The sequence below is a fragment of the Nonomuraea sp. NPDC049714 genome, from assembly GCF_044465295.1.
In the GTDB taxonomy this organism is placed as follows: Bacteria; Actinomycetota; Actinomycetes; order Streptosporangiales; family Streptosporangiaceae; genus Nonomuraea.
Genome location: NZ_JBITLM010000017.1, coordinates 112,670 through 167,935 on the forward strand (window position 1 = coordinate 112,670; position 55,266 = coordinate 167,935).

A 55,266-nucleotide genomic window follows, 5' to 3' on the forward strand; every position below is an offset into this window, starting at 1 on the left:
ACGGCGGTGCTCCAGGGCAGCGTTGTACAGCTGCCGGTGGTCCTCCAGACACGCCGCGAGCGCCGCAACCTGCCGGGCGGTGGGACGCAGCAGGAACTTGAACGACCTGCGCACACCCACCTCCCATCACGCTCAGTAACGACAAAACCACGATATCGGCCGGCGCCGACAAAATCCGGAAGGACATCCGTGACGTGCGAACCTGACAGGTCATGGCACGCTCGGGCCTTGACGGCCCTCCCCCTCCCGAATCCCCGGTCGCCTCAAGGCGACGGTCCCCTCGGGAGGAGATGATGGCGCCGACGTACGACATCGAGCAGCTGCTGCTCACCCAGCCCAGCATCCGTACGGTCGCGGGCGTGGACGAGGTGGGCCGTGGGGCGTGGGCGGGGCCCGTCACCGTGTGCGCCGTCGTCACCGATCTGTCAGCCCCTCCGGCGGGCCTCACCGACTCCAAACAGCTGTCCGCCGCCAAGCGGGCGAAGGTGTCGGCGGAGCTGGCGCCGTGGGCGGCGGGCATCGGCCTCGGCGAGGCCACCCACGCCGAGATCGACGAGCTCGGCATGACCCAGGCGCTGCGCAGGGCCGCCCGCCGCGCGCTGGAGGCGCTCCCGGTACGGCCCGACGCGCTGATCCTGGACGGCAAGCATGACTACATCGGCCCGCCCTGGCCGGTGCGGCTGGAGGTCAAGGGCGACGCGGCCAGCATTTCGGTGGCCGCCGCCTCGGTGCTCGCCAAGGTCCACCGCGACGCGTACATGGCCACCATCGGCTGGGACGACTACGGCTTCGCCGAGAACGCCGGCTACCCCTCGCCCCAGCACACCGAGGCGCTGGCCCGCCTCGGCCCCACCCCGCACCACCGCCTGTCCTGGTCCTACCTCGACGACCTCCCGCGCTGGCGCCACCTCAAGCACCACCGCGATCCGGCGGCGGGCGAGGGGCAGGTCAGCCTCTTCGGCTGACACCGCCCGCCGCGTTCGGCCATCATCGGTGGGATGCGGATCGGCATCTTCCTGCTCGCCGCCCAGTTCCCCGGCCAGGAGCCGGGGCGGGTCCTGGCCGACACGGTCGAGCTCGTCGTGGCCGCCGAGCGAGCCGGGTTCGACGACGCCTGGATAGCGGAGCACCACTTCATGTCCTACGGCGTCTGCCCCTCGCCGACGACGCTGGCCGCCGTCGCGATCGGCCGCACCACCCGCATCGGCCTCGGCACGGCGGTGAGCGTGCTGTCCACGCAGCACCCGGTGGCCCTGGCCGAGCAGGCCGCCATGCTGCACCACCTGTCCGGCGGGCGCTTCACGCTGGGTGTGGGCAGAGGCGGCCCGTGGCAGGACCTGGAGGTCTTCGGCACCGGCCTGGAGCGCTTCGAGCGGGGGTTCGCCGAATCCCTGGATCTCCTCGTCACCGCCCTGTCGGGAGGACCGGTGTCGGCCGACGGCGACTTCTTCCGCTTCCGGGAGACGACCCTCGTCCCCGCCGCGCGGATGCGCCCGGTGGTGGCCTGCACCTCCGACGCCACCCTGAAGCTGGCGGCCGAGCGCGGCCTGCCGATGCTGCTGGGCATGCACATCGACGACCAGGACAGGGCGGCCATGGTCAGGACCTACGGGGCACCGGCCGGCCACATCGCCGCGGCGCTCGCCCATGTCGCGGACACCACTCCGCAGGCGGTGCGGGAGCTCAAGCAGGCGATGCCCGCGTGGCTGGCGCCCGGCCTGGCCGGATACGTGCCGGTGGACGGTCGTCCGCGCCCGCCCAGGGACGTGCCCGCCTACGTGGACTTCCTCACCCGCGTGCACCCGGTCGGCTCACCGGAGCACTGCGCGCGCACGCTGGCGCGCACCTCACGAGCGACCGGGATCGAGCACTTCATCCTCATGGTGGAGGGGACCGGGGACCACCGGCGCACCCTGGAGAACATCCGCCGCCTGGGCGCCGAGGTGCTGCCCGCGCTGCGCTGACCGCCGTACGGCCACCCGCCGGTGCGGCGGGTGGCCTGCACGCTCGGCTCAGCAGTCGACGAGCTCGGGCTTCTGGTTGAGGATCTGGGCGCGCGGGGTCACGAACTCGCGCAAGGACTCACCGGCCGACGGGTCGAACACGGCCACCCGGTGACAGTTCTGGAACGCCAGTTTGACGCTGAAGTGGCGCTCCAGCGCACCACGCATCGCGTCGCTCGCCAAGCAGCGCAGGAGCTGTCCGCGAGCCTCCTCGTCGGGGGGCGGCACCTGGTTGTCGACGAACTCGGCTCCTGTCTTGTCACGCTGCTCGACCAGCTCAGTGATCATCGACCAGGCGTAGGGCAGGGAGTCACGGACGCAGGCGAGGAACGCCGCGTCGTCCACCTCTCCGGCTCGGGCCTGGTCGAGCAGATCGTTCGGAACGGTCAGCGACATGCTGTCTCCTTTCGAAAGACATCGAGTACGACGCTAGATCGGCTTCGGAGATCCCTCCAGATAGCTGGAGGGCGACAGTCGTGTGGATCAGAGGCCCAGCCGTGTGGATCAGGGGCCGTAGACGAAGTCGGGGTCGATCTGCGCGGTGAGGTCCACGCCGGTCTTGTCGTTGGCCCACGCGTGCGCGTTGCGCAGGTGGAACTCCGCCGTCTGGCGGCCGAACCGGGCCCAGTCCTTCTCCTGCTCGTCCACGTGCTTGAGCAGCATGGACAGCGTGTCGGAGTTGGCCGGCTCCAGGTCGCCGAGGGTGAGCGGGCGGCCCTGCTCCATGGCCCGGACGGCGGCGGAGTGCTCCATCCAGGTGAGCAGGTGGTGGCCGACGTGCTCGCGCAGGAAGTCCACGTCGGCGGAGTCGTGCACCTTGTTGCCCACCACGGCGAGCGGCACCTGGTAGTCGGCGGCGTAGTCGCGGTACTGCCGGTAGACGCCCACGCCCTGCCTGGTCGGCTCGACGACGAGCAGGGTCAGGTCGAAGCGGGTGAACAGGCCGGAGGCGAAGGAGTCGGAGCCTGCCGTCATGTCGACCACGACATACTCGCCCTGGCCGTCGATCAGGTGGTTGAGCAGCAGCTCCACCGCCCCGACCTTGGAGTGGTAGCAGGCGACGCCGAGGTCGTCGTCGTTGAACGGGCCGGTCGCCATCAGGCGGATGCCCTCGGCGGTGGTGACGCCGTGCTCGTAGGAGGCGAGATCCTCGAAGGACAGCAGCCGGGAGCCCCGGCCCGGCGGGGTCGTCTTGACCATGGCGGCGGCCGAGGGGATGCGCGGGTTGTCGCCGCGCAGGTGGTCCTTGAGCTCCGTGAGGTGCGCGCCCAGCGGCTCGGGCGGCTCTCCCACGCCGAGGACGAGGGCCAGGTGCTGATTGATGTCCGCGTCGATGGCGACGACCGGGGCGCCCTGGCTAGCCACGTATCTCGCGAACAGCGCCGACATCGTCGTCTTGCCGCTGCCGCCCTTTCCGACGAACGCCACCCTCACGGGATCCTCCTTGAAGCTGATTATGAAAACCGTTGTCGGCCGTACGAATGACCATCATGCCACACTGGCGGATGCGAGAGGGAGATTCGGCGAGCGTGGCGCGACTGTCCGACGACTCGCGGGAGGAGTTGGCCCGTGGGGTCCGGCTGCGCGAGCGGGGCAGCCGCGAGGAGGCCCGGGAACTGCTGGTGGACCTGGCGGCGCGGCACCCGGACGACGCCGAGATCGCCTACCAGACGGCGTGGGTGCACGACGCGCTCGGCCTCGAAGCGGAGGCGGTGGCCTACTACGAGCGGGCGCTGGCCGGTGCCGGGCTGAGCGCGGAGGACCGGCTGGGCGCCTTCACCGGGCTGGGGAGCACGCTGCGGGTGCTGGGGCGTTACGGCGAGGCGCTGGCGCTGTTCGAGCGGGGGCTGGAGGAGTTCCCCGGCGATCCGGGTCTGCGGACGTTCGCCGCCATGGCCCTCTACAACGAGGGACGGTCCCGCGAAGCGGTGTCCGGGCTGCTCAAGCTGCTGGCCGAGTCGGGCGGGGCCGGGCGCTACCGGCCGGCGGTCGAGTACTACGCGGACCACCTCGACGAGACGGTCCCGTAGCGCCTGGAAAATGGATGGACGTCCGGCGGGGGGCGGTGCGTAGCCTGTGCCGGATATGAACAGGGACATCTTGAGCGATCTCGCTCATGCCGATCACCCCATCGCCTCGCCGATCAGCGAGGCGAACCTTTCTGGCCTGCTGCGCAGGGCCCGGCTTCCCGTCGGCGCCAAGGTGCTCGATCTCGGGTGCGGGTCGGCGTTCTGGAGTCTGCGGCTCCTTGAGCTGTACGGCGACGCGACGGCCGCCGGGGTGGACATCTCGGATCGGGGGTTCGGCCTTGCCCGCCGGGAGGCGGCGCTGCGGGGCGTGGAGGACCGGCTGACGCTGCACCACGGCTCCGCGACCGGGTTCAACGCCGCGGGGCCGTACGATCTCGTGCTCTGTGTCGGCGCGACGCACGCCTTCGGCGGGCTGGCCGCCACGATGGAGGCGATCGGGAAGCTTGTCTCGCCGGGCGGGCTGGCGTTGGTGGGGGAAGGGTTCTGGGAGCGGCCGCCGAGCGCGAAGCTGGAGGAGCAGATTGGGATATATCCGGATCTGTCGGGGACGGTGGCGCAGGCCGAGGCAGGCGGATTCCGTACCGTGTACGCGCACACCAGCGAGCTCGGTGAGTGGGACGACTACGAGTGGTCGTGGACCGGATCGCTGCTGGACTGGGCGCTGCGCAACCCCGGCGAGGACGGCGACGCCGCCGCGGCCGCGGCCCTCGCCCACCGGGAGCTGTGGCTGGGTGGCTATCGGGACCGGCTCGGGTTCGTGACGTTGTTGCTGCGGCGCGCGTAGCCACGCTGCGGCGTGCCTGGCGGGATGCCGCGCTGCGGTTCTTCTAGCGGCAGGTGGCGTCGAGGGCGACAGGTCGTTCGGGGGTCGGTGTCGGGACGGTGGTCGAGCGGGCGGCTCTCGGGGTGGTGGCCAGGGTGCGGGCAGGGCGTTCGGAGAGCACCTGGGAGACCTTCTGCCTGATCAGCCTCCAGTCCGGGGCGCCCGTGTCGATCAACGGGGGGACGAAGCTCAGGCTCCGGATGTGGGTGTCCTTGACCTTCTGCGACAGCTCCACCAGGGCGGGCAGCAGGCTCTGCGGGACGTCCGTGGAGATGGCCCGCTTGGTGGCGGTCGCCAGGTTCTCGAAGCTGTTGACCACGGTCACCGGGTCCGCCTGCTTGGCGACCGCGTTGAGCAGGCACTTCTGACGGCCCATGCGCACATAGTCGTCGCTGTCGGTGCGGGAGCGGCCGTACCAGAGGGCTTCCTCGCCGTTGAGCCTGCGGGTGCCGGCGGGCAGCAGACCTTCGCGGTACCGGCCGTACACGATGGGCTCCTCGACGGTGACCCGGACGCCGCCCATGGCGTCGATGATCTCGGCGAAGCCCTTCATGTCGATCATGGCGTAGTAGGACACCGGGATGCCGAGGATGCCGCCGACCGTCTCCTTGAGCAGGGTGGGGCCATGCTGCCCCTTGGCGGCTCCGGGGACGACCTCCGGGTGGTCCTCGGCGTACTGGAAGACCTCGTTGAGCAGGCCCGGATGGGTGCTGCCCGAGCCGGTGAAGCCGTACGGGAAGCGGTCGCGGGCGGGGCCGTTGGGCATCGGCACGTCCTGGAGATTGCGCGGCAGGCCGAACAGGGTCGTGGCGCCCGTCGCGGTGTCCACGCTGGCGACGGTCATGCTGTCGGTGCGCACCCCGGGCCGGTTCGGGGCGGAGTCGGCGCCGATGAGCAGGAAGTTGACGCGCTGGGCGCCGTTCCACGGGTCCTCGGACATGACCGGGCCGGTGTTGCCGGCGAACAGGTGGTGCATCACGTCGCGCGACAGGTAGGCGAGCCGGGCGGCGTAGGCGGTCGGGGCCAGGATGAGCGCGCACAGGCCGATCGTCAGGCCGGTGGTGAGGGCCCGGCCGACGATGCCGGAGGCGGCGGGCCGTACCAGCGTGTAGGACCAGACGATCACGGCGGTCCAGGTGGCCGCGAGCACGGTCAGCGCGATCACCAGCGCGGTGATCCAGCGCGGCTGGACGGCCAGCGACAGCAGCCGGGTGCTGAACGCGGTCACCATCGTGAGGATGAAGGCCAGCAGGAACACATGGGCCGCCATGAGCGCCAGGCCCGTTCTGTGGCGATGTGTCGCCAGGTGGGCCACGCCCCAGAGCAGGGCCGAACTCAACGTGAGCGCGAGGCTCATCCCGAGACCGAAACCGCGATCCTTTCCCGTCATGCCTGGTCAAACCCCCATCGCCCGCCAATCTCTGCAACGCTAGACACCGGTTGGGGATGATTGACACTCTCCCAGGGAAGTGTCGTCTCAACATCGGGTCAAGGGACTGTTTGAGTTATAACGTGAATGTGCGCGATCGACGTGGTAAGTACGGGTTAGACGAGCCGTGGGCCCTTGGGGGCCTCGTCCTGGGCGCGGTCCTGCTGCTCGCCCTGGCGGTGATCTCGTTCGACAACGACATCCTGGCGGTGGCGATCGCCTTCCTCTTCGGCGCCCTCTACACGCTGGCCAGCGCCGCGAGCCAGCTCTACACCACGCGCCGGGGCAAATTCGCCGTCTGGGGCGAGGCGCTGCGTGAGCTGACGGGCGAGGAGAAGGTGCTCGACCTCGGCTGCGGGCGGGGCGCCGTGCTGCTGCTCGCCGCCGAACGGCTCGACCACGGCACCGCCACGGGCCTCGACCTGTGGCGCCGGCGGTCCAGCGAGGCGGTCACCCGGGCCAACGCCGAGGCCGAAGGGGTCTCCGACCTCGTCGAGCTCACCACGGGCGACATGCGGGAGCTGCCCTTCGACGACGAGTCGTACGACGTGGTGGTCTCCAGCCTGGCCGTGCACCACATCTCCAAGGAGGACGGGCGCGCGGCCGCGATCCGCGAGGCCCACCGGGTGCTGCGCCCCGGCGGGCTCCTGCTCATCGCCGACCAGGAGCACGTGCCCGCGTACGAGACCGTGCTGCGCGGGCTCGGCGTGGTCGACGTCCACAGGCGTGATCTCGGCTGGCGCTACTGGCATGGCGGCCCCTGGGCCAGGACCTGGATGCTGCGCGCGCGTAAGCCGTAGCGGCGTTTCGGGATCCGCCCTGCGGGCACCCAGGGCGTTTATGACTGATGTTGAGACCGGCGTCATCTCCACGAAGGTGCCCGCCCGGCTTGACCGGCTGCCATGGTCACGCTGGCACTGGATGATCGTCATCGGGCTGGGCACCGTCTGGATTCTCGACGGGCTCGAAGTCACCATCGTCGGCAACCTGTCGGCCCAGCTCGCCAAGCCGGGCAGCGGCCTGGACATCACCCAGGAGCAGGTGGCGGGGCTCGCCGCCGCACTCTACGTGGCCGGAGCCTGCTCGGGGGCGCTGTTCTTCGGCTGGCTGACCGACAGGTTCGGCCGCAAGAAGCTGTTCATCATCACCCTGCTCGTGTATCTCGCGGCCACGCTGGCCACCGCGTTCTCCTTCAGCGCGTGGTGGTTCTTTTTGTTCAGGTTTCTGACCGGTTTCGGGATCGGCGGTGAGTACGCGGCCATCAACTCCGCCATCGACGAGCTCATCCCCAGCAGGCACCGGGGCAGGATCGACATTCTCATCAACGGCAGCTACTGGCTAGGCGCGGCGGGCGGCGCGCTGCTGACCGTGCCGCTGCTGAACAACCTGCCAGTCAACATCGGCTGGCGCATCGCGTTCGGCCTGGGCGTGGTGCTCGGCCTGGCGATCCTCCTCGTCCGCAGGAACGTGCCGGAGAGCCCGCGGTGGCTGTTCATCCACGGGCGGGACCGCGAGGCGGAGGAGATCGTCCAGGACGTCGAGCGCCAGGTGGGCGGCGACCTGCCCGAGCCCGATCAGTCGATGACCATCCATCAGCGCAAGTCGATCGGGTTCGTCCGAATCGCGCACACGATGGTGGCGCTCTACCCCAAACGGACCGTGCTCGGGCTGTCGCTCTTCATCGGGCAGGCGTTCCTGTACAACGCGATCACCTTCGGGTACGCCCAGATCCTGTCGACGTTCTACAACATCGACACCTACACCGGCTATTACTTCGCCGTCATCGCGGTCGGCAACTTTCTCGGCCCGCTGCTGCTCGGCCGGCTCTTCGACACCGTGGGCCGGATCCCGATGATCTCGGCCACCTACGTCGGCTCCGGGCTGCTGCTCCTGGGCACGGCCTGGCTGTTCAACCAGGGCGTGCTCACCGCCGTCACCCTGACGGCCTGCTGGTCCGCGGTGCTCTTCGTGGCCTCGGCCGGGGCCAGCTCGGCCTACCTGACAGTGAGCGAGATCTTCCCCATGGAGACCAGGGCGATGGCCATCGCCTTCTTCTTCGCCATCGGCACCGCCGCCGGCGGCATCGCCGGTCCGCTGATCTTCGCCAAGCTGGTCGCGACCGGCGTCCCCGGCGACACGGCACTCGCCTTCACGATCGGCGCCGTCCTTATGATCATCGCGGGCATCGTGGAGCTGATCTTCGGGGTCAAGGCCGAACGCAAGGGCCTGGAGGACATCGCCGCACCCCTCAGCGCGGCCACGCCGGACAAGGTCGCCTGACCCCTCCCGTGCTCCCGGGCTCCCGTGCTTTCGCGCTCGCAGCGAAGGGCTCGCCCCGGAAGGCGCCCCGCGCCTCACCCGCTTCGGCGTGCTCCCCGAGCCTGGCGGCCACCGGCCGTTTTACGTCGTCAGCTTCCGGAAGATGATCGTGGCGCGGAAGTTGCCGGGTGTGGTGGGGTCCGGTTCTGCCTTGGCGCTGACGATGTGCAGCTCCGCGCCGTCGCCGAAGAAGCGCAGGGCCACCGGGTAGGCGGCCTCCTCGATGTGGTGCGGTGTCGGCTCGCTCACCGTCACGGACAGCTCGAAGGGGAAGGGCTCGCGCTTGTGCATGTCACACCTTCAAGTCTCGCCGACCGGGGGGAGCGGGCCGACTTTCTCCCCCGCTGTAGAGCGAACTACCCACGGGAGAAGGAATTACGACGATAAAGGGTAGGCCCTGACACCGTGTGAGGATCTATGCCTGGATGTGCTGATTATTGGGAGGCATACATGACAATGGCGGATCGTGTGGACGGTGTCCTGCGCGCCGGTGAGGCGCCGAACCTGCATGGTCTCGTGGTGAGCCGGCAGGGCCAGGTGGTGCTGGAGCGGTACGGCGAGGGGGCGGACTACCGGCTCGGCGACTCGCTCGGGCGGATCCGGTTCGACGCCGGGACGCTGCACGACATCCGATCCATCTCCAAGAGCGTGGTCGCGCTGCTGTACGGGATCGCGTTGAAGGACGGGCTGGTGCCCGAGCCGGGCGAAGGGCTCGTACGGCAATTCCCGGAATATCCGGACCTGGTGGCCGATCCGGCACGCGCCCACCTCACCATCGAGCACGCCCTGACCATGACGCTCGGCCTCGAATGGGACGAGAGCGTGCCGTACACGAGCGTGGCCAACAGCGAGCTCGCCATGGAGGCGGCCCCCGACAGGTACCGCTATGTCCTCGAACGGCCCATCGTCGAGGAGGCGGGCAAGCGGTGGTCGTACTGCGGGGGAGCCACCGCGCTCATCGGCGGGATCATCGCGAAGGGCGCCGGCGAGCCGCTGGCGGAGTTCGCGCGGGCCGCCCTGTTCGAGCCGCTCGGGATCGGCGCGTTCGAGTGGACCGCCGGGGACGACGGCGTGGCGATGGCGGCGGCGGGCCTGCGGCTCAGGCCGCGTGACCTGGCGGCCATCGGGACGCTGGTGCTCGACGGCGGCCGCGACATCGTGCCGGGAGCCTGGCTGGACGAGGTGCTGAGACCGCGCGTGCCGATCGCCGACGACCGCTGGTACGGCTACCAGTGGTACATCGAGCCCCAAGGGGTGCTCGGCGCCCACGGCAACGGCGGCCAGTTGCTCGCCGTGATCCCGTCGCGGGACATGGTGGTGGCGATGACGGCGGGCGACTACGACGACTTCACCCGCTCCAGCACCGCAGCCGTCTTCGACGCCCTGATCGCCGCACCCGCCTGAGCCCCGTCAGGCCCGCCAGGCGGCGAGCAGGTCTTCCGGGCCCCACTGCTGGACCGGAAGACCGGGCTCGAATCCGGCCCTCGACACGGCGATCCGGGGCGTGGCGGCGGTGACACCGGGCACGAAGTCGCCCTCGCGCACCAACGTGTCGTGGTCATGCCGGTCGAACGGCCGCTGGTCGAGCCATTTGACCGACCCGACGAAGTGGATCCGTTTCGCGACCGGCCCGCTGTCCGCGCCGACCAGGTCCACTTCGGGGTTGTTCTGGCGGTTCCACCAGCCCCCTATCTCCTCGGTGTCCGGCCAGTCGTCATCGGGGAGCGCTCTGGCCAGCGACTCACGGATGATCGGCTCGACCGCGCGCCCGCGCCAGGCCGTCCAGGAGCGCTCGATGCGGCGCAGAGCCACGTCCGGGCGTCCGCGCTCACTGTCGGCGATCGCTCTGTGGAGGAAGGTCAGCCAGAAGCGCAGGTAGGGATCGGCCACGCGGTATCGCTTGTTCTTGGTGTCGGGCGTGGTGGAGAGCGGGAGGTCGGCGGCGATGACCCGTTTCGCGGTGAGGGCGGCGAGGATGGGGGCGAGGGTGCCGGACGGGAGTGGCGCGGTGCTGCCCGTCTTGGCGGCGATATTGCTGAATGTCCGCTCACCCGCTCCCACGACCTCCAGCACCGTTCGGGTGTGCGTGCCGGCGGGGAACTCACCCAGCAGTGACAACTCTCCGGCGGCGAGGAGCGGGGACAGCGGTGATTCCAGACTTCGGCGCAGGAAGTCGAGGCGCGACATCCCAGGCTGCCACGACTGGACGATCTCCGGGAATCCGCCGGTGAGCAGGAGGGCGTCCACGGCGTCCGCGGCGGGCAACCGGGTCATCTCGGCCACGTCGGCGAGGGACAGCGGCCGGATGGTCATGTTCGCCGCCCGGCCGAAGAACGGTCGCCCGTATTCCTGGAGCGCCTGCATCATGGTGAGATCACTGCCCACCAGAATCAACAGGACAGGTCTGCCGGACAGGAACCGGTCCCAGACCGTCTGAAGTGCCCCTTCGAATTCGGGATCCTGCCCGATCAGCCACGGAACCTCATCGAGGACCACGATGCAGGGCGCATCCTCGATCGCGGTGGCGAGTGACCTCAGCGCTTGATTCCAGTCCGGCGGCTCGACCCCCTGGACCAGGTCGGCTCCCGGTAGACCCGCGCAGACGGCCGCCTCGACGAGATCGTGCCGTTCAGCGGCGGCGGAGCGTCCGCGAGAAGCCTGGAAGATGACATAGGGAAGCCCCGATCGGTCGCAGAACTCCTGAACCAGCCGGGATTTGCCGACCCTGCGGCGGCCGGTCATGATCAGCGCTCGACCTCGGGTGGTGAGGCGCCCCTCCAGCACCTGGCGCAGTTGCCCGTCGAGAGTGCGCAGATCGTCGGCTCGGCCCGTGAACGCGCGCATCCCAGCCTCCTAAGTAAGATTCCATCTTAGTAAGAACCAATCTTACTAAGATGGATCCGACTAGACCGGCAACAACCTGATCGCCGATCGGAACGCCGCCACGGCCGCCCTGATCGCCGGGTGCTCGCCGTACCCCCGTCTGAAGGCCGCCAGCGTGCGGCGGCTCAGGGGGAGCCGGGTGAGACGGACCTCGGGGGGCGGGGCGAGGGCGGCGAGGCGGGGGACGAGGGCGACGCCGTGGCCGGCGGCGGCGAAGGCGAGGACGGTGTCGAAGTCGTCGAGGTGGTGGCGGACGAGTGGGTCGAAACCGGCTGCCTGACAGGCCCTGATCGTCATGGTGTAGCAGAGGGTGCCCGGTTTGGCGGCGATCCACGGGTCGCCGGACGCCGCGGCGATCGAGGCGCGGTTCGTGAGGTAGATCGGCTCGCTGAACAGCGGCTCGGTCTCCAGTGACGGGTCGGTGACCGGGGGCACGAAGTCGTACTCGTGCACCAGGGCCACGTCGAGCTCACCCGCGCCGAGGGCGGCCGAGACGTCGGCGGGGTCGATCTCGGCGAGCATCGGCACCAGGCCGGGGTGGGCGCGGGTCAGGTCGGCGAGCGCCGGCGGCAGCAGGACGCGGGCCGCCGTCGGGAACGCGCCGATGCGGAGCGGCCCCGAGAGGCCGCCGCGGACGGCGGCGAGCGCGGCGGAGGCGCGTTCGAGCTGTTCCAGTACGGCCTGCGCGTGCTCGACCAGCAGGTGGCCGGCGGGGGTGAGGGCGACGGTGCGGCCGGTGCGCTCCAGCAGCGGCACGCCCGCCTCCTTCTCCAGCGCGCTGAGCTGCTGCGAGACCGCCGACGGGGTGAAGGCGACGGCTTCGGCGACGGCGGCGATCGTGCCGCGCCGGGACAGCTCGCGCAGCAGATGCAGCTTGCGTGGATCCAGCATAAGGAGAGCTTACGCTGGACCCCAGAAATGGTCGCTGGACCTAATGGGTTCGGGCACGGCACTCTCGAAGACATGCTGACAGGACTCCATGTACCGCTGATCACGCCGTTCACCTCCACCGGCGAGGTGGCCGCCGAGGCGATCGAGAAGCTCGCCGAGCACGTCCTCGACCAGGGCGCTTCGGGGCTGGTGGCGCTGGGGACGACCGGTGAGGTCGCGGCGCTGAGCGCGGCGGAGCGCGCCCGGGTGATCGAGGTCTGCGCGCGGGTCTGCGGGGCGCGCGGTGTGCCGCTGACGGTGGGCGTCACCGGGAACGACACCCGGACGACGGCCGAGGCGCTCAAGGGCCTGCCCGAGCGCGTCGCGGCGGCGCTGGTGACGGTGCCGTACTTCCTGCGGCCCGGTGAGCGCGGCGTCGTCGCGCACTTCGAGGCGCTGGCGGAGGAGACGCCGGTGCCGCTGGTGATCTACCACATTCCCTACCGGACCGGTCAGACGGTGAGCGCCGCGACGCTGCGCCACCTGGGCGGCCACCCGATGATCGCCGGGGTGAAGTACGCCGCCGGCGGCATCGACCAGGACGCCATCGACCTGCTCGGCGACCTGCCCGACGGCTTCGAGGTGCTGGGCGGCGACGACGCGGTCATCTCGCCGCTGCTCGCGCTCGGCGCGTCGGGCGCCATCCTGGCCTCCGCGCACCTGGCCACCGACCGCTTCGCCGAGCTGGTCGACGCGTGGCGGGCGGGGGACGTGGCGCGCGCCAGGGCGCTGGGGCACCGGCTCGCCAGGCTGTCGGCCGCGCTGTTCGCCGAGCCGAACCCGACGGTCGTCAAGGGCGTCCTGCACGCCCGGGGCCTGATCCCCACCCCCGACGTCCGGCTGCCGCTGCTCCCCGCGAGCGAGCAGGCCATCTCACAGGCTGACCTGGTGGCGGTACATCCAGGCCAGTGACTCCTGGCTCGCGCTCCTCTTCAGGAAGTACGGCATCAGCGCGTCCCGGAAGACCCGGGCCACCGGGCCCGCCGCCTTGCTGTTGCTGATCGTCCTGGCGTAGGCGACCACCCGTTCGACCCGGCCCCGGCGCTCGCTCTCGAACAGCCGGAACGCGGCGCGGTGGTCGCCCGCGTCGCGCAGGCACCTGGCCAGCACGACGGCGTCCTCGATGGCCAGCGAGGCGCCCTGGCCCGAGCTGGGCGAGGTGGCGTGCGCGGCGTCGCCGGTCAGCAGCACCCTGCCGCGATGCCAGGTGGGCAGGGGCGGCAGGTCGTGGATCGGCAGCATCGGCCCGAGCTCGGCGCGGCGGACGAGGTCGGCCGAGAAGTTCGCGTCGGACTCGAACGCCTCGGCCAGGACCGGCCGCCAGTCGGCGGGCACGTCCCCGAGCTCGCGGGGCAGGTTGGCGAACCACCAGGTCTCGCCCGACTCGGCCACCGTGTAGCCGAAGAACGCCCGCTTACCGAAGACCAGGTGGTAGACGCCGGGCTCGCCGGTGAAGTCCTGGTCCCGCACGATGCCGCCACCGCTGTAGAGGCCCGCGTACCGGGGCTCGGGCGCGGTGGGGTCGAGCAACCGGCGGGTGCGCGAGTGCACGCCGTCGGCGGCGATCAGCAGGTCGCCGGTGGCCTCGCCGCCGTCCTCGAACCTGGCCGTCACCCGGTCGCCGGTGTCCTCGAAGGAGACCATGCGGCGGCCGTACGAGATCGTGATCCCGCGCCGGACGGCCTCCTCGCGGACGATCCGATGGAGGTCGGCGCGCAGGATGGTGTGGCTCACCGTGCCGTCGTCGAGCGCCAGGCCGTTGGAGACCGCGCCCAGGCGCTTGCCGGTGCCGCTCCACATGACCAGGTCCGGGGTGGGGATGCCCGCGCGCAGCACCTCGCGGTGGGCGTCCAGTGCGCGCAGCGCGTCGAGGCCGTTGGAGGCGACGTTGAGGAACGCGCCCACGCCGTCGGCCGACGCGCCGTACGCCTCGAAGATCTCGGCGTCGACGCCGACCTCACGCAGCGCCATCGCGATGGCGGGACCGCCGATGCCGCACCCTATGACCAGAGCCTTCATCGTGCTAACCTTTCGTTCGATCGAACGAAATATATGTCGAAGGGAACGCTCGTGTCCAGAGATATTTCGGATCACCGAAAGACATTGCTGGATGAGCTGACCCTGGCCGGGCGGGACAACAGCAACGCGGCCGTGATGTACCACACCGCCATGGGCGAGCGGATGGGCCTCGGTGCGAGCGAGGAGAAGACCCTTGACCTGCTGCAGCGCCTCGGCCCGCTGACCGCCGGCGAGCTCTCCCGGCACACCGGCCTGGCCCCCGCCTCGGTCAGCGGCCTGATCGACCGGCTGGAGAGCAAGTGGCTGGTACGGCGGGTCCGGCACGAGAAGGATCGCCGGCGCGTCATCGTGGAGATCAACCACGAGCGGATGACCGGCTTCGGCGAGCTGTTCGAGCCGCTGGTCAGCGGGCTCGCCGAGCTCTACGCCGGCTACTCCGACCAGGAGCTGGAGACGATCCTCGACTTCCTCAGGCGGGCCACCGCCGTCCAGCGCGCGGCCACCGCGAAGCTGACCGAGGGATCATGACCCCCTGATGGCCGAGCCGACCTCGCGGACCTGGTCGGCCAGCAGCCCGAGGGCGCCGACCGCCCTGGTCATCGGGTCGTCCTCGCTGCCGCCCAGCGCCTTGTCCCGCAGGTAGGCGGCCTTGATCTCCGTCCAGCGAGCCCGCTGTTCGGGGGTCAGGCGGCCGCGGAGTTCGGCGAGCTTGAGCAGGTTAGCCTCGGCGTCCGTGGTGAGGGTCTGCGCCTCGCCCAGGTAGTGATCGTCGATCATCGCTTCGAGCTCCGCCTCGTTCATCGCGGGGACGATGCGCTCGGCCAGCTTGTTCATGTTGCGGTACGAGCCCTGCAGCCGGTACGGCGGCTCGGTGCGGGCGGCGTCCGACTGCGCGGCCGAGGCGATGTAGGCCCGGTTGTTGGCCAGGACCACCTCCTGCACCCGCACCAGCTTGCGCAGCACGCTCAGGATCTGCTCCAGCTCCGGCCCCGAGTAGGGGTGGCCGAGCTGGTCGGGCCTGACGGCCTGGTCGCCCTTGGCCAGGCGGACCAGCAGCTCCACGTCGGACCGGTCGCGAGCCGACAGCGGCGCGAGCACCGGGTTGGAGGTGAGGGCGTTGTCCACGTAACTCAGCGCGAACTGCTCCTCCCTGCCCGACAGCACGTCGCCCAGGTTCCACACGTCGGCACGGTTGGCGAGCATGTCCGGGATGCGGAAGCGCTGCCCCGACTCGGTGTACGGGTTGCCCGCCATGCACACGGCGAACCTCTTTCCGCGCAGGTCGTAGGTCCGGGTGCGGCCGTTCCAGACACCCTCGATGCGGCGCTGCGCGTCACACAGCGAGATGAACTTCTGCAGCAGCTCGGGCGAGGTGTGCTGGATGTCGTCCAGGTACAGCAGCGTGTTGCCGCCGCTCTCCAGCGCGAAGGAGATCTTCTCCACCTCCTGCCGGGCCGTGGCGTTCGGCGCCTCCGCCGGGTCCAGCGACGTCACCCCGTGTCCCAGCGCCGGCCCGTTGACCTTGACGAACATCAGCCCCAGGCGGCTGGCCACGTACTCCATCAGCGTCGTCTTGCCGTAGCCGGGCGGCGAGATGAGCAGCAGCAGCCCCATCTGGTCCGTCCGCTTCCCGTCGCCGGCGGCCCCGAGCTGCTTGGCCAGGTTGTCGCCGATCAGCGGCAGGTAGACCTCGTCCAGCAGCCGGTTGCGCACGAACGCGCTCATCACCTTGGGCTTGTACTCCTCCAGCCGCAGCCTGGCCCGCTCGGCCGCGACGAGCTCGCCGCGCCGCTTCTGGTAGGCCCGGTAGGCCGGCACCCGCTCGGCCGCGAACCGCCTGGTCCGGGTCAGCATCTCGTCCAGCCGGATCTCCAGCTTCCGGTCCGCGATCCGCGGGTGCGCGCCCAGCAGCCCCTCCACGGTCGCGGAGACGGACGCGCTGGAGTCGTGCCGGGGCAGGTCGCAAAGCTGCAGCGCGATGGCCTCGGGCAGCTCGGGCCCCTGGTGGAAGGCGCCGATCCAGGCCTGGGCGAGCTGCACCCGCTCCGGCAGCGCGACGGCCTTGAGATCCTCCTCGAACTCCCTGACCTTGGCCGGCCCCAGCTGCCGCTGGAACCCCTCCACCAGCTCCCGCGCGGCCTTGCTGGTCACGAACCCGTCGGGCTTGCCGGCGAGCTCCTCGACGAGATACTCCCCGGCGATCGCCGCCACGCCGCCCGCGTCCGGCCGGCCGATGGTGCCGAGGAACGCGTCGATCAGCGCGCCGAGCTCCGCGGCCAGCGCCGCGAGCGCGGGCGTGGCCCCGAAGACGGTCCTGGCCCGGCCGAGCGACCCGGCGCGGGTGGCGAATGTTTTACGTGAAACCTCCTGCATCCCGTACGTCCAGAACAGCTGGGCGGCGGCCCGCGCCTCCGCCGGGTAGCGCAGCAGGCCCGCGCCCTCACGCAGCCGGAGCAGGGTGTCCAGGATGGCGGCGGCGTCATGGTCGTGCACGCCGCGCTCGTAACCCTCGTCGTAGCGCTCCTGCGCGGCTCGCCGTACCAGCTCGGGCAGGTCGGTACCGGGGACGGCGGTCTCCAGGAGTGAGGCCGCCAGGTGCTCGGCGCGGTAGACCTCGGCGGTCTCCGAGACGAGGAGCTGGTCCCAGAAAGGGCGGGTGTCGGCGAAGGAGGCGGGAGCGGGGGAGCGGTAGTCGGTGCCGGTGATGGCGAAGTTCATCGTCACGCCGTCACCGTCCGGGCTCCGCTGCGGCACCAGCGTCAGGTCGATCGGCTGGGTGTTGACGGCGAAGCGGTGACGGCCGAGCCGGATACTCTCCCCGTCGTCGGTGAACAGGTCCAGGCGGTCGCGCAGGGCGCGCCCGGCCTCCTGCTGCGCCGCCTTGACCCGGCCCTCCAGCTCCTCGGCCCGTACGGAGTCGCCCAGGTCGCGCAGCTCGGCCGAGACGGATCGGAGCTTGGCCACCATGGGGTCGGTGGCGAAGTAGGTGTTGACCTCGTCGAGCGAGCCCAGCGTGGAAAGCCTTCTGGTGATGCTGCCGAGAGTCCGTTCGGCGGAGGTGAACAGCCGGTCGGCGCGCTGGGCGAGTGCGTCGAGCTGTGCCTGCTTGCGGGCGGAGAAGGCCTCGTAGACGTCGTCGCGCTTGGCGTTGAGCCGGTCGGCGAAGTCGTCGAACTCGCCGAAGCGGGACTCCAGGTTCTCCACCTGGATCATCAGCCGGCCGAGCTGCTCGTCGCACTTGGCAGGCGTGTCGGCGACGGCCAGCGCGCCGGTGATGGCCTGGCCGAGCAGCGCGAACTCGGCCGCGAACGCGGCCCTGCCCTCGGCGCCGAGCAGCTCGCGCCGGCGCCCGTCCAGCAGCGCCCGCGCCCGGTTGACGCCGCCCAGCACCTCGGCGATGCGGCCGAGGACGGAGGTGCGTACGGTGGCGTCGGCGATGTCCAGCGAGCCGACCACCTCGGTGACGACGTCGAGCCCCTCCGCCTGCGTGGTCAGCCGCTCGCTGACCGGGGCGGCCTCGGCCACGGTGGTGATCGCGGACGCCTGCGCGGCGAGCTCCTCCACGGCCGCGTGGTAGCCGGTGAACGCTTCGGGCCGTTCCAGGAACGCGATCGCCCGCCGGCCCGCCGAGGTGACCTCCTCGGTCAGGGCGGTGGCGAGCCCGTCCAGCCGGGCGAGATCGACATAGCGGATCTCGCGCAGCGTCACCAGGTGGCCCTGGGCCCTGCGCAGGGTGGCCAGCAGGGTGACCCAGGCGTCGGCCGTCGACGGGGACTCGCCCTTGGACCGGCGCAGCAGCTGGGTGATCTCCTCGGCGGCCTCCTCCAGCGTGCCGGCGGCCCGGCGGGTGAGCTCCGCCACGCTCTCGTACTCGTCGAGCACCTGCTCGGCGGTGGCGCGCACGTCGGCGAGCGGCCCGCGCAGACCGTGCTCGCCGAGCCAGTGGTAGCTGTCGAAGGTGCGCGTGCAGGTGGCGATCAGCGCCTCGAACGTGGCCGCCGACGGCGCCATCTCCTCGATCATGCGGGACACCGACAGGCAGTCGGAGATGCCGCGCACCAGCTCGGCGTTGCCGATGCGCTCCAGCGGCCCGGTGCCGGTCGGCTGCGCGGCTGCGTAGGTGTCGGAGACGTACGGCGTCTGCCACACCTGCATGGGATGCACCCGCGTCGGCTCCTCGGAGGTGGCGCGGAAGACCACCATCGTGCCGTCGTCGAACAGCGAGAAGCCGTGGCAGACGATGGGGTTGGCCACCTCCTTCCTGATCACGTTGTACGGCAGCAGCAGCGAGCGTCCGTCACCCCTGGCGTGGAAGACGTAGAGCACGTCCTCGCCGTTGGGGGAGCGGACGACCCGCTCGAACTCCAGGTCGCTGACGTCGGTGTCGAACGTCTTGCTGACCCCCGTGGCCAGGTAGTAGCCACCGGGGAAGATCAGCCCCTGATCCTCCGGCAGCCGCCGGCAGGCCTGGCCGATGCCGTCGAGCCTGGTCACGGCCTTGGTGCGGATGTTGAAGACCAGGTGCCGCCACTCGGTCTCCTTGTACGGCCTGATCCGCATGAGGATGAGCGGGCCGACGCGGGCGTACTCGACGTCGGCGTCGGCCAGGCTCTGCAGCTTCTCGGCGACGGGCTCGCTGTAGATGCCCGCACCGGACTCGGTGTTGTTCTCGATCTTGATGGTGAGGTCGCCGCCGACGGTCTCGACGAAGACCTCATCCTCGATGGAGATGTGCGGGTGGCGGCCGAGGACGTGGTCGTCGCGGTTGCTGGGGGTCCACTCGAAGTCGTGGGAGGACGGGAAGACGTGGTCCCGCTCCCCCCGACTGTCCTGATATTTCATGACCCCGGTGGGGCTGACCGTCCAGCGGAGGACCCGGATGTCGGCCGGGCCCGTCTGGAAGACGGCCAGCAGCTTGCCCTCCACCCGCCTGAGCTGCGCGAGACTGGTCTCCTTGTAGTAGCGGTAGAGCTCGGAGAAGTCCTTCCTGAAGGCCGGGTCGTCCAGAGCCGGCAGCGTCTCGGCGTCGAACCTGAAGGCGTCGCCCTCCCGGGTGAAGCGGTGCACGGCGAACACGTCGGCCACCGTGGTCTCCGGCTTGAGCCCGATGAAGACGTTGTAGCCGAACAGCATGACGTCGCCCACGGAGACGATGTCCCTGGGGACGCAGTTGTTCTCCGTGCGGATCCGTTCGGTGCCCAGCAGCCGCAGCTCGGCACCGCCGAAGACCGTCAGGCGCTGCGCGTTGACGGCCTCGGCCGCCTTCGACAGCTCCCGGGCCTGGGCGCCGAGCCGGTTCCTGAGCACCTCGTACGTGCCGGCCTCAAGGCTTGTGGTCTTGACCTGAGCGTTATCGAGCACGCTGTCAGACCTTCGCGGGGACCAGCGCCGTCACCGACGAGTCCGCCACGCCGAGGCGGCGGGCGGTGTCCAGCAACTCGCCCAGCGGGCCGGAGTCCGGTCCGCCCTGCTGGATGAGCCGCATGAGCAGTGCCGACACGGTGAGGTTCTTCAGGTCCTCGGTGCTGACCCCGCTGACCACGCCGGCGAGGTCCTGCATCAGACTGGCGGACCCGTTCAGGTACGGCGCGGTCAGGGACTTGGCCACGCCGGAGTGCTCGACGAACCCGTCGACCACCTTGCCCGCGGTGATCGAGCCCACCACCTTGTCGAAGAACATCGTGTCGCCGCCGACGATGTCGATGTTCGCCTTGGCCAGGCCGGCGGCCAGCACGCTCGCCTGCGCCTCCGCCACCTGGCGGGACACGTCGATCTGCTTGATCCGCACTTCCTTGTCGGTCTCCAGCCGCAGGCGGTACTCCTCGTGCGCCCGGCTGGCGTCGTCCAGCGCCGCCATCGCGGCCGCCTTCTCCGTCAGACCCTCGGCCTCGGCCTTGAGCTTCTCGCCGATCGCGGCGGCGGCGGCCAGGGCCATCGCCTGCTCGCCCTCGGCCTCCGCCTTGAGCCGGTCGCCCTGCACGAGGGCCATCGCCCGCGCGCCTTCCGCCTCGGCCTTGAGCTTCTCGCCCAGCGCCATCGCCTCCGCGTGGCCGACCTTCTCGATCGCCTCCGCGCCCCGCTCCCTGACCTGCGCCTCAGCCAGCCCGGCCGCGGCGGTCTCCGCCTGCACGCCCTCGGCCAGCCGGATCTTCGCCCTGGCGTCCAGCTCGGCGGCCTGCTGCCTGGCCTCGGCGAGCACCAGCTCCTCGCGGGCCTTGAACTTCGAGGCGGCCTCGGCTGCCTCGGCCGCCTTGATGCCCTTGACCAGATTCTCCTGCGCCTCGGCCTCGGCGGCGATGATCACCGCCTGGCGGGTGCGCTCGGCCTCCTCGACCACGCGCAGCCGCTTGATTGCCTCCTCCTGCTCGGCCACCGTCTTGTCCACCGCGATGCGCTCGCGCACCACCTCGGCGATCGACCGCTTCTCGGTCTCGACCTCCTTGTCCTTGGAGATGCGCGACAGCTCGGTCTCCCGCTCGCGGGCGATGACCTCCAGCATGCGGTCCTTCTCGATCCGCTCGGACTCGATCGCGATCACTCGCTCGCGGTTCTTCTCCGCCACGGCCACCTCACGGGCCCGGTTCTCCTGCTGTACGCCGAGCTGCTCGTCGGTCTTGATGTTGGCCGCCGTCGCCCGCAGCCGCTCCTCGGCCTGCACGCGGGCGATCTCCGCCTCCTCGCGGGCCCGCATGGTCTGGATCTCGCGCTTCTGCTTGGCCTCGGCGTCGGCCTGACGCCGCTCCAGCTCCAGGATGGCCTCGCGGGCGTCCACGTTCTGGCGGGTGATCTCCTTCTCCTCGGTGCGCTGGAACTCGTTCGTGCGCACGTGCTCGATCGCCGTCAGCTCGGTGATCTTACGGATGCCCTGGGCGTCGAGGATGTTGCTCTTGTCGAGCGACGTCAGCGAGGTCTGCTCCAGGTAGTCGATGGCCGCGTCCTCCAGGCTGTAGCCGTTGAGGTCGGTGCCGATGAGCCGGATGATCTCGTCACGGAACTCGTCCCGCTTGGTGTAGAGGTCCACGAAGTCGAGCTGCTTGCCGGCGGTCTTGAGCGCCTCGGAGAACTTGGCGTTGAACAGCTCCTGCAACGTCGACTCGTCGCTGGCCCGCACGGTCCCGATGGCCTGGGCGACCTTGATGACGTCCTCGGCGGTCTTGTTGACCCGGACGAAGAAAGTGATCTTGATGTCGGCCCGGATGTTGTCCATGCAGATCAGCCCTTCGCGGCCGGTCCGCTCGATCTCGATGGTCTTCACCGAGATGTCCATGGTCTCGGCCCGGTGCACCACAGGGAGGACGATGGCGCCGGTGAACGTCACGTCCACCTTGTTGACCTTCGAAATGATCAGCGCCTTTCCCTGTTCGACCTTTCTGAACAGGCGGCTGATGACGACGAGGAGACCGATGACGACGACGAGGACAACAGCGAGGAAAATCGCGAAACCGGTGGAGATGACACCCATCAGAGCTCACTTTCGTAAGGCATGACCCAGAAGAACTCGCCGTCTGCGTCGTATTCGAAGATCAAGGCGTTGTCGCCGCGCGCGAGGTGATCCTGGCCGGTCGTCCTCACCTGGACGACGGCGGAGGAGCCGTCGGCGGCGGTGACCTCGGCCTGGCCGAAGTCGTGTGTCGCCTGCCCGGTGCGGATCACGCACATCCGGCCGACGAAGTCCCCGCGCGAGGGAAGGCGCTCCTTGGCGAGCAGCCGCCGCAGCGGGCTGAGCAGCGCACGGGTGCCCAGCCAGCCGCCCGCGAGGGCGACGGCCGGTACGGCGAGGAGCAGGGATCCCGGCACGAACCGGCTGCCGATCAGGCTCAGCAGCCAGGCCATCGCGATCAGCAGGGAGAGCGAGACCCCGGCCGGCACGCCGCCGAGTCCGAGCCACGGCGCGTCGGGGCCGTCAAGGCCGAACAGGCCGGTGATGACCACGGCCCAATATCCGACGACCACGATCAGCGGAAAGCTGAAAAAGACCGTCGGAAAGCTCATCGCGACGTGCAGGAACTCGCTCAATACTCGGTGCCCCGTCCCCCGGTGCCTGTCCGTGTCGGACTATATCTAGATAAAGGGCGGCTAAAGAAGAAAGTTCCCGAATGGTTAGACGGCTTGACCTCAACCGCCCTTGAGGAAGCAGGCTGGGCCGCATGAGCGAAGAGATGATGCGGGCCGCGGCGTTCGCCGCCTTCGGCGGTCCCGAAGTGTTGCGGGTGATGGAGCTGCCGGCCCCACAGGCAGGACCCGGCCAGGTGCGTGTGCAGGTCAGGACGGCGGGCGTACAGCCCTTCGACGCCGCTGTGCGCGGCGGCTGGACCCCGCCCGGCCTGACCGGCGGCCTGCCGCGCATTCCCGGCAACGAGTTCGCCGGCGTGGTGGACCAGGTGGGCGAGGACGTGACCGGGGTGCCGCTCGGGGCGGAGGTGCTCGGCTTCTCGGTGCTGAACAGTTACGCCGAGTACATCGTGGTGGATGCCGGGGACGTGACCGCCAGGCCCGCCGGGCTGCCCTGGGAGGTGGCGGGCGGGCTGACCGCCGGCGTGCAGACGGCCGAGATCGCGCTCGACGGGCTGGCCGTGGGGCCGGGCGACACGCTGCTCGTGCACGCCGCCGCCGGCTCCGTCGGCACCGCCGCCGTGCAGATCGCCAGGATGCGCGGCGCCACCGTGATCGGCACCGCCCGCGAGGAGAACCACGACTACCTGTGGGACCTCGGCGCGACCCCCGTGGCGTACGGCGATGGCCTGGCCGACCGGGTGCGCGCCCTGGCGCCCGACGGGGTGCACGCCGCGCTCGACGGCGCGGGCGGGCACGCGCTGGAGGTCTCGCTGGAGCTGGTCAAGGACCCCGATCGGATCCTGACGCTGGTCGAGCACGGCAAGGCCGCCGCCCTGGGCGTACGGACCACCCAGGGAGTCCGTACGGCGGAGCGCCTGGGCCGCTACGCGGACCTGTACGCCACCGGGAAGCTCAAGTTCCCGGTACGCAGGACGTACGAGCTGGACAGCGCGGCGGACGCGCACAGGGAGATCGAGGCCCGCCACGGCAGCGGCAAGATCGTCCTCCGGATCGGCTGAGAGGCCCGCCTCCAGGTCGGCTGAGAGGCCCGTTCCCGGCCTACTGGCGGTGGGTCATCGCCTCGGCGATCGCCAGCTGGATCTCGTCGAGGCCCGGCTCGCCGTCCTCGATGCTCCACAGCGAGTTCTGCAGCGCCCGGCCCAGGGTCCACCCGGCCGCCCGCTGCCGATCGAGGCCGAGCAGGTCGACCATGAGGTCGAAGCGCCGCAGCACCGCCCGCCGCACGTCCCCGGTGGCGACCACGTCGTCCCACCGGTTGTCCAGCGCGGGCATGAGGTCGAACCCCGGGTCGCCGGCCAGCGGCTTGGGGTCGATGCTCAGCCACGGCTCCCGTTCCCCGGCCAGCACGTTGTCGTAGTGCAGGTCCCAGTGCAGGAGCCGGTCGCCGGGCTCGGACACCAGCTCGCCGACCGCGCCCGCGCACACCCGCAACCAATGCCGCTCGCGCTCGTCCCCCAGCGCGGCCAGCGCCTTCGGCACGTCGTCCAGCATGTCCTGGGCGATCTCCCCCAACCGGCGCGGCATCTCGGGCGGCGCGGGCACGGCCACCAGCCGGCCGAGCAGCCCGGTGAGGATCTCCAGCGCCTCCATGTCGTCAGGCAGCACCGACAGCGGCCGACCGGCGTCCAGCCGTTCCAGCAGCAGGGCGCCGGTGCCGGGATCCTCGTCGAGCAGCAGCACGGACGCGTCTCCGGCCCAGGCGCGCAGTCCAGGCCCCTCGGTCGCGTTCTCGTCCGTGACGGGCTGCAGCTTCAGCGCCGCAGGCGTGCCGTCGGCCCGCACCACCGGCAGCACCAGCGACACGACCCCGTGCCGCGCCTCCCCGTCGAGCCGCAGCTCCCACTCCTCCAGATAACGCTCCGCCAGCGCGGGCAACCCCGCCGACCAGGCCCGCCCCGCCTCCCCTTGCTGCCGCACATGGTTCGCTGTCAACGCCGGGGGCACCACGATCGTCATCGCCCCAGTCTCTGCCAGACCACCCACCGCACGCGACGCAGTTTCAGCAGCGTCTATGTAGATGCCATCTACGTAGATCGCATCTACATACATGGCGTCTACCGGTGGCCGGCTTCTAGTGGTGCCAGGGGTACGGGGACCAGTCGGGCTCGCGCTTGTCCAGGAACGAGTCGCGGCCTTCGGCTGTAGGCCAGGCGGGTCGCCTCACCGGCGAACACCCGCTGCCCCACCTGGCTTCAGGCAGGTAGGTTCCACGACGGTCCGTCGGGGTCGCCCAGCCACACCCGCTGCCCCACCTGGCTTCAGGCAGGTAGGTTCCACGACGGTCCGTCGGGGTCGCCCAGCCACACCCGCTGCTTTTCGGGCGTCACGGTCAGGCCGAAGGCGGACTGGTGCGGCTGACCGGCTTCCCGCCACAGCAGAACGGCGTCTTCGACGGCGTCCCACAGCTTGACCGGGCCATGCTGATGAGCTGTCCAGCCGCCTGTGGACTGCGGCTCGACCACGGCGCGTGAACCGGCATCGACATCGATCAGGAAGGTCGTGTCGTTCTCGCCCCAGACGCATTGGGCCTGTGGCACGGCGAGCTGAGCGACCCACAGAGCCGCTTGGTCGTCCAGAGCCGACGGATCGATTCTGGTCTCGCGTACGTCTCCAACGCCTCTGACCAACGGCGGGAGCGGGGGAGGCAGGTGAGAGCGGGCGGTCATGAAGGACAGATCGTCTTTCAGAAAGCGGCCACTCGCGGTGCCGTCGCCCGCCACAGTGAGATGCGCGAACGCCACCCCACCCATCCATCCCCGCATCGGGGCTGTGATGGTGCCGCCTTCGCGGACCTGCTGCGGCCACGCGAGCGGGATCGTGCGAACGGAACATGTTGCGATGAGCCGATCGTATTCAGCGTTGTCGGCGTATCCGTACAGCCCGTCTCCGACCACCAACGTCGGGGTGTAACCCGCCTTGAGGATCGCGTCACGAGCCCGGACGGCTACCACCGGGTCGTACTCGATCGAAGTGATCGTGTCGCTGCCGAGCCGCTGACACATCAGCGACGTCGAGTAGCCCGTGCCCGTGCCGATCTCCAGAACCTTGTCACCCTCGCCGATCCGGGCGGCCTCCAGCATCCGCACAACCAGGCCGGGCAAGGTCGATGACGACGACGGCCGTCCTGTCACGAGCTCCGAGGCGTCTTCAGCCATGACGCCGCCCACCTGCGTCACCCAGGTCTCGTTGGCGTAGACCAGGGCAAGCCATTCGCCTTCGCCCGTGTCGGCACAGCGCATCGGGGCCCATAGGTCGTCTCGGCCTTTGTGGGGCAGGTATATGGCATCACCCAGAAACCGTTCGCGGGGCACTATTTCCAGCGCCTTGCGCCAGTCGGCAGAACCTATGGTGTTCGCCAGTTCGAGGTGGAGCCCAGCGGCTGTGTCCGTCATGGCCACCATCCTTCCAGCAGTACGTCCGCGAAGGCATGCGCTATCGCGTCGCAGTCCGGCAGCCATCCCCATTGGCCATTCGGGTTACATTCGATGAACGTCCAGATTGCTCCCGCCCTGCTCTCTTCGATGGCGAAATCGAAACAACCGAACTCCAGGCCGAAGTGTGCGAGGTAGGTGTATAGAGCCTGCCTAATCGCTTGTGGCACTTCGATGGGCTCGTGGACCAGTTCACGCCAATCTCCGCGTCTCCAATCAAGCGCGCCATCGGGAGCGGTGATCCTGCTCGCGAACACCTTCCGGCCTACCACGGTCACTCTCGCGTCAGCGGTCTTCTGAATCTCCTTCTGAAACAGGTGAGCGGTTACCGACAATGACCCGTTCAGATCATCTGCACTGATCCGCTGCGTCCATATGGCGCCCACCTGGCAGCCCGCGCCCGGCGGAACCCCTCGGAACGACTTGTAGATGATGTGTTCGTGTTCAAGAGCGAATTTCCGGGCGGCGTCGAGATCGTTGGTGACCAGCGTCTCAGGAATCTTCATCCCTGCTCGCACAGCCACCTGCAACTGCGCGACCTTGAAGTCCGCTCCTTCGGTGGCGGCGGGATGGTTGACGTAACGGCAGTTCGGCAGGGTCCTCAGCAGCCCTCTGAGCCCATGGCGAGCCTCGGTGATCACGAACTGCCGTACCTGTTCGTCAGCGGCGTCACTACGCCAAGGGCTGGGGCGCCGGTAGTAGGTGGCCCCGATCTCCTCCAGGGAGACGTCACGGCTTGGCGTGAGAAGTCTGCCACCCCACGAGTCACGACCGTTACCGATATGGGCACTGAATGTCAGCGCAGTACCGATGTCGGCGGGATCGACGCGTACCACTCGCACTTCGCGCTCGATCAGGACTCTTATGACCATGTTGGCCGTCTCGTCAATCAATGACGTGACAACCAACACAGCGGTCGGCGTTGGCGCCATCAGTCGTTGCTGTCGTCCGCGACCTTGGGCGAGTTGGCCGAGCCGTCACTGCCACCCTGCGACGTGGTTACCGTTCCGCGCTGCATGTCCACGATCGCACCACCGGCGTCATGGAAGTGGGTGAGCTGCGTTTCGGGATCGAACGTGATCGTGGCGTATTCCAGGGGGGGCGACTGAGCAAGGCGGGGCCATACGACTCAAGCCCCACGGCCGCACTGTCTGAATTGGCGTCATGGCCATCGAGGTGTTCCTTCCGCTGGGGAGCCTTTCTCCCTTGACGCTACGGAGCCATCAAGGGATTGGGAAGGAAACCAGAGCCGTCTGTAACCGTACGGACACTCTTTGTGGTGAAGGAGGGAAGGGCGGAGGCCCCTGTAGTGATGAGGACCTCTTGTCTTGAGTGGTCAGATGTCGAACTCGCCGAGTTTCGCACCGCCCACGAAGGCGCGGAAGACGCCCCCACGCAAGAGCAGCGGCTCAACGTTCGGCTGCTCGGAGTCCCTGATGGCGTATCGATCGCCACTCAGCTTGGCCACATAGAGACAGTCGCCTCCGCTGGAGCCGGAAAGTGTGGATTTCGTCCATTCTGCGGCATCCAGCTCGACGCGCAGCTCATCAGTGATTCTCATACCTTGCCGCCACCTCACGTACTAGTCGCTCGCTCACGTGTATGGGATGGGCCCATTTATGGATCGCGTCGTATCTGAGATTAACCTTTCGTACCGTCTCCTCGCGATCCGATACAGAGCCCTGTGCGGCGTCTTCAAGGGAGATGTGGTCCGGCATGCCGGCGCCCTTGGCCAGGGCGAAGCCGCCGAGTAGACCCGGCGTGGCGCCCACGCTGAGAGGGACGATCTGTATCGAGACGAAGGGGGTGGCCATCATCGTGAGCAGATGCTCAAGCTGCTCCCGCATCACGTCGGTGCCTCCGATGGGGCGGATCAGGGCGCACTCGTCCAGCAGCGCCCAGTACATGGGCGGCTCCTCGCGCTCGAACACCCTCTGCCGATGAAGTCGTGTAGCGACGGTCTCCTCGATCCAGGCGTGGGTGACTCCTGGCTCAGCACCGAGAATCGCTCGTGCGTAGGCCGGCGTCTGTAGAAGCCCCGGAATGACCAGGGGTTGCCATGTACGGATCGTGTGAGCGTTCTCCTCCACTTTGGGCCACTCTCTGAACCACTTCGGAGTCGACACAACCGTGGCGCTTGACAGCAGACGAAGCAGTTCCCCGCCCAGATTCAGGACAGTTTCCGCCGAGAGGGTGAAATTTCTGGTCGGCTTTCGCTTACCTCGCTCAATCAGGCCGATCAAGCTTTCGCTGCACGGGATCAACGACCCCATGGCCGCCTGGGATAGGCCGGCCGCCATCCGGGCTTCCCTCAATGCCGCACCGTACGGGTTGCCCTCGTTCGGGGATGGAGCCTGTTCATCCGCCGACATGCCGCGCTCCTCCAATTGCTCCGAACAGCTTTCCCGAATACCGCACAGACAAGGCGTACAGCGGTTGTCTGGATACGGACAGTCGCTTGGTAGATACCAAGTAGCTGGGAGGGAGCACTCTGGGAATGCTTCTCGGGGAAACTGGCAGACCATCCGGACAGGTCCTCATCATCCTGTCCGGATCAAGAGACGGATATTCCCGAGTTCTTGTTGCGGCGGAGGCCGCATTTTCGGATACAGACAAGGTCGGTGATACTCGATGGCTCACGAACTATGGGAGAAAATGACCGAAGAGTCCCATACGGACCCCACCCGGGAGCCGATCAGCGACGTCATCGCGGCCAAGCACGACAAAACTCTCGCGAAACTGCGTAATCTGCTTATCCAGCGCGGAATACGTACCTACATCGTCGAATATCTCAAGCTCACTCTTAAGCCATCAACCTGGCCCGCACCTCCAGAAAGCACGCAACATCGCTACCCGCCCGAGTTGCTGATCTTCGCTCCTCAAGGATGGCGTGTTGCCACCGTGCGGATAGCTCCGCGATCCGGTGCGTACCTCGTGGATGTGGCACAGGTTGACGGACGCGGCGGCCTGGCACCGGACAGGCGGTACATCATCCCCTCGCACGAGTCGGCCAGGGTCCTGCCGCTACTTCCTGGCTACGTGACGGACGGGTCACGACCCCGGAAGACCTCGAAGCCAGGTTCGGCAGGGCATGGCAGATAGACGTTCTGCCCACGTGGGGAGTCGCCGCATCGCGCAAGCAGCACCCATCTGCGGAGCAGTACCAACAGGGCTACCTGTACGTGCTTCTCAGCCAGGATTGCGAGGAACTGGCGGCGAAGATAGCTGGACAACCCGAATACAGGTCTACGCGATAGGGCGCCGGGTGCTTGATCGCCGCGACGGTCAGCAGGATGATACGGATCAGGTCCTGCGTGCCTGGGCGCCCGGCTAGTAGTGCCAGGGGTACGGTGACCAGTCGGGCTCGCGCTTGTCCAGGAAGGAGTCGCGGCCTTCGGCGGCCTCGTCCGTCATGTAGGCCAGGCGGGTCGCCTCGCCGGCGAACACCTGCTGCCCCACCAGCCCGTCGTCGACCATGTTGAAGGCGAACTTCAGCATCCGCTGGGCCGTCGGGGACTTGCCGTTGATCTTGCGGCCCCATTCCAGGGCCACCGTTTCCAGCTCCTCGTGCGGCACGACCGCGTTGACCATGCCCATCCGGTGGGCGTCCGCGGCGGAGTAGGTGTCGCCGAGGAAGAAGATCTCGCGGGCGAACTTCTGCCCCACCTGGCGGGCCAGGTAGGCGGAGCCGAAGCCGCCGTCGAAGCTCGCCACGTCGGCGTCGGTCTGCTTGAACCGGGCGTGCTCGGCGCTGGCGAGTGTGAGATCCGCCACAACATGCAAGCTGTGGCCGCCGCCCGCGGCCCAGCCGGGCACCACGGCGATGACGATTTTGGGCATGAACCTGATCAGCCGCTGCACCTCGAGAATGTGCAGGCGGCCGGTCGAGGCCGTGCCGTCGGCGTACTGATAACCGTCCTTGCCCCTGATGCGCTGGTCGCCGCCGGAGCAGAACGCCCAGCCGCCGTCCTTGGGCGACGGGCCGTTGCCGGTCAGCAGGACACAGCCGACGTCGGTGGTCTGGCGGGCGTGGTCGAGGGCGCGGTAGAGCTCGTCCACGGTCTGCGGCCGGAAGGCGTTGCGCACCTCCGGGCGGTTGAACGCGATCCGCACGGTGCCCTGGTCGACCGCCCGGTGGTAGGTGATGTCGGCGAAGTCGAAACCGTCGACGACCTGCCACGCCTTGACATCGAAGAGCTCGGAGACCATGGGCCAGAGCCTAACCGATGGCCCCTCTGCGCGGCCTAGGTGACCTCCGCCCGAAGCTCGGCGAGCAGCTGGCCCTGGTCGGCGAGCATGTCGGTCAGGATGCGGCGGGCGGTGCCGAGCAGGTCGGCGAGCTCTGGGGTGGCCAGGGTGTAGACCACGGTGCTGCCGTCACGGATGGCGGTCACGATGCCTGCCCTGCGCAGGACCGCGAGCTGCTGGGAGAGGCTCGATGCCTCGATGTCGATCTGGGCCAGGAGCTCCCTGACGGGCAGTGGCCCTTCCTGGAGTAGCTCCAACACTCGGATGCGAGCGGGGTGGCCGAGAGTTCGGAAGAAGTCGGCCTTGGCCTGGTTGACCTCCACGTGCATAGTGCCAGACTAATCCAGCGCAGTTGCATAATTCTTCAAGTCGTAACGTTGTTAGATAGCATGACAGCGGGGACTAGGGAGTAGCCATGGGCCGAGGAAGAGCCAAGGCGAAGCAGACGAAGGTCGCTCGCCAGCTGAAGTACACCAACCACAACATCGACTATGACCGGCTCCGCAAGGAGTTGGGCGCCGACGACGATCGAGATGAGATGCGCTCGGCTACGGCGTCCGAGCAGGATAGTGAGCGCGCGCAATAACGCGCGTGAGTCGTGCGGGAGCGAAGGTGACGTTCGCGAGCCGCCTGGCCTCGGGCGCCGGATCCGGTGCCGTGAGCTCCAGGCGGTGCAGCACTTCGCGGATGATGACCCGCATCTCCAGCAGCGCCAGCTGCGCGCCGACGCAGAAGCGACGGCCGCCGCCGAACGGCATCCAGGCTCTGCTCTGCGGCCCGTCGAGGAAGCGTTCCGGCCGGAACTCCTCCGGCGACGGGAAGGCCGCCGCGTCGTGGTGCACGAGCGGGATCGACGGTCCGGCGTACCATCCGGCCGGGATCTCGTACTCACCCAGCCGCAGCGGCGCGTCGAGCAGCCGGGGCGCCTCGTAGACGACGGGCCGGACGCGTAGCACCTCCTTGACCACCGCGTCGAGGTAGGCCTCGTCGTCCGGCAGCCGTCGCAGCACCTGCGGCAGGCGCAGCAGCCGCTCGAAGGCCCAGGCCAGGCCGGTCGCCGTGGTCTCGTGCCCGGCGATCAGCAGCGTGATCAGCTCGTCGCGCACCTCCTGGTCGCCGAGCCCGGTCAGCAGCAGTCTGCTCAGCACGTCGGTGCCTTCGGGCTCCTTCCGGCGGCGGGAGATCTCCTCGAACAGGAGCGCGTCGACGGCGGCGCGCAGCTTGAGGAAGCGCGCGTACGGCGAGAACGGCACACGGGCCATCGGCCCGCGCATCCTGGGCGGCAGCATCGCCACGGACATGGCCCCGCCGCCGTCGATCAGCGGGGGGAGCAGCGTCCGCAGCCGGTCGATGCGCCCGGCGTCGCGGATGCCGAACACGAGCCGGATGATGATCTCCAGCGTGATCTCCTGCATGCGGTCGCGCAGCGTGAACGGCTCGCCGAGCGGCCAAGTGGCGATCTTCTCGGCGGCGATGGCCGCGATCTCGTCGTGGTAGCCGGCGACCTGCCTGGCGCGCAGGGGCGGGGTGAGCGACTTGCGATGCTCCGCCCATGCGTCGCCGTCCAGCGTCAGCACCGAGTGGGCGCCCACCAGGGGTTCGAGGAAGTCGCGCCGGGCCTCGCCGGCCCGCCCGCCGCCGGAGTCCGTCCGGTAGACCTGCTCGGCCAACTCCGCCGTGGCGACGTACACCTCTGGCGGGAAGCCGGGGTAACGCATCGTGAAGACCGGGCCGTACCTGCGATGGCAGCTCTCGAACAGTCCTGCCGGGTCTCTGGTGAACCACGCCATCTGCGCCAGGGCGGGGAGTCGGGGACCGGGTGGCAGCATTTCGTGACCTCCAATATATGTACGTACGTCATAGACGCTTGTATACATCTGTAGCATGGATCCTGTGTCACGAAAAGAGGCCCGCGAGAGACTCCTGGCAGGAGCGGTGGTCTGCCTGGAGGAGAAGGGTTACGCCCGCACCACGGCGCGCGACCTGGTCGCCGCGTCGGGGACCAACCTGGCCTCCATCGGCTACCACTTCGGCGGCAAGGACGCCCTGCTCCACGAGGCCATCGCCGACTGCTTCGAGGCGTGGACCGAGCGGGCCGAGCGGACCATCTTCGACAGCGGCGGCGTCAGCACCCCCCGCGAGCTGCTCGTACGCGCCCTGACCGCGCTCGTGGACGTGTTCGAGGAGATGCGTCCTCAGCTCGTCGTCTGCATGGAGGGCTATCCCGCCGCCCTGCGCGAGAGCGTGCTGCGGGAGAAGCTGGCCGCCGCCTACGCCAAGAGCCGTCAGGCGGGCGTGGGCATGCTCCACCGGGCCGCCGCCGAGTTCGGCGTCCAGCTGCCCGTCGCGCCTGAGGTGCTGGTCTCCGTGCTGATCGCGATCTCCGACGGCCTGATGATCCAGTGGTTCCTCGACCCGGCGAGCACCCCCGACGCCCATCAGGTCGTGGAGGCGCTCGCCGCCCTGTCGCTGATCAGCGGCTAACGCGCCGTGTCGCTGTCCAGCGGCTGACGTGCCGTGTGCGCGAGCAGCGCCTCGGCCAGCTCCGCCACCACCTGCGGCGCGATCAGGTGGCCCATGTCCTGGACCATCAGCAGCCGCGCCCCCGGGATCCGCTCGGCGATGATCGCGCCGTGCCCCGGCTTGGCCGGCTCGTGCGTGCCCTCGATGACCAGCGTCGGCGCCTTCACCTGGCCGAGGACCCCTACCGGCTCGAAGCCCGGGTTCTCCGCCCCGGCCCGGCGGTGGTTCACCAGCGCGGAGAGGTCCCTGGCCCGCTCGTGCACGCGCTCGGCCAGCCGCCGCTCGGCGTCCTCGTCGAACGGCAGCGCGGTGCCGTTCAGCGCCTGGGCCTCGGCGATCATCCGGTCGATCTCCTCACCCCTGGTCGTCGGCGGCGTGCCCGTGATCAGCTCGGTGAAGCAGGCCACGAACTCCGGCGTGGGCGGCGGCAGGCTCCCCTCCGGCTGCGGCTCGCCCATCAGCGCCCGCATGATCACCTCACCCTCGCCCATCCCCACCGGCGACGCGCCGACCAGGGTGAGCGTCAGAACCCGCGCCGGCCGCTCCACGGCCACGATCTGGCTGATCAGCCCGCCCGCCGAATGACCGACCAGATGCACGCCCGTCAGCCCGTACGCGTCCATCACGCGCAGCACGTCGTCCTTGAGATCCAGCCAGCTGTACGGGTTCGCGTCGAAGTCCACGGTGCCCGACCTGCCGGTGTCGCGGTGGTCGTAGCGGATCACCCGGCGACCGCCCGCGACCAGCCGCCCGACGAGCTCGTCCGGCCACATGATGCCCTGGGACATCGAGCCGGCCACCAGGAGGACCGGCGGGTGGGCGGGGTCGCCGAACTCCTCGGTGTAGAGCTCCACGCCGTCGATGTCGATCAGTTTCGTTTGCATGCCCACAGCCTGCCCGCGGCCGCCCCCGGTGCCTTCCGTAGAACTACTGGCCACTACAGAAGCCGGGCGAGTTCGGTACGGCTGGTGATGCCGAGCTTGGGATAGATCTTGTACAGGTGGTACTCGACCGTGCGCGGGCTGAGGAACAGCCGGACCGCCACCTCCTTGCTCGACGCCCCCTCCGCCACCAGCCGCGCGATGCGCAGCTCCTGCGGCGTGAGCGCGGCCCACACGTCGCTCGCCGGCCTCTCGGCCGCCTCACCCGCCGCCCGCAGCTCGGCGAGCGCGCGCCGCGCCCACGGCTCCGCGCCCACCCTCTGGAACGTCTCCAGCGCCGCCCGCAAGTGCCCCCTCGCCTTCCCCGGCAACTGCGCACGGCGCAGCCGCTCCCCGTAGAGCATGGCCGTGCGCGCCCCCTCGAACGGCTCCCGATGCAGCCGCAGCGCCTCCTCGAAGTCCTCCGCGTCGCCGTCCAGCAGCCCCCGGCAGCGCAGCCGCAGCGCCCGTGACTCGGCGGTCCTGGCCTCGGCCGCCCACCGCTCCAGGCCCTCCAGCGCCGCCCGCGCCGCCTCGATCTCACCCGCCGCCACTGCCGCCTCCACCCGGTCAGGGGTGGTCCGCCACACCACGGTCGGATGCCCCGCCCCCGGCCCGGCCCGCGTGATGGCCACGAAACGGTCATGCGCCGCGGCGAACCTGCCCAGCCCCAGATCCAGCATGGCCAGCGCGTACGCCGCCACCCCCGCCCGCAACCCGACCCGATGCGGCACGGCGATGGCCAGCGCCTGCTCGCCGTACAGCCGGCAGGCCTCCTCCTCGCCGCGCAGCGCCGCCACCACCGCCAGGTTGGCCAGGTGCGCCGCCTCCGAGTTCCGGTAGCCCGCCTCACGGGCCAGCGCCAGCCCCTCCTCGGCGATCGCGGCGCTCTCGGCCAGCCGCCCCTTCAGCCGCTCGGCCGTGGAAAGGTACTCCAGCACCACCGGAAGCTGTCCCGCCATCCCCGACACCCTGGCCACCCGCCCCGCCTGCCCGACCAGCTCGGCGGCGGCGTCGGCCTCACCCAGGTACGAGGCCGCCGCGGACGCCCACAGGAACTCGGCCGCCTCCTTCAGCTCATGCGTGTGCTCCAACGCCCCCCGCAGCAGTTCCCCACCGCTACCGTCCTCCAGCATCGCCCCGATCCCGACCACCACGTCCCGCACGAACCCCCGCGGGAACCCACGTGCCCGGCGCCCGATCTCCACGATGGCGCCCACATCGCCCACACAGTTCGCGGCCTCGCACGCGTCGGCCAGCATCCCCATCCCACGCCCGGCCGCCAGCATCCGCAGCGCCTCGGCGGCGTCGCCGGAATTGAGCTCGAACCGCCCCCGCAACTGCCCGATCTCCTCAACCAGCCCCTCCCACCCCGCACCGACGCCCACACCCACGCCCACACCCGCTCCCGCGCTCGTCGTCGGGCCCGTGACCGAGGCTCCGCCCGAAGCGGCGGCGAGGGTTACGGCGCGACTTGCGGCTTGGGGTACGGCGGGATTCGCGGCCGGAGGTACGGCGCGACTTGCGGCCGGGGGTGCGCCGGGGGCGGTGGCGGGCTCGGCTGCGCGGGTGATATGCGCGAGGTCGCGGGCCTCCGCGAGGTAGGTCTGGGCTTGGCCTGGGCGGCCACCGAGCCAGGCGGCAGCGGCCGCGTCCTTGTAGCGCCGGGCGCGGGTCAGCGGGGCCGGGGAGAGCTCGGCCGCCCTGGCCAGGGCGTTGGCCGCGTCGCCGTACCCACCCCTGGCCCGCGCCCGCGCCGCCGACGCGGCCAGGGCGGCGGCCACTGTCTCGTCCTGCCCCACGGTGGCGGCCGCCAGGTGCCAGGCGCGCCTGTCACCCTCCACCAGGCCGGCCAGCGCCGCGTGCGCCCGCCGTAGCTCCACCGAGCTGACCGAGGCGTGCACCGCCGACCTGACGAGCGGATGCCGGAACCGTACGCTCTCCCCAGAAACGCTCACCAGCCCGGCGCTCTCCGCCTCGTGCAGCCCTGCCAGCGCGCTCTCCGCCGGTGAAGACGGCCGATCGCGGAGCTCCGCAGGATCGCCGATGGCCTCCGTGGGCGGCCGGTCGTCGCTGCTCGACCTGGCGGCGTCGCGGGTGGAGGCCTTGGTCGCGCCGGACGCGGGCAGACCGTCGGTGGTCGCGCCGGGCGCGGGCGGGCCGTCGGTGGCGAGGTGAGCGGCGGCGCGCAGGGCCAGGGCGAGATCGCTCTCCAGGGAGGCGATGAGCATGACGTCACGGGCGGCCCTGGACAGGCGGGCGATCTGCTCGCCGAAGAGCTGCTCGCCACCGGGCAACGGGTCGGGCAGCGGCGCGTGACCGGTGAGCTGGTCGGCGCTCAGCAACGCCACGGTCTCGCCGAGGACCAGCGGGTTCCCACCGGTCAGCGACACGAGCTGAGCCCGTACCCCGGGCGCCACCACCGCCTTGGCGTTCAGCAGGCTGACCGCGCTCTCCGGGTCGAGCCCGCCGACGCGCAGCTCCGGCACCCCTGCGCAGTGGCCGTCACCTCGTACGGCCAGCAGCATCGACACCTTCTCCGTCCGAAGCCGCCTGGCCGCGAACAGCACCGCGTCGGCCGAGGCCCGATCGAACCACTGGAAGTCATCGACGAGGCAGAGCACCCCACCCGCCCCACGCACCCCACCACCGGCCGCAGCCTCGGCGAGCAGCGAGAACACGCCCGCCGAAACGAGGAACCGGTCCTCGCTCGGTGCGGACAGCCCGAGCGCCCCCGACACGGCGTCGCGTTGCGGCCCCGGCAGCATGCCGAGCAGCCCGGTCACCGGCCGCAGCAGCTGATGCAGCGCCGCGAACGCCAGGTCGGCCTCTCCCTCGACCCCCTGAGCCCGCAACACCACCACCGACGGCCCGCCCGCGTCCGGCGTGGCCAGGTCCTCCACCCGCGACGCCGCCAGGTCGAGCAGCGACGACTTGCCGACCCCCGCCTCGCCACGCAACACCAGCGCACGTCCCGAACCAGCCGCCGCCGCACCGATCAGGTCGTCGATCGCGGCAGTCTCCGCGCCCCTGCCGTAAAGCATGACAATGACCCTATAAGTCGTAAGCAGTGACAAAGCTCACCGCTATCGGCACTCCTGCCTCCACGGACCGTACGGCGGAGGTGAGCGCGAGAAAGCGCGCCCCCGGTTGGTGGGAGCGCGCTCTCACTGCGGATCATGACATCTTTCGCGAAGCCTCATCCGCCGCGCTGGACATCGTCGTCGCACCGGCCTGGTCCGTCGTCTCCATCGTCCTGTCGGACTTCTCGCCGGCCCAGCGTGAGGCGTCGGACGCGGACTCCTTCATGTGCTCGGTCCACTGCTGGGCATTGCGGCGGTAGAACATGTAGCCCACCGCTCCCAGCGCAAGACCGGTCATCAGGGTGAACATGGGCCAGCGCCGGGACCTCGGCCTGGCCGGATTCACCTTGTCCGCTGCCGCGGTCAGCACGTAGCTGACCTTCGGGGCGAGTTGGTCCTCGACCCGGTGCGCGGCGTTCTCTAGCCTTGGTGCTGCCCAGTAACGGGCGTCTTCCATACGCCGGTTGGCGACCAGCTTTGCCTGATCCGCCATCGGCGCCATCCGTCGGCCGGTTCGCACGGCCTGGGCCTTCATCCGGCCCGTCCACGTGGTGGGTACCTCTATGGCCACGCGGTGTCTTCTTAGTGTCAGGGACACGTCTACCTCCCCTGTCGTTGGGGCCCCGCGCCTGACCTTCCCGGTAGAAGGCGGCTCAATCATGACGACCCGTGGGAGGATGGCTTGAGCGGCCTAACGGCCATAGGCGTCAAAACCGTACAGACCAATTCCGTACATAGAGGAAGGCAGCTGTCTCGTGGCTGAGAAGCTGATCGCAAATCTGCAGACCAATCATGGCAACATCAAGGTCGAACTTTTTCCCAACAAGGCGCCCAAGACGGTGCGAAACTTCGTCGAGCTCGCCGAGGGCAGCCGCGAGTGGACCCACCCGGAGACCGGTGAGAAGAGCACCGACCGCTACTACGACGGCACGATCTTCCACCGGGTGATCCCGGACTTCATGATCCAGGGCGGCGACCCGCTCGGTCAGGGCGTCGGCGGTCCGGGCTACGAGTTCGACGACGAGATCTACCCGGGCCTCTACTTCGACCGCCCGTACCTGCTGGCCATGGCCAACGCCGGGATCCGGTTCGGCAAGGGCACCAACGGCTCGCAGTTCTTCATCACCAGCGTGCCCACGCCGCACCTCAACGGGAAGCACACCATCTTCGGTGAGGTGCTCGAGGGGCAGGAGGTGATCGACGCGATCTCCAAGATCCGCACCGGTCGCAACAACCGCCCGGTGGAGGACGTCGTCCTGCAGTCGGTCACCATCGATCGCGTCCAGGCCTGATCCGACCGGACCCGAGAGCGGGCGAAGGGGCCGCCCGTGCGGCGGCCTCCCCCCAGCCCGGCCCGGTCCCGCGGGCGGCCAGGGTACGGCCCGGCCCCGGGCTTGGTGCGGCTCGGCCTCGCGGCCGGCGTACAGCCTGTGGCGTAAGGGAAGCCGAGCCGACGCGGCACGGTCGCCGCTGCCATAGGCTGCGGTCATGACCAGCCAGCCGCCCAGCACGCCTTCGCAGCCCGAGCAGCCGGCGGAGGCGGTGCCGACGTGCTATCGGCATCCTGGCAGGGAGACCTGGGTTCGCTGCCAGCGGTGTGACCGGCCGATCTGCCCCGACTGCATGCGTGATGCCGCCGTGGGGTTCCAGTGTCCCGAGTGCGTGGCCGAGGGCAACAAGGGCATGCGGCAGGCCAGGTCCACCTTCGGTGGCTCGGTCGTGACCACGCCCTTCGTGACCTGGGCGCTCCTGGCCGTCAACGTGATCGTGTTCGGCGCCCAGCAGCTCCCGGAGCTGGGCATCACCGAGCGGCTGGCGATGTGGCCGGCCGGGGTCGCCGTGATGGACGAGTACTACCGGCTGATCTCCGCGGCGTTCGTGCACGGCGGAGTTTTCCACATCCTGTTCAACTGCTGGGCCCTCTACATGGTGGGCCCGTACCTGGAGCGGGCCTTCGGGCACGCCCGTTTCCTGGCCGTCTACCTGGTCAGTGCCCTGGGCGGCTCGGTGATGGTCTTCTGGCTGAGCGAGATCAACTCGGCGACCGTGGGCGCGTCCGGGGCCATCTTCGGGCTGTTCGCCGCGATGTTCGTGGTGGGCCGCAAGCTGAACACCGAGGTGCGCGGCATCGCCGCGCTCATCGCGATCAACCTGGTCATCACGTTCATCGTGCCGGGCATCAGCTGGACCGGCCACGTGGGCGGCCTGATCACCGGGGCGGCGCTGGCGGCAGGCATCACCCTCGCCCCCAAGAACAACCGGACCCTGTGGCAGGTGCTGGCGATCGGGGGAGCGCTGGCCATCCTCGTGGTGCTCGTGCTGGTCAGAGATGCCACGATCCTCGATGCTCTGCGCTGACGTCCCCAGCTGTGGAAAAGCTGTGGAAAAACTAACGCCAGCGGGTGGAGAGCACCACACCGAAGATGATGAAAACAAACCCGATCAGCAGATTCCAGTTCTGCAGATCGCCGATGAAGGGTGCCGTGGGCGCCACATAGTAGGTGGCGATCCACAGGATGCCGATGATCCATGACGCGACCATCGTGGGTGCCAGCCAGCGGGGGCTGACCTGCACCGTCTGGGACTTCTGCGGCGGGGTGTAGACCGCCTTCTTGCGAGCCTTGGACTTGGGCACTGGATAACTCCTGCTGAGGGCCTGGGCTTCCGGATCGCCACAGGCTCTTCGTTAAGGGTAGTCGTAGCGTGCCCCAGGATAGTCGCCACGCGCGCGACATGGCGATCCCGGGGATCACGATCGCGCACGCATACGCTGGCCGGGTGCGGGCCACGTTGCGGACCGTGGGGGAGCTGAGCGTCACCGCGGGCCTGATCCTGACGCTGTTCTGCGCCTACCTGCTCTGGGGCACCGGCGCCTACACCGCGAGCCAGCAGTTGCTGCTCCAGCGGGAGCTGGCCGCCGCGAGCGCGGGGCGGATCGAGAAGATCGAGCTCGGTGGGGCGCTGGCCATGCTGCGCATCCCGAGGCTGGGTCGCGGTTACGAGTACGCCGTGGTGGAGGGCGTGGACGCCGAGCACCTGAAGAGGGGGCCGGGCCACTACCCCGGCAGCGCCCTACCCGGCGAAATAGGAAATTTCGTGATCTCGGGGCATCGGACCACGTATGCCGCGCCGTTCAAGCGCATCGACGAGCTGGAGCGCGACGACGAGATCATCGTCGAGGCCCGCGAGGCCCGCTACACCTACCGGGTGACCTCGCAGGACATCGTGGAGCCGGACGAGGTCGAGGTGATCGCCCCCGTGCCCGGCAAGCCCGACATCCGGCCCATCCGTGCCTACATCACCCTGTCCACCTGCCATCCGGAGTACTCCGCCGCCCAGCGGCTCATCGTCTACGGCGTGCTCAAGCGGACCGAGCTCAGGAAGGAGTGAGATGTACGCCTGGCTGTGGCGCAAGCTGCCCGGCGGCACCGCCACCAAGCTGCTGGGGGCCGTGGTGCTGGTCGCCGTCGCGGTGGTCGTACTCTGGTATGTCGTGTTCCCGCTATGGGAGCCGGCAGTGACGCTCGACGAGGTGACCGTACGCAGATGAGCCGTGTGCTGGTGGTGGACAACCACGACAGCTTCGTCCACACCATCGTGCAGTACCTACGCGCGCTGGGTGCCACCTGTGACGTGCGCTCCCGCGACGACGTGCGGGTGGCCGACGCCGACGGCTTCGACGCGGTGCTCGTCAGCCCCGGCCCCGGCACGCCCGAGGCGGCCGGTGTGAGCATCCCCCTGGTCCACCACGCGGTCGAGCGGGGACAGCCGCTGCTGGGCGTCTGCCTGGGCCACCAGGCCATCGCCTGCGCCTTCGGCGCCACGGTCTCCCGCGCTCCCGAGCTCGTGCACGGCGGCACCAGTGACATCTCCCACGACGGCAAGGGCGTCTTCGCCACGCTCCCCTCGCCGGTGCGGATGACCCGCTACCACTCGCTGGCCGTGCTCCCGGAGACCGTGCCCGACGAGCTGGACGTGACCGCGCGCACCGACGACGGCGTCATCATGGGGCTGCGCCACCGCACCGCGCCCATCGAAGGCATCCAGTTCCACCCCGAATCCGTGCTCTCCGAACACGGCCACCGGCTGCTGGCGAACTGGCTGCAGGCCATCTTGTAACGAACAACTGCCGCGAAACGACTCAAAGTTGAGCGCCCCCGCCGTCGCCCCCGAACGGCGGGGGCGCTTTCCGCTGTCCGGCACGGGCCTGAGGCGCACGTACGGCGTCCGCGGGGACACGCGAAGGCCGCCAACCCCCCCAGAGGGGATGGCGGCCCTCAGTCGCCTGTTCAGCCGCCTGTCTAGCCGCCCAGGCCGTTGTCGCCGAGCGGGTCGTCGCCCGGCGGCTCCTCCTGGGTCGGGAAGTCGTCCGAGGGCGGCTGGTCCGTGTCGTCCGTCGGCAGGCCGTCGTCGGTCGGGAAGTCGTCCGTCGGCTGCTCCGTCGTCGGGGTCGGCGCCGCCGGCCCCTCGGAGACCACGATCGTGACGGTCATCCGCGGGGAGAGCTTGGCGCCCTCGCCGGGGTTCTGCTGGATGACCGTGCCCTCGGCCTGCTGGTCGGGCTGCTTGCGCACCTGGACCTTGAAGCCCGCGCCTTCGAGCACCTGCTTGGCGTCCTGCTCGGTGAGGTTGAGGACGCTCGGGACCTCGGCCAGCTCCTTGGGGATGTAGAGGGTGACGGTGCCACCCTTCTCGACCTGGCTGCCGGCCTTCGGGTCGGTCTGGAAGACCTTGCCCTGCGCCCTGCTGGACGCCTTGGTCTTGACCGAGCCCTTCAGCCCCGCTTCCGTGAGGAGCTGGTTGGCCTCGTCGGTGGTGAGGCCGATGAGCCCCGCGGGCACCTCGACCTTCTCCTGGCCCTTGGAGACGTACACCTTGACGGTGGCGCCCTTCTCCACCTCGACGCCCGCGGCCGGGTCGGTCTTGATGACCGTGCCCTTGTCGCTGTCGCTGAACTCCTCGAGCACCTGGGCCTTGAGCCCAAGGGTCTGCAGCTCCGTCTGGGCGTAGTCGAGCTGCTGGGTGGCCAGGTCGGGCACCTTGATCGCGCCGTCGGTCGTCGCGCCGCCGCCACCGCTGCTGAAGACCACGTAGCCCACGGTGATGAACGCACCGATGATCAGCAGCGGGATGATGATCCAGGCCGCGGTCTTGATCGCGTTGTTGCCGCCGCCATTGGCTCTACGCCGCCCGCCACGACCGCCGCCGTCGTCATACTCGTAGTCCGGCAGCGCGCCGGAGCGCTGGGTGGCCGGCCCGGCGGCGGACTGGGTCGCCGTCATCATCCGGGTGCCCTGGGCCTGGCCGTAGTTGCCGCCCATCGTCATCGTCTGCGCGTCGACGGGCATGCCGGACATGGCCCGCTGGATGTCGGCCCGCATCTCGCCCGCGCTCTGGTAGCGGTGGGCGGGGTCCTTGGCCATGGCCTTCAGCACGATCGCGTCGGCCCACGCGGGGATCTCCGGGTCGATCTGCGACGGCGGGATCGGGTCCTCGCGCACGTGCTGGTAGGCGATCGCGACGGGGGAGTCGCCGGTGAACGGCGGCTGGCCGGTGAGCAGCTCGTAGAGCAGGCACCCGGTGGAGTAGATGTCGCTGCGGGCGTCGACCCGCTCGCCGCGCGCCTGCTCGGGCGACAGGTACTGGGCGGTCCCTATCACCTGCGCGGTCTGCGTCATGGTGGCGGCGGAGTCGGCCATCGCACGCGCGATGCCGAAGTCCATCACCTTGATCTCGCCGCCGGTCGTGATCATCACGTTGGCGGGCTTGATGTCGCGGTGCACGATGCCGCCGCGGTGGCTGTAGTCGAGCGCGCGCAGGATGCCGTCGACCAGCTCGACCGCGCGCTCCGGCAGCAGCCGCCGATCGGCGCGCAGCAGGTCGCGCAGCGTCCGGCCGTCGACGTACTCCATGACGATGTAGGGCACGGGGGTGCCCTCGGTGACGTCCTCGCCGGTGTCGTAGACGGCGACGACGGCCGGGTGGTTGAGCGACGCCGCCGACTGGGCCTCTCGACGGAAGCGGGCCTGGAAGGTGTGGTCTCTTGCCAGGTCCGACCGGAGAGTCTTGATCGCGACTATTCGGTCCAGCCGGATGTCTCGGGCGCGATACACCTCGGCCATGCCGCCGCGCCCGACGACACCGTCGAGCTCGTAGCGACCTCCGAGTAGCCGAGGCTGAGTCATTTCCTGCACTGTCCCTTACCGTTCATCTTGTGGCCGGCCTGCTCGGGGGGCGGCCGCCGGTGTCCATCATCGACCCGTTGGCGCATCACGTCTCCTCCTTCGGCGGGTTCGTTTCACCCGGGTCCGGCGAGGCCGAAGGTGTCGCTGTCGGCGTCGTAGTTGGCGTTGGGGTCGGTGTGGGGGTCGGTGTACGGGTGGCGGTCGGGGTCGGTTTCGGCGTCGGCCGTCTCGTCGGAGTTGCCGACTTGGTAACCGTAGCCGACCGTGAGGGTACCGGCCTTGTCGACTTCACCGTAACAACTGGAGGGCGACGGGTTTGTGTCTTAGTACGTGATGGTTTGTGCTTCGGGGTCCCGGCGCCGCCCGCCGGCTCGGCGGGCTCCGCGGTGGGGGTGGGCACGGGAGCCGGCGTCACCTGCGGAGAGGTGAACGCGAAGGCGCCGAATCCGACCGCTGCCACGCATCCGGCGGTGGCGGCCAGCGCCAGGGTGCGGCCGACCCCGCGCCGCCGTGGCCGGGGAGCGGATTTCTGCACCACCGTGTCCGCCGTCGGCCCGGCCTCGGTGACCTGCCCGCCGTCCGGCTCCGGCGGGCGAACCGTGAAACCGGACGGATCGGTCAGCATGCTCAACTCGGCGCCCGCCGAAACGCCCGCCAGCGACTCGCGCAGCACGTACGCGCGGTCGGCCAGCTCCAGCGCGGAGCCGGGGCGCTGGGCGGGGTCCTTGGCCAGCAGCGCCAGCACGAGCTGCCGCACCGGGGCGGGCACGTCCACGCCCAGCGGCGGCGGCTCCTCGTTCAGGTGCTGCAGCGCGATCGCCACCGCGCTGTCCGCCCGGAACGGAGTCCGCCCGGACAGGCACTCGTAGGCCACGACGCCCAGCGAGTAGAGGTCGGTCGCCGGCGTCAGCGGCAGGCCCTGAGCCTGCTCGGGACTGACGTACTGGGCGGTGCCGAGCACCGTGCCGGTCTGCGTGACGGGCGCCGCCTCCATCGCGCGGGCGATGCCGAAGTCGGTCACCTTGATGGCGCCCTCGGGCGTGACGAGCAGATTGCCGGGCTTGATGTCGCGGTGGATGATCCCGGAGGAGTGCGCGACGTGCAGCGCCTTGGCCGTCTGGTGCAGCACGTCCAGGGCCACCTCGGGCCCGAGGGAGCCGTTGCGGGTCAGGATGGCCGACAGCGGCTCGCCGTGCACCAGCTCCATCACCAGATAGGCCAGGTCGCTGTGCTCGCCGTAGTCGAAGATCTGGGCGATGCCGGGGTCGGCCAGGCCGGCGGTGATCCTCGCCTCGTTGCGGAAGCGCTCGCGGAACCCGGGATCGGCGTAGATGTGGCTGCGCAGCACCTTGACCGCCACCTCGCGGCCGAGCAGCTCGTCGCGGGCACGCCAGACCTCCCCCATGCCGCCCGTGGCTATGGGGGAGAGCAGTTGGTAGCGGTTACCGAGCCGCATGGTCCAGCACGTTACCGTCCATCACCGATCGATCACTGGTTCAGCACCGCCTCCATTACCACCTTTGCAATCGGCGCCGCCGTCCCGCCGCCGGTGGCCTCGGCGCCCACCTTCGCGGCGCCGGACTCGACGAGCACCGCCACCGCGATCTTCGGATCGTTCGCCGGGGCGAAGGAGATGAACCAGGCGTGCGGCGGCTGGCCGTCAGCGGTCTCCGCGGTTCCGGTCTTGCCCGCCACTTGGACGCCGGAGATCTGCGCCCGGTTCGCGGTGCCGTTGGCGACGACGCTGACCATCATGTCGCGCAGCTTGCCCGCCGTCTCCGAGCTGACCGCCTCGCTGAACTCCTCGGGCTCGGCCTCCTCGAGAGTGTCGCCCTTGGCGTCAGTGATCTTGTTGACCAGATACGGCTTCATGACCGTGCCGTCGTTGCCGATGCCAGCGGCGATCATGGCCATCTGCAGCGGCGTCATCTGGACGCTGCGCTGGCCGATGGAGGCCTGGGCGACCGCGGCCTGGTCCTCCTTCTTGCCGAAGCTGCTCTGCGCCACCGACATCGGGACGGCCAGCGGCTCGCCCGCGCCGAACTTCACCAGCTGCTCGTTCATCTTCTCGTAGCCGAGGTCCATGCCGATGCTGCCGAACGGCGTGTTGCAGGACCTCTCCAGCGCGTAGACGAGCGTGACCTGCCCGGCGCCACAGGCCGCACCGCCGTAGTTGGGCAGCCCGGCGGTGGTGTTGGGCAGCTGCAGCACCTGCGGCGCGTCCACGACGGTCTGGGCGTCCCGGCTGGAGTCGTCCTCCAGGAAGGCGGCGGCGGTCACCACCTTGAAGGTCGAGCCGGGCGGGTAGGTGCGGTCGATGTTGCGGTTGAGCAGCGGCTGCGACTTCTGCTTGGCCAGCTCGTCGTAACGGCCGAACACCTGGCCCTTGTCGGTCCCCGACAGCTCGGCCGGGTCGTAGGTGGGCAGCGAGACCATCGCCAGGATGGCGCCGGTCTTGGGGTCGATCGCCGCCACGGCGCCGCGCTTGCCGCTCTGCCGCAGCGCGTCGTAGGCGGCCTTCTGCGCCTTCGGGACGATCGTGAGGTCGACGTTGGCGCCCCGGGTCGGCTCGCCGGTGAACAGGTCGATGCCACGCTGCAGCAGCAGGTCGGGGCTGGAGCCGTCGAGCATCTTGTTCTGGCTGGCCTCGATCGCGGAGGCGCTCTCGGGGGAGAAGAAGCCGGTGAGGTGGGCGTACAGCTCGCCTTCGGGATACTCCCGGAGGAACTTGAAGTCGCCCTTGGCCTCCTTGGACTGGGCCAGGATCACCTTGCCGCCGGCCGTGATGCGGCCGCGCTGGACGGCGTAGCGATCGTAGTAGTTGCGGGTGTTGCGAGCGTCGTCGCGGTATTTCCCTGCGTTGACGGCCTGGAGAACGTTCACGTTGATCATCAGTAACGCGAACATGGCCAGGCAGGCCACGGCCGCACGCTTGATGGGCCCGTTCATCGCTGGAACACCTGCGTCATTCCTTCGTTCTGGATCGCCTGGGGTGGCGGCTTGCGCGCCGCATCTGACATGCGTACCAGCAGCGCGATAAGGATCCAGTTAGACAGCAACGCCGAGCCGCCCTGCGACATGAACGGGGTGACCAGTCCGGTCAGCGGGATCAGGTTGGTCACGCCACCGACGATGATGAACACCTGCCAGGCCAGCAGGAACGACAGCCCGCCCGCCAGCAGCTTGGAGAACGGGTCGCGGGCCGCGATCGAGGTGCGCAGGCCGCGCTCGACCAGCAGGGCGTACATCATGAGCAGCGCCATCAGGCCCGTCAGGCCCAGCTCCTCGCCGGTGGCGGGGAAGATGAAGTCGGAGAAGGCCAGCGGGATGAGCTCGGGGTGGCCCTGGCCGAGGCCGGTGCCGAGGATGCCGCCCGACCCCATGGCGAACAGGCCCTGCATGAGCTGCGCACTGCCGCCGACCTGGTCGAACAGCACTGGATCGCCGGGGTTGAGGTAGACGTTGAAGCGCTCCTGCACGTGGTTGAAGAGCATGCCTGCCACGATGGCGCCGCCCACGAAGAGCAGGATGCCGATGATCACCCAGGAGCTGCGCTGGGTGGCGATGTAGAGCATCGCGACGAACGTGCCGAAGAGCAGCAGCGAGGAGCCCAGGTCCTTCTGCATCACTAGGACGCCCAGGCTGACGCCCCAGGTGATGAGCACCGGGCCGAGGTCGCGGGCGCGCGGCAGGTCGATGAAGAGCAGCCTGCGCCCGGCCAGGGCCAGCACGTCCCGCTTGGCGACCAGGTAGCCGGCGAAGAACACGACCAGCGCGAGCTTGGCGAACTCGGCGGGCTGAATCTGGCCGACGCCGGGGATGCCGACCCAGATGCGGGCGCCGTTGATCTCCTGACCGAGGAAGGGGGTCAGCGGCGAGATCAGCAGGATCAGGCCCACCGCGCCGGCGGTGTAGGTGAGCCGCTGCAGCGCGCGGTGGTCGCGCAGGAAGATCAGGGTGAGGCTGAACATCACGATGCCGACGAACGTCCACATCAGCTGGGTGCTCGGTGAGGCGAGCGTGGCGGACGGCAGCGTCGAGTCCGTCTCGGAAAGCCGGAAGATCATCACCAGGCCGAGCCCGTTGATGAGCGTCACCAGCGGCAGGATCAGCGGGTCCGCCCAGGGGGCGAACTTGGCGAGCACCAGATAGGCCGCCAGCATCAGGCCGCCCAGGCCCAGGCCGTAGGTCAGCATGCCCGACGGGATCGCCCCGTCCATCGCCAGCCCCACGTTGGCGTAGGCGCCCATGACGATCACGACGGCGAACGCGAGCATGGCGAGTTGGGCCACGCGCCGCTTGGCGGGCATGGTCACGGGTGCTTCGGCCACTTCGGTCATTTACTGGGGTTTCGTTTTCGTCGGGGTCGCGGATGGTGTCGAGCTGGCAGCGGGTGCGGCCTTCTGCTCCGTCGCGTCTTTCGCGAAACTCAACCCGTTGATCTTGGTGAGGCCCTCGGCCACGTTGGTGACCTCGATGCCGCCCTTGATCAGGGCCTGGTCGGGCGGCGAGAGCTCGGACACGGACTTGCCGGTGCGCTCGACCACGGAGAAGAGCCGGATGGGCCCCACTTCCTGCTGTATGCCCTGGAACACGACCACCTCGTCGGCCGACGCGCCCACGAAGAACTGGTCCTGGGTCCACTGCCAGCCGAAGTAGCCGCCGACGCCCGCGGCGACGACGGCCACGGACAACACCGAGACCAGCACGGGCCAGACCCGGCGACGCTTGCCCGGCCGCCGGGAACTCCGCGGGGCCGGCGCGTCGAAGTCGTCGTCGCTGATCACCGGCTGCGGGGCGGTGGCCGACTCGGCTCGCCCCGGAGAGGTCTCGTGGGGACCGGGCGGCAGGCGCGTCATGCCCGCCGCGCCGACCACGGCCGCCTCGGCGGGCAGCTGCTGCCCGTCGGTGATCTCCAGCACGTCGGCGAGCACGCAGGTGATGTTGTCCGGCCCGCCACCGCGGTTCGCCAGGTCGATGAGTTGGCGGACGACCTCTTCCGGATCCTCGAAATTGGTGAGGGTGGCGTGCATCGTCTCCGCGCTCACCACTCCCGACAGGCCGTCGGAGCAGAGCAGATAGCGGTCGCCCACCTGCGCCTCGCGCAACGTGAGGTCGGGATCGACCTCGCCGCTGCCGTCGAGCGCGCGCAGCAGGATCGAGCGCTGCGGATGCGTCGCGGCCTCTTCGGGGGTGATGCGCCCGTCGTCGACGAGCTGCTGCACCAGCGTGTGGTCGTGGGTGATCTGGTAGAGCTCCCCGCGTCTGAGCAGGTAGGCGCGCGAGTCGCCGACGTGCACGAGCGCGACCTGGGTGCCGTGCCAGAGCATCGCGGTGAGCGTGGTGCCCATGCCCTTGAGGCTGGGATCCCGACCCACCATCTCGTGCAGCTTGCGATTGGCGTCGCGTACGGCCGCCTCGATGGCGTTGAGCAGGTCACCACCCTGCTGGGCCTCTTCGAGAGAGGCCATTGCGGCGATGGCGACGGAGCTCGCCACCTCGCCGTGAGCGTGCCCGCCCATACCGTCCGCGACGGCGAGCAGGCGGCCGCTAGCGTACGCCGAGTCCTCGTTTCCTTCGCGGAGGAGGCCGACGTCCGAGCGGGCCGCGTAGCGGAGTGCGATGGTCATTTGCGCAATTCAATGACTGTCTTGCCGACACGGACGGGAACGCCGAGCGGAACCGGGGTCGGACGGGTGACTTTCGAGCGGTCGAGATATGTGCCGTTGGTTGAACCGAGATCTTCCACGATCCACTGACCGTCCTGAGGGAAGAGCCGGGCATGCCGGCTGGATGCGTAGTCGTCGCTGACTACCAGCGTGGCGTCGTTCGCCCGGCCAATGGTGATGGGCGTCTCCGTGAGGTTAATGGTGGTGCCTTGCAAGGGGCCACCTGTCACAACAAGCTGGCGTGGCTCGCCCTTCTTGCTCTTGGGCTTTGCCACGGCTTTGGCAGGTTTGACCCCCTTGCGTGGACCAGCAGGAGCCGTACGTGACCCGAACAAGTCAGTCCGGATCACGCCGACTGCGGCAATGACGAAAAACCACAGCACCGCCAGGAAGGCGAGCCGGATCAGCAGCAGCGTGAGCTCGGACATGGACCGTCTGTCTACCCCTAATCGCGCCGGAACACCAGAGTCGTGCGCCCCAGCGTCACTCGCGTGCCGTTCTGGAGCTCGATTCTGCGTACCGGCTGGCCATTGACGAACGTGCCGTTCGTCGATCCGAGATCGACGAGAGCGACCTGTTGACCCTCGACGCGTAGCTCCGCGTGATGACGCGACACGCCGGGGTCGACGAGACGAAGATCGCAGTCGGTGCCGCGTCCTAGCAAGGTCACCGGAGTGGTGAGCTCGTAGGAGCGGTCGCCCTGCGGGTCGTCCTGAGTTGAGACGAGCAGCCGGGGCCGCCCGCCGAAAGCGTTGGGCCTAGACGGTGGCAGATCGCTCGCCGGCTGGCGAATCTCGTCCTGCTCGACCGTCGCGCCGCGGATGACGCCGGACCTGATGCGGAACAGTCCCACAGCCAGGTCGGCGGCGGTCTCGAAACGGACCCGGACCGGTCCCACGAAGGAGTAGCCCTGCTCTTTGGCGTACTCCCTGGCGAGGTTGGCCAGCTCGTGGCTGATGCTGTCGGCGTAAACCTCAAGCCGTTCGCTGTCGGTCGTGGACAGCTCGACCACGAAGTCGTTGGGCACGAGAGTGCGACCCTGGGCGACGATCGCCGCCCGCTCGTCCATCTCCCGCTGCACCGCGCTGGCGACCTCGACCGGCTGAAGGTCAGATTTGAACGCCCGCGCAAAGGCCCCCTCAACCAAGCCTTCGAGCCGTCGCTCGAAGCGCTGAAGGACTCCCACCGGGTACCTCCCTTCTCCGTGCATATGATCGCGGCCCCCAAACGCCGGTGGCGTCCGGTCTCCGCTCGTCCCACGTCGCGGCGGTCCAGGCGCTCGTGGCCCTCGCGCCCAGCTCCTCCGCTCCCGTGTCTTATGCGATCGTATCCGGGTTCAGTACCACTGGCTGTTACGTGCTACTGTTTCTCAGCACCCACAAGGGCGGGTGGCGGAACGGCAGACGCGCACGGTTCAGGTCCGTGTGTCCGAAAGGACGTGAGGGTTCAAATCCCTCCTCGCCCACCTCGGATCTTCCGATCAAATCGGCAGACCCACACTGACGAAAGCAGCCTCGGTTCGCAAGAGCCGGGGCTTCTTCTTTTCCAAGAACCTTCCGCGTGGCGCTGCCCAGGGGCGAAAAGGTACGCCCGGCCGGTTGCAACCCGCTTACGAGTCACTTTCCGGCCGGGCGATGTGTTTTAGCCCACAGCGAACGCAGGGTCAGACGGCGAGTGTCCGGGTGTCGAGCAACTGGCCGAGCAGATCCGTCAGGCTCACCATGCCGATGACCACGCCGTTGGCCCCGGTGACCAGCGCCAGATGCGAGCGGGCCTCCTGCAGCGCGGTCACGGCCTCCGGCACCTGCGTGACACAGGCCAGCCGGGGCACCGGACGGGCCAGCTCGCCCGCCGTACGGTTGGGCTCCAGCAGGGTGTCACGGGCGTGCAGGACGCCGTTGACGCCCTCCACGGCGGCCGCCCCGTCGGCCGGGTCCGCGCCCCGCACGAGCAGCCTGAGGTGGCCGCTGCGCGCGGCCTCCCGCCGGATCTCGGTCGCGCCGGCGGACGACGGCACGGCCGTCACCTTGTCGATCGGGACCATCAGCCGTTCGATGCCCTCGGCCTCGAAGCGCAGCGCCCTGGTCAGCAGGTCGTGCTCCTCCCGGTCGAGCAGGCCCATCCGGCCGGACTCGCCCACCAGCATGGCGAGCTGGCGGGGCGTCCTGGTGGTGGCCAGCTCGTCGCGCGGCTGCACGCCGAACAGGCTCAGCAGCAGGTTGGTGACCCCGTTCAGCGAGGACAGCAGCGGGCGCATCACCCAGGTGAAGCCGCGGAAGGGCAGCGTCAGGATCAGCGCCGCCCGCTCGGGGTTGGTCAGCGCCCACGACTTGGGCGCCATCTCGCCCACGACCATGTGCAGGAACGTCACCAGCGCCAGCGCGATCGTCAGCGCGATCGGCAGCCGCAGCGACTCCGAGACGCCGATGGCGGCGAAGACCGGCTCCAGGTAGTGCTCGATCGCCGGCTCGGTGACCTGGCCGAGCCCCAGCGTGCAGAGCGTGATGCCGAGCTGGGCCCCCGCGAGCATCAGCGACAGCTGGCGGCTGCCGCCCACGGCGGACCTGGCGGCGATTCTGACGAGCCGGTTGCCGCCACCGGCCATCTCCTCCAGCCGGTGGCGCCTGGAGGACACGAAGGCGAACTCCGCGGCCACGAACAGCGCGTTGAGGGCCAGCAGGACGACGCCGATCAGGATCATCGTCATCGCGCCGCCTCCACATGCTTGGCCGGCGCCAGCCGCACCCACTCGGGCACGCGGCGGTTGAGCGACATCACGGTCAGCTCCGCGTGATGCTCGTCCTCGTCCTCGGTGAACGGGTCGTCCTCGGGGACGGTCTCGACCGTCACCGTGTCGCCCGGCTCCGGCATCCGGCCCAGCTTGGCCAGGATCAGCCCGCCGAGGGTGTCGTAGTCGTCGCTCTCGGGCAGCGCGACGCCGGTGGCCCGCTCGACCTCGTCGAGCCGCAACCGGCCGGGCACCTCCCAGGCGCCGTCCGGCCGCCGCACGGCGCCGACGGGGTCCGGGTCGTTCTCGTCGACGAGCTCGCCGACCAGCTCCTCGGCCAGGTCCTCGACGGTGATCACGCCGGCGAGACCGCCGTACTCGTCGATGACGCAGACGATGTCGTCCTTCGCCACGCGCATCCTGTCGAGCACGACCGGCAGCGGCAGCGAGTCGGGCACCAGCAGCGGCGGGCGGGTGATGTCGGCGATCCGGCCCACGTCCAGGCCGGCGTCGTCCAGGCCGCCCTTGTTCAGGCCGAAGGTGAGCAGCTCACGCACCCCGGTCACCCCGACCACGTCGCCGTCGCCGCCGAGCACCGGATAGCGGGAGTGACCGCACTGGCGCATCGCCTCGACCAAAGCGGACAGGGGCTGGGAATCGCGGAGTGCGACCACTCTGGGGCGCGGTACCATGATCTCCTCGGCCGAGTGGTCGCCGAATTCCAGAGCCCGCTCCAGCAGTGCTGACAGCCGAGGGGGGAGTTCGCCCGCCTCGGTCGACTCTTCGATGATCCTGGAAAGCTCCTCGGGGGTGGCGCCGTGCTCCACCTCCTCGACAGGCTCGATCCCGAGCTTCCTCAGCAGGCCGGTGGCCGCCGAGTCGAACAGCCGGATCAGCGGGCCCACGACGGCCAGGTAGGCGAGCGTCGAGCCGGCCAGAAACTTGGCCACGGGCTCCGGCCTGGCGATGCCGAGGTTCTTGGGGGCCAGCTCGCCGAGCACCATCTGCACGACGGTGGCCACGAGCACGCCGATGGCGACGGACAGTCCGGCGATCATGGTCTCGGACAGGCCGGCGTCCGTCAGCCAGGGACGTACGATCACCGCGATGGCGGGCTCGGCCAGAAAGCCGACCAGCAGCGCGGTGACGGTGATGCCGAGCTGAGCGCCCGACAGCATGAAGGACAGACGCGAGGTCACCCGCAGCGCCTTTTCGGCGGCCGCGTCACCGGCGGCGGCCTGCTCGCGCAGCACACCTCGGTCCGCGGCGACGAAGGCGAACTCCTGGGCGACGAAGTAGCCCGTCGCGGCGGTGAGCAGGAAAAGGGCCAACAGCCCCAGATAGGCGCTCACCGTGGCGAGCTCTCAGGGGAACCCGTGCTCGTGCACGGGCAACTACTCCATGAGTCCGGAGCGGACACGATCATCCCTTCGATAGAGGTCGTCCACAAACCTAACGATGCAGCTTGCCTCTCTGTTTCCGGGAGTGACTTAAGGCGCGTTCTGCGTACTTTTCCGTGGGAAAAGCTTGGCGAGAAGACTGCACTGATGGGGGGTTGGACGTAGCGTCTATGCCAAGCGAAGGGAAGTAGAAACCAAGTGTCTGAGGACGATCGGACGCGGGCCATGCGCTCGCCAGGCGACGGCCGGCCGCTGCCACGCGGGAACGACGACGGGTCCCGCTCGGCGGGGGCGCCGGCGCAGCGGTTCCCGCAGCGGCCGGGCGCGCGCCCGACTCCGGCCGGCCCGCCGGTCGCCGACGACGCGACCGTCGTCAACTCGCCGATGGCCGACCAGCGGCCCAAGGGGAGGGTGTACGGCAAGCAGCGGTCGGGCGGCGGCGGCCCGGTCAAGCCCCTGCGCGGGGGTGCTGAGGCGTCCCCCTCGGGGCCGAGGCCACCCCGCAGGCGCATCCGCGGCCGCACCGTGCTGACGATCATCGCGGCGTTCCTGGCGGTGCTGCTCCTGACGACCGTGGGCCTGTTCATCTGGATCGACGGAAAGCTGGCCGGCATCGACAAGGTGCTCGACGACTACGAGGGCCGCCCCGCCGACACCCCCGGCACCAACTGGCTGCTGGTCGGCTCCGACAGCCGCAAGGGCCTGTCCGCAGCCCAGCGCAGGAAGCTCGCCACGGGCAGGAGCGCGGGCCAGCGGACCGACTCGATGATGCTGCTGCACCTGCCGGAGGGCAGCGACAGGCCGACGCTGGTCAGCCTGCCCCGCGACTCGGCGGTCACCATCCCCGGCCGGGGCCGCAACAAGCTCAACGCCGCCTACGCGATCGGCGGCCCCCCGCTGCTGGTCCAGACCGTCGAGACGGTCACCGGCGTGCACATCGACAACTACATGGAGATCGGCTTCGCCGGCTTCGTGGACATCGTCGACGCGGTGGGCGGGGTCGAGATCGACGTCCGCGCGGCCGTGAACGACCCCAAGGCCGGTCTCAAGCTGAAGAAGGGCAAGCAGGTCCTCACCGGCGGCCAGGCGCTCGGCTACGTCCGCACCCGTAAGGGCGGCGCGCTGCCCGACTTCGAGCGGACCAAGCGGCAGCGCCAGTTCCTCAGCGCGGTCGTGAAGAAGGCGGCCAGTCCGGGCGTGCTGATCAACCCCTTCACCTCGCTCCCGCTGGCCTCGGCCGCCACCGAGGCGGTCGCCGTCGACAACGGCACGGGCGTGTTCGACATGCTCTCGCTGGGCCTGGCCATGGGCGACAGCCCGGTGACCACGGTGGTGCCGTTCGGCGGCAGTGAGCTCGCGGGCGGCGGCACGGCCGTCAAGTGGGACAGGACGAAGGCGCTGGCCCTGTTCAACGCGCTCAAGGAGGACAAGCCGGTGCCCAAGGACATCCTCGACCCCAACTGACCGTCCCCGGCTCCGGTGCGATGCGCGCCGGAGCCGGCGCGTTCATTACCGTGCTGGCATGACTGTCTCTGAGAAGTTGCACGCGATCGGCCGGCCGCTGCTGGACGCCCAGCTGGCGCATCCCACGGTGGTCGGCATCGGGCGGGGTGATCTGGCCGAGCCGGTCTTCAGGTCGTGGCTGGAGCAGGACTACCTGTTCCTGCTCGACTACGTCCGGGTGTTCTCCCGGCTGGCCTGGCAGGCGCCGTCGGAGCACCTGGGGGATCTGGTGGACCTGGCGCACGCCACCTTCCACGACGAGCTGGATCTGCACAGGTCGCTGTCGGCCGGGTTCGGGGCGGATCTCGACGGGGCCGTCAAGGGGCCGGCGTGTGAGGCGTACACGGCGTTCCTGCTGGAGTCGGCGGCTTCGTACGCGGACGGGCTCGCCGCGCTTTATCCGTGTATGTGGGGATATTCGACGCTTGGCCAGATATTGGCGGAAAATCCGCCGGTTGAGCCGCGGTACCGGGCCTGGGTGGACACCTACGCCGATCCCGGGTTCGCGGCGCTGACCGGGCGGATCGGGCAGATGATCGACGAGGCGGACCCGGACCCCGCGCGGGCGGAGGCGCTCTTCACCGAGGGCATGCGTCACGAGCTGGCCTTCTGGAGCGTGCCGTAGTCGTCCACAGGCTGTGGACGACGCGGTGGGATCAGTAGTCTGGTGGCATGCCGGAACTTCCCGAAGTGGAATCTCTCACCGGTTTCCTGCGCGAGCGGGCGGTGGGGCGCACCATCCTGGGCGTCGACGTGGTGGCCTTCCAGGCCCTCAAGACCTTTGACCCGCCGGTCACCGCCCTGGGCGGGCTGACCGTCACGGGGGTGTCGAGACACGGCAAGTTCCTCGACCTCGACTGCGACGGGCTTCACCTGATCTTCCACCTGGCCCGGGCGGGCTGGCTGCGCTGGCGTGAGGACCTGACAGGCGCCAAGCCGGTACGGCCGGGCAAGGGGCCCCTCGCCGTCCGGGTGCGCCTGGCGCCCGACGACGAGGGGCCGGCGCCCGGCTTCGAGCTGACCGAGGCGGGGACGCAGAAACGCCTCGCCGTCTATGTCACGAA

The 55,266-nt window shown here is 69.5% G+C and carries 53 protein-coding genes and 1 tRNA gene (2 of these 54 only partly in view); 21 read left to right on the forward strand and 33 right to left on the reverse strand.

The window, feature by feature from the left end; all coding sequences use genetic code 11:
• Positions 1-114, reverse strand: the beginning of a protein-coding gene (locus ACIBQX_RS44560) for an RNA-guided endonuclease InsQ/TnpB family protein (RefSeq protein WP_397015726.1). Its footprint begins 1,071 nt before the window's first position; the window shows 114 of its 1,185 coding nt (coding positions 1-114); the start codon lies at positions 112-114; its stop codon lies off the left edge, out of view.
• A 179-nt stretch (positions 115-293) separates the two neighbouring features.
• On the opposite strand from ACIBQX_RS44560, the gene ACIBQX_RS44565 reads away from it, so the two are divergent.
• Both ACIBQX_RS44565 and ACIBQX_RS44570 read left to right on the forward strand, forming a co-directional pair.
• Positions 294-965 carry a ribonuclease HII gene (locus ACIBQX_RS44565; protein ID WP_397015978.1) on the forward strand — a complete coding sequence of 224 codons (672 nt, stop codon included), beginning with the start codon at positions 294-296 and terminating at the stop codon, positions 963-965.
• 33 nt (positions 966-998) lie between these two features.
• A complete protein-coding gene (locus tag ACIBQX_RS44570; RefSeq protein WP_397015728.1) occupies positions 999-1,964 on the forward strand; it encodes an LLM class flavin-dependent oxidoreductase in 966 nt (321 codons plus the stop codon).
• Positions 1,965-2,012: 48 nt separating this feature from the next.
• Here the strand turns inward: ACIBQX_RS44570 and ACIBQX_RS44575 are convergent, their stop codons facing one another.
• Positions 2,013-2,399: an SCO5389 family protein gene (locus ACIBQX_RS44575; RefSeq protein WP_397015730.1), complete on the reverse strand. Its 387-nt coding sequence runs from the start codon at positions 2,397-2,399 to the stop codon at positions 2,013-2,015.
• A 108-nt stretch (positions 2,400-2,507) separates the two neighbouring features.
• Positions 2,508-3,437: an ATP-binding protein gene (locus tag ACIBQX_RS44580; RefSeq protein WP_397015732.1), complete on the reverse strand. Its 930-nt coding sequence runs from the start codon at positions 3,435-3,437 to the stop codon at positions 2,508-2,510.
• Positions 3,438-3,532: 95 nt separating this feature from the next.
• On the opposite strand from ACIBQX_RS44580, the gene ACIBQX_RS44585 reads away from it, so the two are divergent.
• Both ACIBQX_RS44585 and ACIBQX_RS44590 read left to right on the forward strand, forming a co-directional pair.
• The gene (locus ACIBQX_RS44585) at positions 3,533-4,033 is read left to right on the forward strand and encodes a tetratricopeptide repeat protein (protein ID WP_397015734.1); all 501 of its coding nucleotides are present in this window, start codon (positions 3,533-3,535) and stop codon (positions 4,031-4,033) included.
• Between the two features lie 55 nt (positions 4,034-4,088).
• Positions 4,089-4,817: an SAM-dependent methyltransferase gene (locus ACIBQX_RS44590; protein WP_397015736.1), complete on the forward strand. Its 729-nt coding sequence runs from the start codon at positions 4,089-4,091 to the stop codon at positions 4,815-4,817.
• 43 nt (positions 4,818-4,860) lie between these two features.
• Here ACIBQX_RS44590 and ACIBQX_RS44595 read toward each other — a convergent pair whose 3' ends face one another.
• Positions 4,861-6,213: an LCP family protein gene (locus tag ACIBQX_RS44595; protein ID WP_397015738.1), complete on the reverse strand. Its 1,353-nt coding sequence runs from the start codon at positions 6,211-6,213 to the stop codon at positions 4,861-4,863.
• A 161-nt stretch (positions 6,214-6,374) separates the two neighbouring features.
• On the opposite strand from ACIBQX_RS44595, the gene ACIBQX_RS44600 reads away from it, so the two are divergent.
• Positions 6,375-7,085: a class I SAM-dependent methyltransferase gene (locus ACIBQX_RS44600; RefSeq protein ID WP_397015739.1), complete on the forward strand. Its 711-nt coding sequence runs from the start codon at positions 6,375-6,377 to the stop codon at positions 7,083-7,085.
• A gap of 40 nt (positions 7,086-7,125) precedes the next feature.
• Positions 7,126-8,565: an MFS transporter gene (locus ACIBQX_RS44605; protein WP_397015741.1), complete on the forward strand. Its 1,440-nt coding sequence runs from the start codon at positions 7,126-7,128 to the stop codon at positions 8,563-8,565.
• Between the two features lie 120 nt (positions 8,566-8,685).
• On the opposite strand, the gene ACIBQX_RS44610 is transcribed toward ACIBQX_RS44605, so the two are convergent.
• The gene (locus tag ACIBQX_RS44610; RefSeq protein WP_397015743.1) at positions 8,686-8,895 is read right to left on the reverse strand and encodes a hypothetical protein; all 210 of its coding nucleotides are present in this window, start codon (positions 8,893-8,895) and stop codon (positions 8,686-8,688) included.
• Between the two features lie 159 nt (positions 8,896-9,054).
• On the opposite strand from ACIBQX_RS44610, the gene ACIBQX_RS44615 reads away from it, so the two are divergent.
• A complete protein-coding gene (locus ACIBQX_RS44615; protein WP_397015745.1) occupies positions 9,055-10,008 on the forward strand; it encodes a serine hydrolase domain-containing protein in 954 nt (317 codons plus the stop codon).
• A 6-nt stretch (positions 10,009-10,014) separates the two neighbouring features.
• Here ACIBQX_RS44615 and ACIBQX_RS44620 read toward each other — a convergent pair whose 3' ends face one another.
• On the reverse strand, positions 10,015-11,448 hold the full coding sequence (locus ACIBQX_RS44620) for an ATP-binding protein (RefSeq protein WP_397015746.1): 1,434 nt from the start codon (positions 11,446-11,448) through the stop codon (positions 10,015-10,017).
• Between the two features lie 60 nt (positions 11,449-11,508).
• On the reverse strand, positions 11,509-12,378 hold the full coding sequence (locus ACIBQX_RS44625; protein ID WP_397015748.1) for a LysR substrate-binding domain-containing protein: 870 nt from the start codon (positions 12,376-12,378) through the stop codon (positions 11,509-11,511).
• Positions 12,379-12,450: 72 nt separating this feature from the next.
• On the opposite strand from ACIBQX_RS44625, the gene dapA reads away from it, so the two are divergent.
• A complete protein-coding gene (gene dapA / locus ACIBQX_RS44630) occupies positions 12,451-13,329 on the forward strand; it encodes a 4-hydroxy-tetrahydrodipicolinate synthase (protein WP_397015750.1) in 879 nt (292 codons plus the stop codon).
• Here dapA and ACIBQX_RS44635 read toward each other — a convergent pair.
• Positions 13,291-14,436, reverse strand: coding sequence for an FAD-dependent oxidoreductase (locus ACIBQX_RS44635; RefSeq protein ID WP_397015752.1), 1,146 nt, complete (start codon positions 14,434-14,436; stop codon positions 13,291-13,293). The genes dapA and ACIBQX_RS44635 overlap by 39 nt on opposite strands.
• A gap of 84 nt (positions 14,437-14,520) precedes the next feature.
• Here ACIBQX_RS44635 and ACIBQX_RS44640 point away from each other — a divergent pair, with 84 nt between their 5' ends.
• Positions 14,521-14,964, forward strand: a complete 444-nt coding sequence (locus ACIBQX_RS44640) for a MarR family winged helix-turn-helix transcriptional regulator (protein WP_397015754.1) — start codon at positions 14,521-14,523, stop codon at positions 14,962-14,964.
• On the opposite strand, the gene ACIBQX_RS44645 is transcribed toward ACIBQX_RS44640, so the two are convergent.
• Genes ACIBQX_RS44645 through ACIBQX_RS44655 form a run of 3 tightly spaced genes read right to left on the reverse strand, consistent with a single transcriptional unit; the run spans position 14,959 to position 22,452 of the window.
• Positions 14,959-19,797, reverse strand: coding sequence for a DNA repair ATPase (locus ACIBQX_RS44645; RefSeq protein WP_397015756.1), 4,839 nt, complete (start codon positions 19,795-19,797; stop codon positions 14,959-14,961). The two genes, ACIBQX_RS44640 and ACIBQX_RS44645, sit on opposite strands and share 6 nt — an antisense overlap.
• A 4-nt stretch (positions 19,798-19,801) precedes the next feature.
• Complete coding sequence (locus tag ACIBQX_RS44650) at positions 19,802-21,898, reverse strand: flotillin family protein (RefSeq protein ID WP_397015758.1); 2,097 nt, start codon at positions 21,896-21,898, stop codon at positions 19,802-19,804.
• A complete protein-coding gene (locus tag ACIBQX_RS44655; RefSeq protein ID WP_397015760.1) occupies positions 21,898-22,452 on the reverse strand; it encodes a hypothetical protein in 555 nt (184 codons plus the stop codon). Before ACIBQX_RS44655 ends, ACIBQX_RS44650 begins: the two co-directional genes overlap by 1 nt.
• 131 nt (positions 22,453-22,583) lie before the next feature.
• On the opposite strand from ACIBQX_RS44655, the gene ACIBQX_RS44660 reads away from it, so the two are divergent.
• Complete coding sequence (locus tag ACIBQX_RS44660) at positions 22,584-23,510, forward strand: NADP-dependent oxidoreductase (protein WP_397015762.1); 927 nt, start codon at positions 22,584-22,586, stop codon at positions 23,508-23,510.
• 40 nt (positions 23,511-23,550) lie between these two features.
• Here the strand turns inward: ACIBQX_RS44660 and ACIBQX_RS44665 are convergent, their stop codons facing one another.
• From ACIBQX_RS44665 to ACIBQX_RS44700, 8 genes are all read right to left on the reverse strand, one after another.
• Entirely contained in the window at positions 23,551-24,468 is a 918-nt protein-coding gene (locus ACIBQX_RS44665) for an aminoglycoside phosphotransferase family protein (protein ID WP_397015764.1), read from the reverse strand.
• A gap of 302 nt (positions 24,469-24,770) precedes the next feature.
• Entirely contained in the window at positions 24,771-25,904 is a 1,134-nt protein-coding gene (gene tgmC, locus ACIBQX_RS44670) for an ATP-grasp peptide maturase system methyltransferase (RefSeq protein WP_397015766.1), read from the reverse strand.
• Positions 25,901-26,875, reverse strand: coding sequence for an ATP-grasp ribosomal peptide maturase (tgmB, locus tag ACIBQX_RS44675; protein ID WP_397015768.1), 975 nt, complete (start codon positions 26,873-26,875; stop codon positions 25,901-25,903). Before tgmB ends, tgmC begins: the two co-directional genes overlap by 4 nt.
• On the reverse strand, positions 26,875-27,039 hold the full coding sequence (locus ACIBQX_RS44680; protein ID WP_397015980.1) for a putative ATP-grasp-modified RiPP: 165 nt from the start codon (positions 27,037-27,039) through the stop codon (positions 26,875-26,877). The genes tgmB and ACIBQX_RS44680 overlap by 1 nt, the downstream gene beginning before the upstream one ends.
• 240 nt (positions 27,040-27,279) lie before the next feature.
• Complete coding sequence (locus ACIBQX_RS44685; protein ID WP_397015770.1) at positions 27,280-27,504, reverse strand: DUF397 domain-containing protein; 225 nt, start codon at positions 27,502-27,504, stop codon at positions 27,280-27,282.
• On the reverse strand, positions 27,491-28,315 hold the full coding sequence (locus tag ACIBQX_RS44690) for a Scr1 family TA system antitoxin-like transcriptional regulator (RefSeq protein ID WP_397015772.1): 825 nt from the start codon (positions 28,313-28,315) through the stop codon (positions 27,491-27,493). Before ACIBQX_RS44690 ends, ACIBQX_RS44685 begins: the two co-directional genes overlap by 14 nt.
• Before the next feature lie 958 nt (positions 28,316-29,273).
• On the reverse strand, positions 29,274-30,152 hold the full coding sequence (locus ACIBQX_RS44695) for a 1,4-dihydroxy-2-naphthoyl-CoA synthase (RefSeq protein WP_397015774.1): 879 nt from the start codon (positions 30,150-30,152) through the stop codon (positions 29,274-29,276).
• 35 nt (positions 30,153-30,187) lie between these two features.
• A complete protein-coding gene (locus ACIBQX_RS44700; protein WP_397015776.1) occupies positions 30,188-30,520 on the reverse strand; it encodes an ArsR/SmtB family transcription factor in 333 nt (110 codons plus the stop codon).
• 86 nt (positions 30,521-30,606) lie between these two features.
• Here ACIBQX_RS44700 and ACIBQX_RS44705 point away from each other — a divergent pair, with 86 nt between their 5' ends.
• Positions 30,607-30,777, forward strand: coding sequence for a DUF3073 family protein (locus ACIBQX_RS44705; protein ID WP_397015778.1), 171 nt, complete (start codon positions 30,607-30,609; stop codon positions 30,775-30,777).
• On the opposite strand, the gene ACIBQX_RS44710 is transcribed toward ACIBQX_RS44705, so the two are convergent.
• The gene (locus ACIBQX_RS44710) at positions 30,740-32,020 is read right to left on the reverse strand and encodes a cytochrome P450 (RefSeq protein WP_397015780.1); all 1,281 of its coding nucleotides are present in this window, start codon (positions 32,018-32,020) and stop codon (positions 30,740-30,742) included. The two genes, ACIBQX_RS44705 and ACIBQX_RS44710, sit on opposite strands and share 38 nt — an antisense overlap.
• Before the next feature lie 64 nt (positions 32,021-32,084).
• Here ACIBQX_RS44710 and ACIBQX_RS44715 point away from each other — a divergent pair, with 64 nt between their 5' ends.
• On the forward strand, positions 32,085-32,675 hold the full coding sequence (locus ACIBQX_RS44715; protein ID WP_397015782.1) for a TetR/AcrR family transcriptional regulator: 591 nt from the start codon (positions 32,085-32,087) through the stop codon (positions 32,673-32,675).
• Here the strand turns inward: ACIBQX_RS44715 and ACIBQX_RS44720 are convergent.
• From ACIBQX_RS44720 to ACIBQX_RS44730, 3 genes are all read right to left on the reverse strand, one after another.
• Positions 32,672-33,598 (reverse strand): alpha/beta fold hydrolase, encoded by a 927-nt coding sequence (locus ACIBQX_RS44720; protein WP_397015784.1) that lies wholly within the window; start codon positions 33,596-33,598, stop codon positions 32,672-32,674. The two genes, ACIBQX_RS44715 and ACIBQX_RS44720, sit on opposite strands and share 4 nt — an antisense overlap.
• 53 nt (positions 33,599-33,651) lie before the next feature.
• On the reverse strand, positions 33,652-36,678 hold the full coding sequence (locus ACIBQX_RS44725) for a LuxR C-terminal-related transcriptional regulator (RefSeq protein WP_397015786.1): 3,027 nt from the start codon (positions 36,676-36,678) through the stop codon (positions 33,652-33,654).
• A gap of 133 nt (positions 36,679-36,811) precedes the next feature.
• Positions 36,812-37,252, reverse strand: coding sequence for a hypothetical protein (locus ACIBQX_RS44730; protein ID WP_397015788.1), 441 nt, complete (start codon positions 37,250-37,252; stop codon positions 36,812-36,814).
• A gap of 220 nt (positions 37,253-37,472) precedes the next feature.
• Between ACIBQX_RS44730 and ACIBQX_RS44735 the strand changes: the two genes are divergently transcribed.
• Positions 37,473-38,009 (forward strand): peptidylprolyl isomerase, encoded by a 537-nt coding sequence (locus ACIBQX_RS44735; protein WP_397015790.1) that lies wholly within the window; start codon positions 37,473-37,475, stop codon positions 38,007-38,009.
• Between the two features lie 196 nt (positions 38,010-38,205).
• Entirely contained in the window at positions 38,206-39,075 is an 870-nt protein-coding gene (locus tag ACIBQX_RS44740) for a rhomboid family intramembrane serine protease (protein ID WP_397015792.1), read from the forward strand.
• A 31-nt stretch (positions 39,076-39,106) separates the two neighbouring features.
• Here the strand turns inward: ACIBQX_RS44740 and ACIBQX_RS44745 are convergent, their stop codons facing one another.
• Entirely contained in the window at positions 39,107-39,352 is a 246-nt protein-coding gene (locus ACIBQX_RS44745; RefSeq protein WP_397015794.1) for a cell division protein CrgA, read from the reverse strand.
• A 143-nt stretch (positions 39,353-39,495) separates the two neighbouring features.
• Between ACIBQX_RS44745 and ACIBQX_RS44750 the strand changes: the two genes are divergently transcribed.
• The 3 genes from ACIBQX_RS44750 to ACIBQX_RS44760 are packed head-to-tail and all read left to right on the forward strand — an operon-like array spanning position 39,496 to position 40,836.
• A complete protein-coding gene (locus tag ACIBQX_RS44750; RefSeq protein ID WP_397015796.1) occupies positions 39,496-40,107 on the forward strand; it encodes a class E sortase in 612 nt (203 codons plus the stop codon).
• A gap of 1 nt (position 40,108) precedes the next feature.
• Positions 40,109-40,267: a hypothetical protein gene (locus tag ACIBQX_RS44755; RefSeq protein ID WP_397015798.1), complete on the forward strand. Its 159-nt coding sequence runs from the start codon at positions 40,109-40,111 to the stop codon at positions 40,265-40,267.
• Positions 40,264-40,836 (forward strand): gamma-glutamyl-gamma-aminobutyrate hydrolase family protein, encoded by a 573-nt coding sequence (locus ACIBQX_RS44760; RefSeq protein WP_397015800.1) that lies wholly within the window; start codon positions 40,264-40,266, stop codon positions 40,834-40,836. Before ACIBQX_RS44755 ends, ACIBQX_RS44760 begins: the two co-directional genes overlap by 4 nt.
• A 182-nt stretch (positions 40,837-41,018) precedes the next feature.
• Here the strand turns inward: ACIBQX_RS44760 and pknB are convergent, their stop codons facing one another.
• From pknB to ACIBQX_RS44795, 7 genes are all read right to left on the reverse strand, one after another.
• Positions 41,019-42,902, reverse strand: coding sequence for a Stk1 family PASTA domain-containing Ser/Thr kinase (pknB, locus tag ACIBQX_RS44765; RefSeq protein ID WP_397015802.1), 1,884 nt, complete (start codon positions 42,900-42,902; stop codon positions 41,019-41,021).
• A gap of 85 nt (positions 42,903-42,987) precedes the next feature.
• Complete coding sequence (locus tag ACIBQX_RS44770) at positions 42,988-44,358, reverse strand: serine/threonine-protein kinase (RefSeq protein WP_397015804.1); 1,371 nt, start codon at positions 44,356-44,358, stop codon at positions 42,988-42,990.
• A 32-nt stretch (positions 44,359-44,390) separates the two neighbouring features.
• On the reverse strand, positions 44,391-45,851 hold the full coding sequence (locus ACIBQX_RS44775) for a peptidoglycan D,D-transpeptidase FtsI family protein (protein WP_397015806.1): 1,461 nt from the start codon (positions 45,849-45,851) through the stop codon (positions 44,391-44,393).
• Entirely contained in the window at positions 45,848-47,242 is a 1,395-nt protein-coding gene (locus tag ACIBQX_RS44780; protein ID WP_397015808.1) for an FtsW/RodA/SpoVE family cell cycle protein, read from the reverse strand. The genes ACIBQX_RS44775 and ACIBQX_RS44780 overlap by 4 nt, the downstream gene beginning before the upstream one ends.
• Positions 47,243-48,532, reverse strand: a complete 1,290-nt coding sequence (locus tag ACIBQX_RS44785; RefSeq protein WP_397015810.1) for a Stp1/IreP family PP2C-type Ser/Thr phosphatase — start codon at positions 48,530-48,532, stop codon at positions 47,243-47,245.
• Entirely contained in the window at positions 48,529-48,999 is a 471-nt protein-coding gene (locus tag ACIBQX_RS44790; RefSeq protein WP_397015812.1) for an FHA domain-containing protein, read from the reverse strand. Before ACIBQX_RS44790 ends, ACIBQX_RS44785 begins: the two co-directional genes overlap by 4 nt.
• A gap of 17 nt (positions 49,000-49,016) precedes the next feature.
• Positions 49,017-49,757, reverse strand: coding sequence for an FhaA domain-containing protein (locus ACIBQX_RS44795; RefSeq protein WP_397015814.1), 741 nt, complete (start codon positions 49,755-49,757; stop codon positions 49,017-49,019).
• Positions 49,758-49,953: 196 nt separating this feature from the next.
• Here ACIBQX_RS44795 and ACIBQX_RS44800 point away from each other — a divergent pair.
• Positions 49,954-50,036: transfer RNA gene (locus ACIBQX_RS44800), tRNA-Leu, on the forward strand.
• Between the two features lie 198 nt (positions 50,037-50,234).
• Here ACIBQX_RS44800 and ACIBQX_RS44805 read toward each other — a convergent pair.
• Together ACIBQX_RS44805 and ACIBQX_RS44810 are read right to left on the reverse strand one after the other, a co-directional pair.
• Positions 50,235-51,278 carry a hemolysin family protein gene (locus ACIBQX_RS44805; protein WP_397015816.1) on the reverse strand — a complete coding sequence of 348 codons (1,044 nt, stop codon included), beginning with the start codon at positions 51,276-51,278 and terminating at the stop codon, positions 50,235-50,237.
• Positions 51,275-52,651 (reverse strand): hemolysin family protein, encoded by a 1,377-nt coding sequence (locus tag ACIBQX_RS44810; protein WP_397015818.1) that lies wholly within the window; start codon positions 52,649-52,651, stop codon positions 51,275-51,277. Before ACIBQX_RS44810 ends, ACIBQX_RS44805 begins: the two co-directional genes overlap by 4 nt.
• Before the next feature lie 246 nt (positions 52,652-52,897).
• Between ACIBQX_RS44810 and ACIBQX_RS44815 the strand changes: the two genes are divergently transcribed.
• The 3 genes in view from ACIBQX_RS44815 to ACIBQX_RS44825 are tightly spaced (at most 58 nt apart) and all read left to right on the forward strand, a layout consistent with a single transcriptional unit that may run on beyond the window.
• On the forward strand, positions 52,898-54,163 hold the full coding sequence (locus ACIBQX_RS44815) for an LCP family protein (RefSeq protein WP_397015820.1): 1,266 nt from the start codon (positions 52,898-52,900) through the stop codon (positions 54,161-54,163).
• Between the two features lie 58 nt (positions 54,164-54,221).
• Positions 54,222-54,827: a TenA family protein gene (locus tag ACIBQX_RS44820; protein WP_397015822.1), complete on the forward strand. Its 606-nt coding sequence runs from the start codon at positions 54,222-54,224 to the stop codon at positions 54,825-54,827.
• A 47-nt stretch (positions 54,828-54,874) separates the two neighbouring features.
• On the forward strand, positions 54,875-55,266 hold the start of the coding sequence (locus tag ACIBQX_RS44825) for an Fpg/Nei family DNA glycosylase (protein ID WP_397015824.1). Its footprint extends 487 nt past the window's final position; 392 of the gene's 879 nt are visible here — the first part of the coding sequence; its start codon is at positions 54,875-54,877; the stop codon falls past the right edge of the window.

Bases quoted from the DNA above. Each gene is read 5' to 3' on its own strand.
- ACIBQX_RS44700 (WP_397015776.1), bottom strand. From the start codon at position 30,520: ATGCACGTGGAGGTCAACCAGGCCAAGGCCGACTTCTTCCGAACTCTC.
- ACIBQX_RS44705 (WP_397015778.1), top strand. From the start codon at position 30,607: ATGGGCCGAGGAAGAGCCAAGGCGAAGCAGACGAAGGTCGCTCGCCAG.
- ACIBQX_RS44665 (WP_397015764.1), bottom strand. From the start codon at position 24,468: ATGACGATCGTGGTGCCCCCGGCGTTGACAGCGAACCATGTGCGGCAG.
- ACIBQX_RS44590 (WP_397015736.1), top strand. From the start codon at position 4,089: ATGAACAGGGACATCTTGAGCGATCTCGCTCATGCCGATCACCCCATC.
- ACIBQX_RS44725 (WP_397015786.1), bottom strand. From the start codon at position 36,678: ATGCTTTACGGCAGGGGCGCGGAGACTGCCGCGATCGACGACCTGATC.
- ACIBQX_RS44620 (WP_397015746.1), bottom strand. From the start codon at position 11,448: ATGCGCGCGTTCACGGGCCGAGCCGACGATCTGCGCACTCTCGACGGG.
- ACIBQX_RS44660 (WP_397015762.1), top strand. From the start codon at position 22,584: ATGAGCGAAGAGATGATGCGGGCCGCGGCGTTCGCCGCCTTCGGCGGT.
- ACIBQX_RS44780 (WP_397015808.1), bottom strand. From the start codon at position 47,242: ATGACCGAAGTGGCCGAAGCACCCGTGACCATGCCCGCCAAGCGGCGC.
- ACIBQX_RS44565 (WP_397015978.1), top strand. From the start codon at position 294: ATGGCGCCGACGTACGACATCGAGCAGCTGCTGCTCACCCAGCCCAGC.
- ACIBQX_RS44760 (WP_397015800.1), top strand. From the start codon at position 40,264: ATGAGCCGTGTGCTGGTGGTGGACAACCACGACAGCTTCGTCCACACC.
- tgmC (WP_397015766.1), bottom strand. From the start codon at position 25,904: ATGACGGACACAGCCGCTGGGCTCCACCTCGAACTGGCGAACACCATA.
- tgmB (WP_397015768.1), bottom strand. From the start codon at position 26,875: ATGGCGCCAACGCCGACCGCTGTGTTGGTTGTCACGTCATTGATTGAC.
- ACIBQX_RS44690 (WP_397015772.1), bottom strand. From the start codon at position 28,315: ATGTCGGCGGATGAACAGGCTCCATCCCCGAACGAGGGCAACCCGTAC.
- ACIBQX_RS44575 (WP_397015730.1), bottom strand. From the start codon at position 2,399: ATGTCGCTGACCGTTCCGAACGATCTGCTCGACCAGGCCCGAGCCGGA.
- ACIBQX_RS44720 (WP_397015784.1), bottom strand. From the start codon at position 33,598: ATGCAAACGAAACTGATCGACATCGACGGCGTGGAGCTCTACACCGAG.
- ACIBQX_RS44820 (WP_397015822.1), top strand. From the start codon at position 54,222: ATGACTGTCTCTGAGAAGTTGCACGCGATCGGCCGGCCGCTGCTGGAC.
- ACIBQX_RS44790 (WP_397015812.1), bottom strand. From the start codon at position 48,999: ATGTCCGAGCTCACGCTGCTGCTGATCCGGCTCGCCTTCCTGGCGGTG.
- ACIBQX_RS44685 (WP_397015770.1), bottom strand. From the start codon at position 27,504: ATGAGAATCACTGATGAGCTGCGCGTCGAGCTGGATGCCGCAGAATGG.
- ACIBQX_RS44775 (WP_397015806.1), bottom strand. From the start codon at position 45,851: ATGAACGGGCCCATCAAGCGTGCGGCCGTGGCCTGCCTGGCCATGTTC.
- ACIBQX_RS44595 (WP_397015738.1), bottom strand. From the start codon at position 6,213: ATGAGCCTCGCGCTCACGTTGAGTTCGGCCCTGCTCTGGGGCGTGGCC.
- ACIBQX_RS44785 (WP_397015810.1), bottom strand. From the start codon at position 48,532: ATGACCATCGCACTCCGCTACGCGGCCCGCTCGGACGTCGGCCTCCTC.
- ACIBQX_RS44635 (WP_397015752.1), bottom strand. From the start codon at position 14,436: ATGAAGGCTCTGGTCATAGGGTGCGGCATCGGCGGTCCCGCCATCGCG.
- ACIBQX_RS44740 (WP_397015792.1), top strand. From the start codon at position 38,206: ATGACCAGCCAGCCGCCCAGCACGCCTTCGCAGCCCGAGCAGCCGGCG.
- ACIBQX_RS44805 (WP_397015816.1), bottom strand. From the start codon at position 51,278: ATGACGATGATCCTGATCGGCGTCGTCCTGCTGGCCCTCAACGCGCTG.
- ACIBQX_RS44610 (WP_397015743.1), bottom strand. From the start codon at position 8,895: ATGCACAAGCGCGAGCCCTTCCCCTTCGAGCTGTCCGTGACGGTGAGC.
- pknB (WP_397015802.1), bottom strand. From the start codon at position 42,902: ATGACTCAGCCTCGGCTACTCGGAGGTCGCTACGAGCTCGACGGTGTC.
- ACIBQX_RS44730 (WP_397015788.1), bottom strand. From the start codon at position 37,252: ATGAAGGCCCAGGCCGTGCGAACCGGCCGACGGATGGCGCCGATGGCG.
- ACIBQX_RS44770 (WP_397015804.1), bottom strand. From the start codon at position 44,358: ATGCGGCTCGGTAACCGCTACCAACTGCTCTCCCCCATAGCCACGGGC.
- dapA (WP_397015750.1), top strand. From the start codon at position 12,451: ATGCTGACAGGACTCCATGTACCGCTGATCACGCCGTTCACCTCCACC.
- ACIBQX_RS44695 (WP_397015774.1), bottom strand. From the start codon at position 30,152: ATGGTCTCCGAGCTCTTCGATGTCAAGGCGTGGCAGGTCGTCGACGGT.
- ACIBQX_RS44755 (WP_397015798.1), top strand. From the start codon at position 40,109: ATGTACGCCTGGCTGTGGCGCAAGCTGCCCGGCGGCACCGCCACCAAG.
- ACIBQX_RS44615 (WP_397015745.1), top strand. From the start codon at position 9,055: ATGACAATGGCGGATCGTGTGGACGGTGTCCTGCGCGCCGGTGAGGCG.
- ACIBQX_RS44650 (WP_397015758.1), bottom strand. From the start codon at position 21,898: ATGGGTGTCATCTCCACCGGTTTCGCGATTTTCCTCGCTGTTGTCCTC.
- ACIBQX_RS44570 (WP_397015728.1), top strand. From the start codon at position 999: ATGCGGATCGGCATCTTCCTGCTCGCCGCCCAGTTCCCCGGCCAGGAG.
- ACIBQX_RS44625 (WP_397015748.1), bottom strand. From the start codon at position 12,378: ATGCTGGATCCACGCAAGCTGCATCTGCTGCGCGAGCTGTCCCGGCGC.
- ACIBQX_RS44605 (WP_397015741.1), top strand. From the start codon at position 7,126: ATGACTGATGTTGAGACCGGCGTCATCTCCACGAAGGTGCCCGCCCGG.
- ACIBQX_RS44710 (WP_397015780.1), bottom strand. From the start codon at position 32,020: ATGCTGCCACCCGGTCCCCGACTCCCCGCCCTGGCGCAGATGGCGTGG.